The following is a 57,671-nucleotide window of genomic DNA, read 5'->3' on the forward strand; positions in this document are numbered from 1 at the left end:
TTTTCGCCATCTTTGAAGTAAGTCGTCCAATAATCCTGATTGCTGTACCAGTAACTCGCCGTAACAAAATATTTCTTGTAAAGCCCAAGTTTCAGGCTGTATCGGTCATTGGGATTTGGTTTTAAATCCATATTTCCTCTGACATAGTTTCCGTTATCCAAAGGAAGTTCAAAAGGATTCATTTCGCTATACCAAGGCCTCCAGATATTGTGCTTATACGTTGCCGTCAAAACATAATTGTCGGAAAACGGATATTTTAAAAGCAGATCGGGAAGAATCGTTCCGTAAGAAGTCGTTTTTTCGATGTTGCCGACATCCTGTCTTACTTTAAACCAAATATATTCATAGCGCAAACCGATTCTCGTCTCCAGCTTTTTGAAGAATGTTTTGCTGAAGTTCGCATAAACTGAGTTCAGGTTTTCCAGATAATGAAAATCATTGCTTTTGGATAAATCCTCTATCCAGTTACTGTTATCAAGTCTGTAGGAATCATAGGGAATTACATAGTTTTTGAAATTGGTTTTTCCACCGAATTCGATTGTACTTCCGGATTTTCCCAAAGGCTGTGAATAATCTGCCTTGAAATAATAATCCCGGTTTTGATTATCTGCCAGAATACGGATTCCGGTGGGAATAATAGCTGTACTTGAAGTAATAATATGGCTGTTTGTATCCGTTACCGAGCTGTAATTAATTCCTGCATTCAGGTCGAGAATTCTGTTCTTTTCTTTATCGTAAAATTTATAGAAGAGGTTGCTTCCCAGATTTCGGTTTAAACCCGTAAGATTTTGATTTTTCACATAGTAATTCTGCAGCATGTTTTCGTTAAAAGTTTCACCGTATGCATCAGAAAAACTGTTCCTTTTTGTCTGGGAATATTCGAAGATAAAACCGATATTGTTTTTGTCATTCAATTCCAGCTCAGAAGTAGTAGAAAATGAAGGAGATTTTCCCATTTCCGTACTTTCTGTATGGATTTTAGTGAGCTCACTGTTCTGATAAATGAAATTTTCATTATCGTTTTTCATCACGCTGGTGTTATCGCTATAACCTCCGGTCAAGGTTTCGGTAAAATTCTTTTTGTGATAATTAATATTAAAATTTGCCGATTGCGAGTTTTTGGTATTTTGAGTGTTGGTTAAAGATACGCTTCCTTTTACCCCTTCATTTTCCAGTTTTTTCAAAACAATATTGATAACAGGTCCTGAAGCTTCGTATCGCGCGGAAGGTGTTGTAATTACCTCAATTTTCATGAGATTGTCCGCAGCGATGGTCTTCAGGTAATCTTTCAGTTCCTTTCCTCTGAAAACGGTTTTTCTGTCGTTGATGTACACCGTTACCGATTCTCCTTCGGCAAGCAGATTATCATTACTGTCCATGCTCACCTGAGGTGTCATTCTAAGGATGTCCCAGGTCGTATTTCCAGCCAGTATCGAGCTGTTGGCAACATTAAAAACGGTTCTGTCCGCCTTGTTTTCTATGGTTGGTTTTTTAGCAATTACTGTTACTTCGGCAATGTTCCTGGTTTTGGTGGAGTCCGTTTTTACCTGTGCAGAAATGAGAATTACAGGCAGAAAAGCGATGGCGGTAAACGTTTTATTCATAAATTTTTTTAGTCTCATAATAAGACAACGGTTTCCGGGTCTTTGTTACATTATTTTTTATTAATTTAAAACCAAATGCGAATAATGCGCTTTTTAAAAAGGTATTTCTGATGAATTTTCAACTTTAGATTTCGGTTTTCTGAAATAAACTATCTTTGCAAAATGGAAAAAATCACTTTTGCCGATTTCGAACTGCCCGAAAAGATCCTCGACGTATTGGCCGATCAAAATTTATTTGAACCCACGCCGATTCAGGAGAAATCTCTGAAACCGATACTTTCAGGCCGTGATGTGATGGGAATTGCCCAAACCGGAACCGGAAAAACATTAGCCTACTTGCTGCCCGTTTTGAAAAGCTGGAAATACAATAAAAACGGAAATCCTACTGTTGTTATTCTTGTTCCTACCAGAGAACTGGTGGTTCAGGTGACAGAAATTGTGAAAAATCTTACCCAGAATATTACTGCGAGAGTAGTCGGAATTTACGGTGGAGTAAATATCAAGACTCAAAAACTGATGTTTAATGACGGTTGTGATATCCTGGTAGGAACGCCGGGACGGATCATGGATTTGGCGATCGATAATGCAATTTCTTTGAAAGAAGTGCAGAAACTCATCGTTGACGAATTTGATGAAATGCTGAACCTGGGTTTCAAAATGCAGTTGGCGAATATTTTTACCATGATGAAGGAGAAAAGACAGAATATTCTTTTTTCTGCAACGATGACCGAAGCGGTAGATGCGGTGCTTGAAGAGTATTTTGCGGGCCCGGTGGAGATCTCGTTGGCAAAATCAGGAACTCCTTTGGAGAAAATTGAGCAGGTTGCTTTTAAAGTGGAAAATTTCAATACCAAAATAAACCTCCTTGAACATTTACTGAAATCAGACGTTGACTTTTCCAAAGTGCTGATTTTCTGTAATAACAAAAAGAATGCGGATTATCTTTTTACAAAGATTGACGAACTTTTCCCGGATGAGTTTGATGTGATTCATTCCAATAAGTCTCAGAATTACCGTCTTAACGCGATGAGAAGCTTCGAAAGCCAAAAGCTGAGAGGTCTGATCACCACTGATATTATGGCGAGAGGTCTCGATATTTCGGACATTACTCACGTCATCAATTTTGAAATTCCGGAAGTTCCCGAACAGTATATCCACAGGATCGGAAGAACCGGCCGTGCCGATAAAAACGGAATTGCGGTTTCATTAGTGACCAAAAAAGAAGAAATACTTTTGCTCGATATTGAGCTTTTGATGAACAAGGAATTAAAACTGCAGGATTTCCCTAAAGAGGTAAAAGTGAATCCGGTAAAAATTGCTTCAGAGAAAGAAGAAATCGTGATGAAAAATGCCCACACCGTAAAACTTGAAGAAGGTGGCGGCGCATTCCATGAGAAAAAGGACAAAAACAAGAAGGAAAACTGGGGCGGTCCTACGAAAAGAAATCCGCCAAAAACGAAGCCTTCGAACCGCGGGCAGGCCAAAGCCAAATCTAAAGCGAAGAAAAAAAAATAATCCCGGATCTCCGGGAATTTTTTTGTGAAAACTTATATTTTTATTTCCAGAACAAATCCTCATATTCCGGTTCTTTCAGTTCCGGATAGTTCTGTTTTAAGAGGTTTTGCAACTGTTCTTCTGTTGCTTTCTCTTCAATTACAGGGAAAATCTGTCTTTCTTCTGTCCGGATGTGAAGTTCGAGCAAATCACGGAAAATCTTGATCTGTTCAGGAGTTTCAAAGCCATCTGTGATCATTTTTTCAAATTCGCGGTGTTGTGAAATCGCTTCTTTAATCAGAGGATGAGAATTTCCTAAAATAAGAAAAATGGTTTCCTCCTCTTCGGCAAAATGGGGCTTAAGGTTTTGGTGATAGAAGAGGTTAATGTATTTCGACATTCTTTCTACGGAAACGTCTTTTTTTAAACCTTCTTTTAATTTCCAGCAAAGCAGCAAACCGAAGTGATGATCTCTGCTGAGCTGTACTAAAGCTTCATGTCTTTTCATCGTTTTATTTTAAATAGGGTTCCATTACTTTTTTCCAGATCTGATAACCTTCGGGTTTCATATGAAGCATGTCTTCGAGAAAAAGATCTTTACGGATCTTTCCGTCCGGACCGTTCATGGCTTTGGTAATGTCGATGTATTCTGCATTTTCTTTCCTTTCCATGAATTTCCTGATAAGGGAATTCGTTTCAATAAACTTAGGCCAAAGGTTTTCGCGGCTTGGTGAAAGTTTGATTGAAACATAAGCCACCGGAACCTCAGGATAATATTTACGGATTTCGGCATAAAAATGTTTAAAACGGTTGAACACTTCTCTCGGTTTCAGTTTTTCATTTCCGGCAAAATCGTTTTCACCACAGTAAATAATAATCTGTTTCGGAGAATAGGGTTTTAAAAGTTCTTCGGAATAAAAATTTAAGTCATACAGACTCGAACCTCCAAAACCGCGGTTCACGATGACTTTTTCAGGAAAATATGCATCAACATCTTTCCACATCGTGAAGGAGGAACTTCCCACCAGAAGAACAGCATTTTTCGGAGGCGGATTTTCTTTGTTTAACTGTTTAAAATGCTGAATGTCATCCCAAAAAGCGGGCTTGTTCTGTGCACTGATTCCTACCAGCATTAAAAAAAGAATAAGAGCAGAAAATATTTTTCTCATGAATACAGATTTTGACTTAAAATTACATTAAAAAAACCGATTCATTAGAACCGGTTCTGATTTATTTTGTTGACTGGGTATTTTGAACGGTCACGGAATTGCTGTGACAGAACATTTACTCAAAGAAAATTTAATAACTCATTTCTATAATTTTATAAGCGTCCTGAGGCGTAAGTTTTTTATGTTCGCCTAACCCCAGCCATTTTCTTTCGGTAAATGCTTTCTCTACTTTTTCAGCGGTTCCGGCATATTCTTCTGTATATTCAGATAGTTTGGTTTTAATATCCAGACTGTGGAAAAATTCCTCCAGTTTTTCAATTCCTTTTGTAGCTTTCTCTTCTGTGGTGCCTTCGGTGATATTCCAAACTCTTTCAGCGTACTGCGCGAGTTTTCCTTTTTTATTTTCGAAATAGTAACGGTAGTGAGAAGGCGCAACAATTGCTAGAGTTCTCGCATGATCAATACCGAAGTTGGCGGTAAGTTCGTGTCCCATTGCATGCACTGCCCAGTCGGTAACGACTCCTTTCTGAATCAGACCGTTCAGCGCCATTGTACAGCACCACATGAAATTTCCTGCGGCCTCATAATCGAAATCATCGGCTAAAACTTTTGGAGCAACTTCCTGCAAAGTCTGCAGAATACTTTCCATGAATCTTTCCTGAAGGGTTGCCGAAGTAGGGAAGGTCATATACTGTTCCAGCACGTGGGTGTAAGCGTCAGCAATTCCGTTGGCAATCTGCTTTTTTGGAATGGAACGGATGACTTCCGGATCTAAGATGGAGAAAAGCGGAAAAAGACCGGGTCCGCCGGTAGACAGTTTTTCATTGGTAGCGCGACGCGAAACAACATAACCTGAATTCATTTCGGAGCCGGTTGCAGGCATTGTTAAAACGGTGGCGAACGGCATTCCTTCTCCTTCAAAAGTTCTTACCGGTTTGGTAAGGATTTCCCATTTATCCTCTCCTTCATAATTGGCAGCAGCGGAAAGAAATTTGGTGCCGTCGATGACAGATCCGCCGCCAACTGCCAGCAGGAAAGTAATGTTTTTTTCTCTGATGATTTTTAATGCTTCGAGAAGAACTTCATATTCAGGGTTAGCGGGGATTCCGCCGAATTCTTCTACCTCAAAATCTTTAAGCGCTGTTTTTACCTGTTCATAGATTCCGTTTTTCCTAATACTTCCTCCACCGTACAGCATTAAAATTTTCGCATCTTTCGGAACTTCCTTTTCCAGTTTTGCGATTTCACCTTTTCCGAAAATTATTTTAGTTGGATTTTTAAATTCAAAATTGAGCATTGTAAATATTTTTTACAAATTTACGGAATCATCAAAGGCTTATCTGTTAAAGACATGATAAAATTTATCAATGATCACCATAAAAAACTCCTCAGACAATAAAGGCTGAGGAGTAAAAAAAAACATCATTTGTGTTTATTATGATTTCATCATTTGTGTCGCGGTTTTTTTTAAATAAATGTAAAACGATTAGATTACTGAGTAACCTGAGCCGTAACGAAAATTCTGGCCATATCATTGTTAATATTTGTGCAGTTTGTTGTATTTCCGCCATAGGTGATTGAGTTGTAACCTGCTGTGACCTGCGGTAAATTCCTGCCATAAATGGATACAGTATGAGTACCGACCGGTAAGTCATTGAATACACCGGATAAATTAAACTTTCTCCAGTTGCAGACAAAGTTTTTGCCTATCGCGGTATATTTACTGGCGAGCTTCAACTGTCCGTTTACAAATACGCCGATTGCAAACTGAAACTCCTGATTCGTAGCCGTGTCATTATTGATCTGCACCATGCCTTCCGTAACAATGTAATTGGTATTTGAAGTTTTTGTAATGGTAATCGTAGAGGACGCGTTCAGGTTTGTCCAGCCGGTTGTAGGATCGTTTAAATTGAAAAGTGGCATTGTGGCTGGAAATGTATTTACAGAAGTACTTCCTGAAGAACTTCCTGAAAAATTCCCTGTCTGTTTGATAATGGCTGCACCGTCAGCAATCTGGAAATTTCGGTTCCATTGTCCTGCGGCCCAGAAATTTGTTTTCTGGGAGTTGGTATTGTTAACCAGTAATCCCTGTACAGGTGTCGGAACCGTCACTATGTCGGTGGGATTTAGCAAGGCAACCTGAGGCAGCAGCAGCCCTCTTTTGTCATCTGCAACCTGTAGTACAGCGCTATGGTCGGGCGCTGTGGCTAGAGCCGTATTCGTAGCTATTAACACCTGAGATTTTGATAATCCGGAAAGTAGCAGGGAAAATATAAGTAAGGTAAGCTTTGTTTTCATGATTAAAATACATAAGGTTGGTTAATGAAAATAGTACTGCTGATTGCTGATTCAAAGCCTGTTAATGAGTTACAGGATGAGCTGGTGTTCGGACCTCCGTAGGTCACGGTAAGCCCGGTAATATTGGGAGCTGCGATGTTTCTGATCGCAAATTTCACGGTATGATTTCCTACGGACAGGTTTTTTGCCATCCCGTAAATCATGAATTGGCGGTAGGAGCAAAGTGACTGGAAATCCAGATACATAGGTTTCACATCAATGAGTAAGTCGTCAATAAAAAAACCGATGGTGGAAGTAATGCCGCCCGTATTGTTAGCTGCTCCGTTGTTGGCCTGATACATTCCATTAATATTCATTAATGCTTCGTTTTGAGGCCGGTCAATAACGATGGTCTTTGTTAGCGCTGAAATCACCGTCCATTGGAAAGGATCTAATACTTCTCCGCTTGCATGTGCAGTATATCCCAGAAACTGATTAGGCGAATTTCTGGTGAAGCTGTAAGCGGTAGTGGATGTCGTTGAATAATATTTAACCTGATTGAGTAAATTGGACTGATTGATATCAGTGAAAAAGTAATCCCATTTGGTGCCGTCCCAGAAGTAATAGCCCTCTTTTCCCGAAATTGCATTGTTCGTATTATACACAATTAAAGATTCTTTGGGATTGGGAACGGTTACAACATCATTTCTGCTCAATAATGAAGTTTTCGGGAAACTTACCCCTTTGTTAGCTGAGCGGATATCGAGACTTGCTGAAGGATTAGGAGCTAAAGTATTGATTCCAACCTGTGCGAACAGGGTAATGCTGCTTGTAATAAGCAGAAGGAAATATAAATTTTTCATCATGTTTGTGTTTAGGGTTTTTCTGAGATCTGAACATTCATCATGGACTTGTCCATCAGAGAGCTGAGGTTGCTGCAGGCAGAATGTTTCGAGCCAAAGGTGATGCTTTGGGTGGTAACTTCAGTTACTCTTAAAGTTTCCCTTAATTCAAGCACATGATTTCCGGTACTTAAATTACTTACATTAAAGTACACATTGAAGTCATTGTATAAACACGCTTCGTTTCCATTAATCAGAAAATTCCGTACCCCTGTGAGTTTTGAATCCACAAATAATGCAACGGAATAAGACATAAATGTGTTTTCTGAGGCCAGAGAATTAACCTGAACAATTCCGCTTCCTGATACAGAAACAGCGTTTTGAGGTGAAAACAGAGAAATGGTTTGGGTAAGTCCTGGAATTAGCTGCCAATCATGGGCTGATGGCGCTTCCCCCAAATTATAAGAAACCCCGGTGATCGGAGAGTCGTCATTAATTCCGGAAGTTGAAATACTGCTCTGTGAACGTACAATCCCCAGATATTTGTAAATATTGGTAGTGTTTAGAAAAGGATTCCACTGATTATTCAACCAATAGTAAAAACCTTTTCCCGTCGTAGTATTGGTATTGTAAACGATCAGGGAATTTGCAGGACTGTTAACCGGCGCGGCATTGGTAAGGCTTGGAATGGAGACATTCGGAAGAAGAACTCCCTTATCCGAAGAAACGATTTTAAGCACTTCGGAATCATCAAACGTGGTAACATTATTGCCTATGCCGACCTGTGCCTGGCATAACGCAAAAGCTACCAGGAATCCTGGTAATAATTTAATTTTCATCATTGTGTGTTTTGTGTTAAACAAATATACCTTAAAACATAAACTTACCTATGGTTAAATCACCCATTAAAATACGGTGTTTTAACCCTCTTTTTTAGCGACCTATAAAAATCATATAGGAATTTTTTATAAAAAATTTATCCTGATAGGTATGTTAAAAATATAAGTTTACATTAGAGATTTCCGGTGAACGGAAAGCTGCTCTGCCCTTTAAAAGACTGCGATTTTTATAAAAACTCCTCAGCTGGTTTAGGACTGAGGAGGATTAATTCGGAGCATTATCTTCTTTCCAGCATTTGTGTTATGAGTCGGTTTTTGACTTTGGTGCTCCGTTGTTAAGGGTGGCAAAAATACATGCTGTTTATTTAAAAGCCAAAACAGAGCGGGGGACAAATGGGGGACAAATAGGGGACAGATGTTTTGGTGTTATTTATATGTCTTAAAATGAGATACTTAAAGATGATGCAGACTGCAGATTTAGTTTCAAAATTGCTAGAGATATTGTTTTGGTTTATTCAGAGATTAACAAAAAATACATTTAAAATATTGTTTTTAGTATATTACTTTTAGGATTAACATACTTTTCTCAGCGGTTTTTATTTGATGATCTCTTTATTTTTAGTATTTTTCACAAATTATCAGTTTAACACGAAAAATGATGTTTAATTAATTTTTTTTCAAATGAAGTGAATGAAAAAACTCTATTTTCTTTTCCTCTTTTCAGTTTCATTTCCACAGAATTTTTTTGCGCAGATTCATCTGAATGCATTAAAAAATGACGTGCATGGATGGGAAAATATAATCAGTCAGAAAACCGGCTTCAATCAGGATACCGCTGCACTGAAACGCCATCTGAAACCTCTGATCTTAAGCAAAGCGAAAGAGCATCACATTCTGTATCATGCGTTGCTTGCCAACGGTTATGCAGAGGCGTTTGACGGACTTAATAAAAAAAGTGAGTTTTACTTTACGCAGTCAGTCAATGATGCCGAAAAATCAAAAAAATTACCGCTGCAAATCTGGACTCAGATTAATTACGCGAGATATCTTTACAAATTTCGTGAGATGACCCGTGCATTGCCGCTTATTATGAATGCTGCCGCAGAAATTGAGCAAATGGAAGCCGGTAAAATTCTATTTCCAGGCAAGTCTTTTAAAACCATTGGTTATTATATGGGAACCATCGGAGACAATGAGGAAGCGATTAATTACTTAAAAAAAGCGAGGCAAACCTCAACACCAAATACCAGCGAGTATGCCGAAATATTAGATAATATCGGGCTGTATTACTATGATTTGCAGGATATCAATAATGCCCAAAACTATTTCGACCAGGCATCAGTAATGTCGGAAAAGATTGGAGACCAGATAAGGTATGCAAAAACACTTGGAAATTTAGCTTTAATTGAAGAAGCAAAAGGTAATTATGAGTCTGCCATACAACTGGTGAAAAAGGATATTGAAATTTCTGAGCAGTATAAAGCAGATCAGAATTCGATGTTTGCCAATACACTTTTAGCCAGATTTCAACTCAAAGACAATAATCTTAAAGAGGCAGAAGCGGCCATCGGTAAAGCAGAAAAAACCGCCGCTTCAAAACCTTATTTTAAAACTTCCGAACTGGAAATTTTGAAACTGAAATTAGAGATTTACAGCAAACAGAGCAGATCGGGTGAAGAACTGGAAGCAAGAAGAAGAATTACAGTGCTGGAAGATTCCCTGAAAAAAACTGACGGTGATCTTCCTTTAAGTAATGCGAATCTGATGGCGCAGAAAACCAAATACCTTCAGAACATCCGGAAAACCGAAGATGAACTCCGCCGGGAATCCTCGATGAAAAAACTGGCAGTAGGTCTCGCGGGATTTCTGATGCTTATTGCAGTCGTGGTTTATATTAAAGGTAAGCGAAAAGAGAAAAAACGGCAGGTGATGTATGATATAAAAATTGCCGATCACGAAAAGGAAAAAGCAGGATACGAAAGAAAGCTTTCAGAAGCTCATGAGACGCTTCAGGCTCAGGTAGAATATCTGAGAAATAAAAATAACCGGATTCAGCAGTTGAATACGGAAATTGAAGAAATAAAAAATTCCACGTCCTCATATATTGAAGACGAAAAAGGGAAGCTTCATGATCTTTTGCAGTCGCATCTAATGACCGAAGAGAATTGGCTTATGTTCCGCCGTGAATTTCAGAAAGAATATCCGGAATTTTACCAAACGCTGAAAACTGAGTTTCCTGAAATTACCACTGCGAATTTACGGATCATTCTCCTGCAGAAAATGGGTTTCAGCACTTCAGAAATTTCAGGACTTCTCGGCATTACTCAGGATGCTGTGAAAAAATCACGGCAGCGTCTGAAGCGGAAGCTTGGTGATAAATATGACCAGCTTTTTACAATTGTTTTCTCGGAATCTTAAAACTAAAAAAACGCTTCGGAATTTCTCCAAAGCGTTTCTTATATTGCTAATTACTAATTATTGATGCTTAGTATCTGTAATATTCAGGTTTGAACGGTCCTTCCACTTCCACACCGATATATTTAGCCTGTTCAGGTGAAAGCGTTTCCAGTTCTACTCCTAATTTTTTAAGGTGTAAAGCCGCTACTTTCTCATCAAGATGTTTAGGCAAAGTATATACTTCGTTTTTGTAAGCTGCAGCGTTGGTCCACAGTTCGATCTGAGCCAAAGTCTGGTTGCTGAATGAATTACTCATTACGAAACTCGGGTGTCCTGTTGCGCATCCAAGGTTCACCAAACGGCCTTCTGCAAGAATAATAATTTCTTTACCGTCGATATTGTAAACATCAACCTGTGGTTTTACTTCGTATTTAGTATCGCCGTAGTTTTCGTTTAACCATGCCATATCGATTTCGTTATCGAAGTGACCGATGTTACATACGATGGTCTTATCTTTCATTTTTTTGAAGTCACCGGCTTTTACAATATTGAAGTTACCTGTCGTGGTAATGATGATGTCAGCATTTTCAACCACTGAATCCAGTCTTTTTACTTCGTAACCTTCCATTGCTGCCTGAAGCGCACAGATTGGATCAACCTCAGTTACCGTAACAATAGAACCGGCACCTCTGAAAGAAGCTGCCGTACCTTTTCCTACATCTCCGTATCCGCAAACAACCACTCTTTTACCTGCTAACATGATATCTGTAGCTCTTCTGATGGCATCTACCGCAGATTCTCTACAACCGTATTTGTTATCGAATTTAGATTTGGTTACCGAATCGTTAACGTTAATTGCAGGCATTACCAAAGTACCGTTGGCCATTCTTTCGTATAAACGGTGAACACCGGTTGTTGTTTCTTCTGAAAGTCCTTTAATACCGGCTGTTAATTCAGGATATTTGTCGAAAACCAAATTGGTTAAATCGCCACCGTCATCCAGAATCAGATTCAGAGGTTTTCTGTTTTCACCGAAAAATACGGTTTGCTCGATACACCATTCGAATTCTTCTTCATTCATTCCTTTCCATGCATACACCGGAATTCCGGCAGCAGCAATAGCAGCAGCAGCGTGATCCTGAGTAGAGAAAATATTACATGAAGACCAGGTAACATCAGCTCCAAGTGCCACCAAAGTTTCAATAAGAACCGCCGTCTGAATTGTCATGTGAAGACAACCGGCAATTCTTGCTCCCTTCAAAGGTTGAGACGGCCCGTATTCTTCACGGATTGCCATTAAACCCGGCATTTCCGCTTCGGCCAGATTTATTTCTTTTCTGCCCCATTCGGCAAGGGAGATGTCCTTTACTTTGTAAGGAACGTATTGTGTTGTTGTGTCCATTTAATTGAAAAATTTTTGCAAAATTACGCAATTTTATTCTGAATGTCAAAAAGCTTTCCTGATGCTTTCCGGGCTGCCTGATGAAAGCGTTCCCTGATTTTTTTTCTGAGTAAAAAATGAAAATTTTCGGAGCGTATTTAGCTTTCCGCTTTACGGTTCCCCTTTTTTTCCTTTCATTTGCTCTTTGTATATTTGAGTTTCTCATTAAATATCTCAAAGTTTAAATCCTATGAACGAAATTATTTGCCCCAACTGTCAAAAAGCTTTTAAGATTGATGAAGCCGGTTTTGCCGATATCCTGAAACAGGTTCGCGATCATCAGTTTGAGGAAGAAATACAAAGCAGACTGCATCTTGCCGAAAAGGAAAAGGAAAGTGCAGTAAAGCTTGCTGAAGCGAATGTCCGATTTTCTTTACAGGAAGATCTTGCGAAAAAGGATCAGGAACTGGTAGAGCTGAAAGCAAAAAATGACTGTGATCTGGCGGAGCATCTGGCAAGGAAAGAAGCCGAGATCGCGAAAATGAAATCGAAAATTGAAAATGCCGAAATTGAGAAAAAACTCACCGTCACAGAAGCTTTACAGAAAATAGAAAAAGAACGGGACGAGCTGGCGTACGAGTTGAAAAATAAAGAAAATGAAAAGCAATTACTGGCAAATTCTCTGAAGGAAAAGTTTTCAGCCGAACTCAGGTCCAAAGATGAAATCATCAGATTTAAAGATGAAGAAATTGCCCTGCGAAAGGATATGAAGCTCAAACTGTCCACCAAGATGATTGGCGAAACACTGGAACAGCACTGCGAGACCGAATTCAACAAGATACGTGCTACCGCTTTTCAGAAGGCTTATTTCGAAAAAGACAACGATTCAAGATCAGGCAGCAAGGGAGATTATATTTATCGCGAAACAGACGACGAAGGGAACGAAATCATTTCCATCATGTTTGAAATGAAAAATGAAGGCGACGAAACGGCAACCAAAAAGAGAAATGAAGATTTTATAAAAGAACTGGACAAAGACCGTACAGAGAAAAAATGCGAATATGCAGTTCTCGTTACACTCCTGGAAGCGGAAAACGAGCTCTACAATGGAGGAATCGTTGATGTTTCTCACAAATACAATAAAATGTATATCATCCGGCCTCAGTTTTTCATCCCCATTATTACGCTTCTACGAAACGCTGCACTGAATTCAATGAAATTCAAAGCAGAACTTAATATGATAAAAAACCAAAATGTTGATATCACGAATTTCGAGGATAACATCAACAAATTCAAAGAAGGTTTTGCGAAAAATTATGAGTTAGCAAGCCGCAAGTTCAAAACTGCCATTGATGAGATCGACAAAACAATTGATCATCTTCAGAAGACCAAAGACGCGCTGCTGTCCTCGGAAAACAACCTTCGTTTGGCAAACAACAAAGCGGAAGATCTCACGATTAAAAAACTTACGCGTGGCAACCCTACAATGACTGCAAAATTTGAGGACCTGAAAAACGACTCCATATAAATCTATTTCAGGTTTGTCAGAATATTCCGGTGTTTAAATAATTAGTAATTTTGTCCGCAGACGACTAAAAATCTGCATTTTAAATATGCCACTTTACCGCGATTTTTCGGATGATAACGCTACCATTCTTCTTTGGAAGTATGATGAGAAGGAAGTGCTGGATCCGGAAGTTTTGCTTGAAGAAGAGAATTATGACAGAATTAAAGAATATCACCCCACCAAGCTGAAGGAGCTTCTTCTGGTGAGAAAAATTCTGAAATCGGTTCTGCCCGGCCACAAAATTCTGTATAACGAAAGGGAACCTTATCTTTTTCCGAATGATTTTGAGATTTCCATTACGCATTCATTTCCATACGCGGCTTTGGCGATTTCTAAAAATAAAGTAGGAATCGATATTGAACCTTTTAATCCGAAGATTCTTAGAATTAAGCATAAATTTCTGCATGAGGAGGAAGCCGGATTCATCGAAAAAAAGAAAGAAACCGCTTACCTCACGGTCATTTGGTCGCTGAAGGAAAGTTTATATAAAATTCACCACTCTAATTACTGGTCGCTGAAGAAACATTACGAAGTAAAACCTTTCAGTCTTGATTTTCCATTTAATATCATGTGCAGGGTTCATGATGACAATGTTTCAGACTTGTATAAAGCCCGTGTCGAATTTTTTGAAAACTATTGTTTAACGGTTGTCGACTGAGCTTCGGGCTCCAATTTTTCTGCGCCTTTCCGCTGTTCTTTGGCCACATCGTAAATGAGTTCCAGAATTTCTCTTAAGTTTTTCAGCTCAGTTAAGCGGGTAATTCTGTTCGGATCGCGGCGGTTGGAAATTTCATTTTCAGTAATTTCTCTTTTCCTTTTCTCTAACAGTTTCCCAATGGAATCTTCCGGTTTTAAATTGCTTTCTTCTACAATATTCCGGTTAAATTTTTTCTGTTCCAAAATTAAACTGGTTCTCAGTAACTCGGCTGATATTTTACGGTTCCAGCTGTCGAAATCAATTTCCGGATAGTCTTTTGCGGATTTGGAGTACTGAGAAAATGACGCAATATAAGCCGTAATCAGGTGACCGGTATTCACGAACTGCTGTACGAGTTCCATTTTTTTCTGTTGATTTTTCGGATCCGAAATCATCCGCTGGAAATTATCGGAAAGGTTGGCCAAATTAATGATCGCATCTTTTCTTTTAAGCTTATAATCCTGAATACCGATGCTTTGGTCTTTAAAAAAATCCATAGCAGCTTTGAAATATCTCAGGTTACTTTTTGACGATTTCTTCATGAAATCCACATTATGGGTATGTTCCCAAACGGGCAGAACAAAGTAGGAAACCGCAAATGCTACGGCGCCGCCAATGGCTGTATCTAAAATACGGTCGACAAAAATCATGTTGACGTTGCCGGGATTCAGGAAATTAAAGGTTAAGAAAATATAAATCGTCATAAAAAATACCGCCCAGAAATAGTTTGCCTTCAGAAAGGTGAAACAGAGAATCATGCTCATCAGAAGCATCGCGAAAAGAACAGTATTACTCGCTACCAGGTAAAGTATGCCGTAAGCCAGAATTGCGCCGGCAATGGTGCCGAACAGCCGCAGGAGGTTTCGGTGTTTGGTGGTAGAGTAGGCGGGTTTCAGAATAGCGAGAACCGTTATCAATATCCAGTACGAGTGTCCGATTCCCAGGAAATTGAATTTCGAGATCAGATAACCGATAAGCAAAGCCAGGGTAATCCGGATGGAATGCCGGAAATGACTTGATTTCAGAGAGATGTTGTTCAGTAATACATTGATGTTCAGTTTCTCATCGTTGGTAACGAACTTGTCAAAATCCAAACCTGTGGAAAGACTTTTTGCGAGTTTCAGATCCTGAGTGAAGACTTTGTAGATGGTCTTTACTTCATCGGTAATATCGGCAACTCTTACCAGAATCAGCCTCATAATCATGAAGTTTTCCAGCGTGTCCGGATTCAGTTTTTGGTTGCGAAGATCGAAATATTCCTCAAAAAGCATGTCGAGTTCATCATCGATATTTCTTAAAGATTTAGCTTTCGTTCCGCTTTGCAGCCCAATGCCAATATTGCTGAGTTCCTCTGCAAGTTTGGCTAAATAATCGCTCACCGACTGCAGGAAACCCGTATCCCCAAAGCTTTCCTGAATTTTCATGTAATCGCTTTCCGAAGTCATGAGTTTTTCGTGAAGATCAAGCGAGTTCAGAAACATCAGCATCAGCAGACGGCTCGTAGTTGTGGATTCATTGACGATTTTTCTCGTTTTGAAAACCGTTTCCCGGGTGTCTTCCTGTAAATTTTTTATTTTTACCTGCTGGGCAATAACTTCTGAGTATAGAGCCTGAAAATCCGGTTCATTAAGGTAGAATTTGGATTTGATTTTAAGATATTCCGCAAGCTCCAGATAGTTTTCACCGATCATCTGTCCGGCCAGTTTATAAGGCTGAATCTTTGACACAACGAGGAAAACAAGCAGGTAACACACAGAGCCACCCAAAAAAATAAGGGAATTTTTAACGAGATTTCCGCCGCTGAGGTGGCCGTCGATGAAAATGGCCATCACGACCAGGGAAAGCGAACCTACTGCCGCAAGCCTTTGTCCATAAACGCCAATCATGGAGAAAAATATCCCGAAAAAAATAATTTCAAAAAATATGACGGGCGGAAAATCTTTTAAAAACGTCGCAACAACCGAGACGGTAAAAAAGCAGATGATTGCCAAAATAAGCGAATTGCGACGGCGGGTAAAAGGGCCGGGCTGATCGGTAAGTCCCACAAAACTGGTTGCCAGAGGAAAAAGAAAATATTCTTTCAGCAGACCGAAATGTGCCAAAATAATGCTGGGAACTACAATTGCCAAGGTAATACGAACTGCCGAGAAAATGTATTGGCTGGTGGTGAATTTTTTAAATTGTGCGGCATAGTTCATGTCACAAATTTAAGGGTTTATTCTAAGATTAAAGCCCCAATTTCTTGAGGCTTTAATGAATTTTTATTAAATAATTTAATAATTCTGTCTAAGCGATTTGTGATCAGTAGTGCTTAATAGTTAAAGTTCAACAGCAGGATTATTTTTTAATGATTTTATGGGATTGCTGTGTTCCGTCTGCAAAAATAAAATTTGCAATATAATTTCCCGATTTTAATTTTGAAACATCTATTGAAACTGATGGCTTATTAACAGATTTCACCATTTTACCACTGATATCTGTAATCACTATTTTTACCACATTTTTAGAATCCGTAAGATGAATAAAATCCTGAACCGGATTAGGATAAACAGAGATCTGATTTTTAGAAGCGCTGTTTACAGCCAGTGTCGGTGCAGATTGGGAAATTGCCAGTTCATCTACCACAATGTAAAAATCTCCGCTTACATAAGTCCCGGTAATTTTTAATTTAAAATTTTTGCCTGCAGGAACGATGTCCTGTTCTATGCTTTTTGTATACGTTTGGCAAAACTGCTCATTAGTTTTAAGATCGAAAGTTTCCAGCAGCTGATAAACGCCGTTATCTACTGAATATTCTACTTTAAGAATACCGTCTACCGTTGCAGTTGTCCCAAGGCGAGGATGTTTGTATTTGAAGGTAATATTAAGTTTTCCGCCGTTAGAGCTGTTTGAGGTATAAATAATTGTGTTCTTAGTATTAGAGCTTGCACTCCAGAAGTTTTTGGACAATGCTTTCCCAGTGCAGCCAGAAGGGGTGCCGGAACTGAAAAAACCATCAACAGTGAAACCTTTAGTAATATCTGGCGTGCTTTCAAAAGATTCGGTAACAGAAATTTGTGCAGATGCAAAACTTAAGCCTGCCAATGCTAAAGAACATAGAATTTTCTTCATAATCATATAATTTAATATTAAAGGGCTGCAAGATTAAGGATTTTATCCTGTTTATAAAAATTTTTTGAATATTAAATACTGAAATACCGTTTAAAATACGGGATTCTATGGCTTTTTCTCTTTTAAGTGATTTCCATGAATATAAGTTTATTGAAGAAGCGGATTTCTTCCGTAAAGCATATTCAAATACATTCAATAAAAAAGCCTCAATTTCTTGAGGCTTTGAGTATTTATAATTAAATATTCTTAATAATCTGAGTTCGAAGATTCTTCCCCGATATTCCAGGTAAGACCGAATCTTAGTGTATTGTCCAATGCTGAATTTACTTTGGATGTGTTGATCAGGTAAGACATATCCAGACCGAAAGACTGGTATTTTAAACCAACACCAACCGTGGCATACTGTCTTGCTCCCTGTTGCTCGCTTTCATGGAAATAACCGCCTCTTAAAGCGAATGCGTTATCATATTCATATTCTACAGCGCCGCTGAACATAATGCTTTGAGGGTTGCTGAAAGATTTTCCGATGCCTGCGATAACGCCTACATTCGGTACGTTGCCGGTTTTATCGGGTCCCGGAACCAAAAGTTTTGAAGCTTCAAAATTAACTCCAACCCGGTTTAAATCATCTACGAAAAGATCGTAACCTGCACCCAATCTTGCCATGGTAGGAAGATAAGATCTTGATTCGTCATCGCCGGTATAATCTAATCTCGGTCCTAAGTTCTGAATTGCGAAACCTGCTTTTGCGCGTCCTTCGAAATCATTGATGCTTGCGTGTTTTTCAGACTGAAAATAGCCGGAAACATCTACTGCAAAAGAATTTGCTGGTTTCAAAGTATTATCGGAGTTAAAGCCTCCCGACAGATCGGAGCGGATAAATCTACCGGTAACCGCCATTGAATAAGTGTCTGTAAGTTTTAGTCCATAAGCCAAATCGATGGAAAATTCGTTAGGTTTTGCAGTACCCTCCTGAACAACCTCTGTCCCTACCAATTTTGTAAGATCTACAGCTCCCATATTGAAATAGTAAACACTGGCAGAAATAGTAGCTCTTTCTTCCTCACCTAAAAACTGATGATAAGCACCATAAAGTAAAAATACGTCATTGGTTAACTTGCTCATATAAGGAGTATAATTAACACCAATTGCAGAAGTAGTTTTGCTGAAAGGATATTTAGCCGCGTTCCAGAACTGGGAAAAAGCATCAGTTGTGGTTGCTACACCCTGATCTCCCATTCCGCCGGCTCTTGCATCAGGGGAAATTCTCAGAAACGGAGCACCGGTAAGGACGATCTGCGAATAAGCCGCCACACTCATTCCTAGTCCTAATCCTAAAAATAGTTTTTTAGTCAATTTCATAAAGTCGTTATTTATCGTTTATATTTTTATTTTAAAATGACCATTTTTTCTACTGCTGTTGCGCTTCCCTTGCATTTATCCTGATTCTGGCTTTTTGCAAAAATCTTAAAAATGTAAGTTCCCTTTCCTACCGCATCGCCGAAATCATCCTTACCGTCCCATTCAATTGCGGTTCTCGGGGTTCGGAAACCCTGGAAAAACGGTTCTGCTGTTACCGTTGTACTTATCGTTTTAACCAGTTTACCTGTAATCGTATAAATCTGAACATTCACATCCAAAGCACTGTCGCAGTTGTGTTCAAACTGAACGTACGTCTTGCTGGTAAAAGGATTGGGCCAGTTTAACAGTTTGTTAACAATTAAATTTTGGTTGGTTTCATCCTTAACTACAAAGTTTAACGTCTCTGTGGTCGAATTATTGTTGATGTCCCAAACTTTAAAGGTTAACTGATGAGGTCCCGGCGCTAAATTACGGAAAGGATAATTAACATTTCCTTTTTGGTAATCTGACAAAGAGGCGTTCAAACAGCCGTTTCCGTCACCGGAAAAGTAGAAGTCATTTAGAACAACCGTATTGATGATTTTTCCGTCCAGAATGACCGTGATATCGTGACCAATCCCTGAACCGGTGGAATTAATTCCTTTGTCATCGGTGACACAGGCAAGAAGCAGTGGGTTCTGATCTGTAATTCCGCCGTCAGCGAAATTCGTATTGTTCATGTAAAGTTTTACTTTCGGTGCCTGATTATCGTTGATTCCATCCGGGTTGATTCCCCCGATTTTCTGAACCTGATTATTAAATACATCAAAAACTTTATTGTCCGCGTAAGCTAAAATACGTCCGTTTCCAATTTCATAGTTGATGTCTTTCGGTACATAAAATTCAACAGTGAAAACGCCGTTTACCGCCTGACCTGAAGATTTTACAATAGCGCCGTTTTCTTCGGTGTAGGAAAGAACCGGTGACATTTTAGGTAAACCGTCATTGTTAAGCGTCTTTTTGTTGAGGCGTTTATCAAAAATGTTAATGGCGACTCTTCCGTTGAAGGTATTGTCTAAAGTCCCGTCGGCTTTATTGATATGTCCTTTTACTTTGACAAAATCGAGTGCGCGTAGCTGTCCAGGTACCGGCGATTCAATTTCATCGATATTTAAAAGTCTTTTTGGACGGCTTAGTTTGGTGGCAGGATCTCCAAGTAAATTTACCTTGAGGTGATCACTATGTATGCCCTTTTCAATTTTTGCTTTCAGAAAAGCATCGCCCAGATTAACGAAATCATCATTGACCAATTCAAATAAATGCCTGGTAAAAATTGTCGTGAATTCCTCACCATAACCTACACCGATCGCACGGCTGGAAGTAAGCATCATCGAAGCCCCGCCCTGTTTGGATTTAAGAACCTGTTCACCGGCAGAGAAAGTAGCGGGATCGTCCCAGAGCGTAAATTCGCAGGTAATTGTAGAAACCAGCGGGAATCGGGAATACACATTATTATAATTATTGAAATTCTGAATTTCATCGATTGTTAAAACCCGTTCCTGAGCCCAGCCGTTGATCCCTCCATGTCCGAAGTAAAATAAATAAAGGCTGTTTCCTACATCATTTGATATCGCCTGATTGACCTGAGGGTATCTTTGTCCCCCGGCGGAAGTTTGCGCAGTGAAAGCATCAAGATATAATTTACGCACATTATATTCTTTTCTTAAATTCCCCGCTTCGAAGACATTCACCAATGACGCATTCATGGTATTATGGAAAGGAAACTGATTGTCGGCATCATCATCCACTACAAAATCGAGTTTCATCCGCCATTCGCCAAATGGAGTAGACTGGCCGGGAAGTCCGTTGTTGTAAGCAAGGGTTTTGTCAATTAAAAGTTTAGCTTCGGAAACGTTTCCAGCCGGTAATCTTCCGATAGGGAAATCAGGTAGAGTTGAAGATAAAAGGACTGCTCCGAGACTTTGAGGCGAGGTCATTGCATAATAGTCATCGGTCACAAATGAATTGGCATAATCACCACTTTCCTCACTTTCGTATGAAGGAACAATATCTGCGCCCGGATGATTTTTTCCTTTATAATCGTAAGATGCATCACCAAGGATAAACGCATATTTTAGCTTTCCTGAAGGAGTGTTCAGCTTGGTCGCAAAATCTCTTATTGCCGTAATATCTTTACCGCCGCTGCTGAATTCATTATAAATCTTATTCACATCCACTACCGCAACATTATATTTGTTTTGGTAAAAATTGGCAAGTCTCTGTGCATGGCCCATCATTTCCGGAGTGGTGATCATCAGGTAATCAATATTCTGTAATCCTGATAAATCCTGATTTTCAATTTTTCCCACAAAAGAAGGTGCAAAAGCATCAGCGCTTTTAAATGCAACAAATTCGTTAATATAAGTGTTGCTGTTTGCGACATAACCAAAAGAAAAACTGGAGTTGCTGCCTGATTTATTTACTTTTTTAGATACATTGGTAATATCTGATACCTGCCATACCTGTTCAATGGCTGAAGCATCAGAAATGCTGAATGTATAAAGGTTTCCGCTTCCTTCCACGATATTGTAACTGCGGAAATTCATCTGTGAATTATTGAATTTTAAATCTTCTTTATACTGTACTTCGGCATAGTCAAAGTAAAATTTACCGTTCGGGTTTGCGGCAGTGTTTGGTGCGTAATTAAAAGTCAGCTGGCTCCCCTGTACATTAGTGACTGTTCCGCTGTAAGTGACCGGAAAATATTCTTTTTTTTCACCGGCAGATATCGTTGACGTTGAAGGAGTTAAGCCGTTGATGTTGGTGGTGATCTGATTACCTGAAGACTGATATCCGATCACCCGAGTCCTGTAGGTGATCACATCTGCTGCCTGAATCGGGGATTTTGTATTGAAAGTAACGGCTTTGTTAGCAGTAATAGCATCACCGGTCCAGATTCTTCCGATTTTCATTAAATTGAATTTCTCCTCATTGATGTATTGGTAATCATCATATCGGGAAATTACGTCAGCATTCACCGCCTGGTCAGTTTCCTGCACTCTTTTGCCCGGACCCAAATCAAAATTGATAAAATAATAGGCAAAATCTTCATAGAGGTTGATGAAATTTCCGGGCTTATCAGTTCTTGTTTCTATTCTTCTGTTGAGAGTCCCGTTAGGAGTATCGTAATTTTTATAAACATTGTATCCGTTCGGCCCCTGCGCATAGAAAAGTGCATAATCATCTTCATTCCAGATACCGTCATCTTCTCCCGCCACCTGTATCGCGTCTTCCTGCAGTGCAGAATATCTGGTGTCCTGATTGTGTTCCGGCAACATCAGGCCGCCATTTCCGTAGATTCTGAAATTTTTAGGGTTGATATTCGACGGATTGATTCCATTATCACGGAGGAATTTGGTTGTAATTTTAAAAATACCGGATTTATCAACTTTAATTTTATAAAAATTTCCTGTTTTTAGAGGATTATCCGTAGTTCCTATTTTTCCCGTAAAAGAGGTTGAAGTCTCTAAAGCCTTGCTGCCGACAACAATGCTGAAAGCAGTAAGCCTGTAGATTCCGTCTTTTTCAGATTTTAGCGCAGAAACTTTTATGTTAGAAGTAGTTTCCCTGGTATAAGGGTTGGTGTAATTGCTTATTTCAGTTCTTTCCTTGGTGGGAATGTTGTATAAACTAAGATCAAACAGTTCTTTTTGAGACATTTTTTCCCAAACCATATTGCTAACAGTTTGATTGCTTCCCGTAAATTTGAGTGACGAGCGGAAGTAAACAGAACCTTCTTCATAGGCAAAGCCCTCATTTTTAAAAAACGGAACGGTTACCTGATAAGTTCCATAGTCAATTGTTTTGCTGCCTTCCCATTGAATCTTAGTGGTTTGAGCCGTCGCTAAAGAAATAAAAAAGTTAAATAATAACAGGGTTAAAATGCTTTTCATCTGTGTGTAAATTTCAAGAATACAAATTAAACAAAAAATAATAGATATTATATGAACAATAAAATTAATTTGTTAACGTTTTCAAAAAAAAATCAATTTATAATTTGATTTATTAAAGAATTTATTTTTTCTTTGTATTCTGAAAATATCTATATCAACTATGAATAAACTTAAGTTGTTTACATTGTTAGCGTTTAGTTCTACTCTTATTCTTACGAGTTGCGGCGGCGGCGGTAACGGTAAGAAAGGTGGTGGTACTAAGCGTTTTACAAGTAAAACCGGATGGAAGCCCAATGATCAAAAAGGGTGGTTCTTCACCGGAAAACAACAGAAACAGAAAGGATGGCCAGGGATGGTATATGTTGAAGGCGGAACTTTTACCATGGGATTGGTGAAGGATGATGTAATGCATGACTGGAACAATTCCCCAAGAAGAATGCAGGTAAGTGCGTTTTTCCTAGGCGAAACCGAAATTACCAATTACGAATACAGAGAGTATGTGACCTGGCTGAAATTTGTTTTCCCGCCGTCAGATCCAAGTTTTAAAGAAATTTATAAAGGAGCGCTTCCTGATACCTTAGTTTGGAACAACGAGCTTTCAAGAAACGATTTTGCTGAAACTTATTTCCGCAGACCTGAATATGATTATTATCCTGTTGTAGGCGTTTCATGGCTTCAGGCTTCGAGATATTGTGATTGGTTAACTGACAGAGCGAATGAAAAAGCATTGATGGCACAGGGAATTATTTCAAAAGATTTCTATACCAACGATTCAAATAATCAGGGTCCCAATTCATTTAACCTGGATAAATTCAAAGCTAACGATCCTGAAATGGAAGCTTATGTTAACAAACAGAGGCTTCAGCAGAAATCAGGAATCAAAACCAGTAACCAAAGAATTCTTTCGGCAAACAGAAATGCGACAGCAGGCGTAGTTGAAAAATTCCGTCTTCCTACGGAAGTGGAATGGGAATTTGCTGCTTTAGGAATGCAGAAAGACAGAGAGTACAATCTGTATCTTAATAAAAAACCTGAAATCGAACAGCTGAAAGGTAAAAAAGGTAAAAACCGCGGTATGTATCTTGAAAACTTTAAACAAGGTCGAGGTGATTATTCCGGTGTTGCAGGATGGAAAAATGACGGTTCACCGACAACAGCTGACGTAAAACAATATCCTTCCAATAATTTAGGAATCTTCGGAATGTTCGGTAACGTTGCAGAATGGACTGCGGATGTTTACAGACCGATAATTGACGAAGAAGCCAGCGATTTCAATTACTACAGAGGAAACGTAAATCAGGAGGTAGTAAAAAATGCAGACGGAACGTTTAAAAAGATTGAAGCTGCAAAATATGATACGCTTGCTGACGGAAGATTAGTATACAAAGGTCTTCCTGGTCAATATGAAAGAGAAGTGGTTGCCGATAACAGAAACTTCAGAGACGGGGACTTCCAATCTTCACTTGATGCCGGTTATGGAAGAGCAGAGGACAGCACTACTTCTGGGTATAACATGTACAATTCGAAAGCCAAAAGATTTATTGTAGATGGCCGTGGCCGTGTAGTATTGCAGAAAGATCCTGTTGCAAGAACTACCAGAGTTTCCAATGAAGTAAGAGTAATTAAAGGAGGCTCGTGGTTAGACGGAGCTTACTGGCTGGATCCGGGTCAGAGAAGATTCCGTGATGAAGCCAAATCTTACGGTTGGGTTGGTTTCCGTGTTGCACAGGATGCGAAATCCAGCGGAAAAGGCAGAACTAAAAGATAATTAGTAATAAAATATTTTCAAAATCCTTCTGTAATTGCAGAAGGATTTTTTATTTTTGAAAAATGAATGCAGCCTCTTTTTATCCCCTTTTTTTACAGTCAGGAAAAGTAACCATCGATAGCAGGAAAGTTGAAAAAAATGATATTTTCTTCGCCTTTTCGGGGGAAACCTTCAATGCCGCAACCTTGGCCGAAACTGCTGCTGATAAAGGCGCCACAGCGGTAATCGTGGAACAGAAGGAATTCGAAAATCCGGACAGGAATATATTTTATGTTCCTTCGACTTTAGATTTCTTACAGGAACTTGCGGTTTACCACAGGAATCATTTGAAAATTCCGGTCATTGCTTTGACGGGAAGTAACGGTAAAACCACTACGAAGGAAATTATTCACGCTGTTCTCTCGCAGAAATACAAAGTTCAGTACACTTCCGGAAATCTGAACAATCATATCGGCGTGCCCCTCACTTTGCTTTCCATAAAGCCTGAACATGAGCTCGCGGTGGTGGAAATGGGTGCAAACCATCAGAAAGAAATCGAGATGCTCTGTACATTGGCTCAGCCTAATTTTGGATATATTACCAATTTCGGGAAAGCGCATCTTGAAGGTTTTGGCGGTTTCGACGGAGTGATTAAAGGAAAATCTGAACTGTATGATTATCTTAAAAATTACTCAGAAACAATATTAATCAACGAAAATGATCCGATTCAAGTTGAGAAAACTGCGGGTTATTCACCAAAAATTACCTTTGGAAAAAATACTTCCGATTATAAGTATGAAGAATTTTCAAAAGATCATTTTGTAGGCTTAAGTTATAATGGTTCTCAGGCCCAGTCGAAACTGACAGGAAATTATAACTTCACCAATCTGTGTGCTGCGGCAAGTTTAGGCTTCCATTTTGGATTAGATTTTGAACAAATAAAGCGAGCAATTGAAAACTACACGCCGACCAACATGCGTTCTCAGATTTTAGAGCAAGGCGGGAAAACTTTTGTACTAGATACTTATAATGCCAATCCGAGTTCAATGGCCGAATCGCTGAAGAACTTCAGCACATTTGAAGGCTCAAAAACCATCATTATCGGCGATATGCTCGAGCTTGGAGATGAATCTGAAAAGGAACATCAAACTACTTTAGCACTTGCAGAATCACTGAATTTTGATGAAATTATCACCGTTGGGAAACATTTTAAAAAGGTGAGTCATCTTTCGAAATCTTTCGAAAATACAGAGGAGCTTTCAGCATATTTAAAGGCATCACCCATTTCCTCTGAAAATGTATTGTTAAAAGCTTCGCGTGGAATTGCTCTGGAGAAAATAATGGAGTTTATCAGTTAATCTAAATTCCAGTAATCATTTAAAATCAGCTTAATATTCCTGAAAGTCATTGGCAGCACTTCGCTGATGATGGCTTCACGGTTCTTCCAAGAAACCTCGGAGATTCCTTCTTCGATCTGCGGTTTCGGGGTTTCACTGCCGACATACTGCATTCTGAACCAATATGTTGTTTTCAGTATTTTTTCGCCGTTTCTTTCGGTGTAGATGTGAAAAGTATTGTTGAGAAATTCCTCAAGAATCAGTTCCGAAAGGCCGGTTTCTTCTTCAATTTCCCGAAGGGCAGCCTGTTCCAGCGATTCTCCTTTTTCTATTTTTCCTTTTGGAAGATCCCATCTTCCGATTCTGTGAATGAATAAAAGTTCGCCGTTTTTGTTGCGCACCACACCGCCGGCAGCTTCTATCACTTTGAACATATGGGTAAAATCTTCCCAGATCTCTTCAATGTTTTCTCCATAAACATTGAGCTCGGGACAGGAAGTGTTCTGGAGAAGATCAACGGCAATTTCCAAAGTTGCGAAACCTTCGAATCGCAGCTTTTTTTCCATATCTTCAGGATATTTACTTATTGTTAATTTTTTTTCATTCACAAAAACTTTATACATTTGCAGCCATTTAATCATACAAAAATATAAAAATGAATTTAGAAGGACGCAAAATAGTTGTAAATAAATCGGTAAATGAATTGGTTGGGATGCTTCAAAATCCTGAAGATTATAAAAATCTAATGCCTGATTCGCTGCAGAGTTTCGAAGTAAGAGACAACGGTTTCAAATTCGGTTTAAAGGGAATGCCTGAGATTGCTTTGAAAATAGAAGAGGTGTCAGAAAACCAGGTGCTTTTGAAATCTGCAAGTTCAAGCCTTGATTTTGAACTTAAAGGCACAATGAACGCCGTAAGTGAGACTCAGACTGAAGTCCAGCTGCTTTTTGAAGGCAAATTCAATCCGTTTATAAAAATGATGGTTGAAAAACCTTTGCAGAACTTCATCAATACCCTTACGGATAATCTTGAAAAGATTTAGAACCGTCTTATAAAAATGAAAGCCTTGAAATTTTTGATTTCAATGCTTTTTTTATGAGTGGGTATAACCGGCAAATGCTTCTTCCAGACTGCCGTATTTCCCTTTAAATTCATCAATCTGCGAATCCTGTATGATGTTTCCCTGATGGATCAGTATCACCCTTGAGCAGAGTGCTTCCACTTCCTGCATGATGTGGGTGGAAAGGATTACCGTTTTCTGCTGACCAATTTCCTTTATCACGTTACGGATTTCGATAATTTGGTTGGGATCCAGTCCGTTGGTAGGTTCATCGAGAATCAGCAAATCGGGAGAATGCAGAATCGCCTGCGCAAGACCAACTCGCTGTTTATAACCTTTGGAAAGCTGCGATATTTTTTTTGATTTTTCCGGAGTTATTCCCACCAGTTCAATTACTTCATCAATTCTTTCTTTGGAGATTTTATGAATTTCAGCTACAAAATTTAAATATTCCTTTACATACATTTCAGGATAAAGCGGATTGTTTTCGGGTAAAAACCCCATATTTTTCTTTGTTTCGATATCATGTTCGGTAATATCTTTTCCGTTGAATAAAATCTGTCCTTCATCAATCTTCAGTGCACCGACAATCGATTTCATCAGGGTTGATTTTCCGGCTCCGTTGGGTCCCAGAAGCCCGATAATTTCGCTGTTTCCGATCTCAATGTTGATTTGGTTTAAAGCGGTTTGGCTGCCGAATTTCTTATTTAAATTAATGATTTGAAGTGACATGAATTTTATTTAATGGTATGCAAATTTAAGCAATGATAAGCAAATGAGGAATTTTAATTTATCTGGGTGAGTCTGATTATGACAATGAAATTTAATTGAATAAAAAAGTAAATAACTGCATCGCCTAAAAACAAAAAAGACTTTACAAATCTGTAAAGTCTTTTTTGAAGGAGTGAGCGCGACAGGATTCGAACCTGTGACCGTCTGCTTAGAAGGCAGATGCTCTATCCAGCTGAGCTACGCACCCTAAAATGCGGTGAAATTCTCCAGGGAATTTCTTTTTAATAAGTCGGGGCGGCAGGATTCGAACCTGCGACCTCCTGGTCCCAAACCAGGCGCGATGACCGGACTACGCTACGCCCCGAATAAATTGTGCTGAAGGTTGCGGAGGGTGTGGGATTCGAACCCACGCGATCCTTTCGGGTCGACAGTTTAGCAAACTGCTCCATTAACCACTCTGGCAACCCTCCTTTGCAATGTTTTTGTATGAACTTCTATTCCGTAATTGCGAGTGCAAATATAGGATTGTTTTTGATATGTACCAAACCTTTTTGCTTAAATTTTTTTGTATTTTTGAAAGATTAATCCACTAAAAAAAATAAAATATGCGTAATTCATTATATTTCATCGGTTTAAGTTTGGTTGTTTTTTCCTGCGGCCCGCAAAAAAATATTCAAAAAATTTCAACAAAGCCGAAACCGGTCACTTCAAATGTTATTTCACCGCCAAAATCACAGAATACCGCTCTTCCCAAACACGAAATAAAAAGGGAAGGAAATTATGACTTTTACAGAGATAATATCGCTGATGCTTCCAAAAATGATAATACAGCGAGTTACGGTTCCATTGTTTCCGCGAATCCTCAAGGTTATAAAATCGTAAAAACTTATTTTCCGGCGCTGGCGCAAAATTTCCGTCAGAAATATATCATCCTTCATTATACGGCACTGGACGATAACAAATCAGTAACGGTTCTTACCCAGCAGGCCGTAAGTGCACATTATCTTGTTAATAATCTCGGCGACCGGGATATTTACCAGCTGGTTGACGAAAATAAAAGATCATATCATGCAGGCATCAGTGCGTGGAGAAGTGATAAGATGCTGAATGATACGTCAATAGGAATAGAAATTGTAAATGCAGGATATACTACTGATTCCAGCGGGTTGAGAACTTTCCCTGATTTTGATGGTGATCAGGTAAAAAAAGTGGCAGCTTTGGTAAAAGATATTGCAGACCGTTATATGATTCCGCCGACCAATATTCTTGCTCATTCAGATATTGCACCGACGAGAAAGCAGGATCCGGGACCGAAATTTCCGTGGAAAAAGCTTTATGATGACTATCAGATAGGGATGTGGTATGATGATGCGGTGAAACAGGGTTTCTACGACCAGATCCTTCCTGAAGATTTTGCACTGCAAATGGCTACTCCCCAGTTTATTTTTAAATACCAGACAGCACTTAAAACTTTAGGATATGGTTTGGAGCCTTCCGGAACCTATGACGACGCAACAAAGAAAACTATTGAGGCATTTCAGTATCATTTCAGACCGCAAAACTATAACGGTCAAATGGATGCGGAATCCTGGGCTATTCTTCAGGCATTAAACCAGAAATACCCAAATAAATAAATACGGAAAAAGAACTAATTAAATAGCACGGACGATATTTAATCGTCCGTTTTTTTATAGGGAGAAATCCCAAATCTATTTTTAAAACTCAACAAATTAACTTAACTTTTCATCAAATTATTTTTATGGAAAATTTCAGAAATGAAAGCGATCTGTTAGGTACTTTACAGGTGCCGGCAAATGCCTACTATGGTGTTCAAACTCAGCGTGCTATTGAAAATTTTAAAATTTCGGGGCAGTATCTTTCCTCGTATCCCCATTTTATCAGAGCATTGGCGATGGTGAAAAAGGCAGCTGCAAAAACGAATTATGAGCTGGGGCTTCTTGAAGAAAGTTTATATCATACCATCGCAGAAACCTGCGAAGAGCTCATGGCGGGGAATTTACATGACCAGTTTCCGATTGACATGATTCAAGGCGGTGCAGGAACTTCTGTGAATATGAACGCCAATGAAGTTATCGCCAACCGTGTACTGGAAAAACTGGGGAAAGAAAAAGGCGATTATCAGTACTGTTCACCAAATGATCATATCAATTTATCTCAGTCGACCAACGATGCTTATCCAACCGCAATAAAAATGGCTTTAATTCAGATGAATGCGGAACTTGTTGAAAAGCTGAAAAATACAATTGCCGCATTCCGTGCAAAAGGCGTGGAGTTTAACAGTGTGCTCAAAATGGGCCGTACACAGCTTCAGGACGCCGTTCCGATGACTTTGGGTCAGGAGTTTGAAGCGTTTGCTGCCACTCTCGAAGAAGATATTTCCAAACTTAACGGAAACGCCAATCTTTTTGTAGAAATAAATATGGGCGCCACCGCTATTGGAACGGGGATTAACGCACCGGTAGGATATGCAAATCTCTGTGCAAAGAATCTCGCTCAGATCTCCGGTTATCATATTGTTTCCTCTCCGAATCTTGTGGAAGCAACTCCAGATACAGGATCTTACGTTATTTATTCTTCGGCGATGAAAAGACTTGCAGTGAAACTTTCGAAAATATGTAACGATTTGAGACTGCTTTCTTCAGGTCCGCGTGCCGGCTTTTTTGAAATCAATCTTCCGCCGATGCAGCCCGGATCTTCTATTATGCCGGGGAAAGTAAATCCGGTAATTCCGGAAGTAGTAAATCAGGTTTGCTATAAAGTGATCGGAAATGATCTGACGGTGACCTTTGCCGCAGAAGCAGGACAGCTGCAGCTTAACGTGATGGAGCCTGTGCTTTCGCACTCGATTATGGAAAGCATTAATTTCCTTGGGAATGCTTTGGACACTTTAAGAGAAAAATGCATCACCGGAATTACTGCCAATAAAGAAGTTTGTCTGAATATGGTGAAACACAGCATCGGAATTGTTACCGCGCTGAATCCTTATATCGGCTACAAAAACTCAACGGAAATTGCGAAAGAAGCTCTGGAAACAGGAAAGAGCGTTTACAATCTTGTTCTGGAAAAAGGCATTCTTTCTCAGGAAAAACTGGATGAAATTCTGGATCCTGCCAATATGCTGAAGCCGCATCATTTATAAAAAAAGTAATAACAAAAAACAATCAATCAGAATCAATGAAGAAAATCCTCACTTCTTTAACCATTATAGGAGCGCTAACAATGATGAATGCACAGAAATTTGAAACGAAAAAAAATACCGACAAGGCAGGCTACACGTATGAAACGGTAGTGAATGACAAAAACGGCGTTAGAATTTATACTTTAAAAAACGGCTTAAAAGTTTATCTGGCGCAGAACTTTGATGCACCAAAAATCCAGACTTATATTCCGGTGAGAACAGGAAGCAATAATGATCCTTCGGACAACACTGGTTTGGCCCATTACCTCGAACATATGATGTTCAAAGGAACTTCCAGACTGGCCTCTGCAGACTGGGCTAAGGAAAAACCTCTTTTAGATCAGATCTCCAACCTTTACGAGCAGCATAAAGCTGAACAGAATCCTGAAAAAAAGAAAGAGCTTTATAAAAAAATTGACGAAGTTTCCCAGGAAGCCAGCAAATATGCGATCGCGAATGAGTACGACAAAGCGATTTCTTCCCTTGGCGCAACCGGAACAAATGCCCACACCTGGCTTGACGAAACGGTTTACAAAAATAATATCCCGAACAATGAGCTTGAAAAATGGCTGAAAGTTGAAAAAGAAAGGTTTTCAGAATTAGTCCTGAGATTATTTCACACGGAACTGGAGGCGGTTTACGAAGAATATAACCGTGCCCAGGATAACGATTCCCGTTTGGTGAATTATGAGCTGATGGATGCGCTTTTCCCGAAACATCCGAACGGTCAGCAAACGACGATCGGAAAGCCTGATCATCTCAAAAACCCTTCTATGGTCGCTATTCATAAATATTTCGATACCTATTATGTTCCGAATAATTATGCAATGGTCTTGGTGGGAGATTTAGATTTTGATAAAACAATTAAGCTTGTTGATCAGTATTTCGGAGAATTCCAGTACAAAGAATTACCGATGAAGAAAATGGTTTCGGAAGAACCGATGACCAAAATCGTTGAAAGAACCGTAAAAAGCCCTTCCACAGAGCGTTTACAATTGGCGTGGAGAACAGATTCTTACGGAACTAAAGATGCAAGACTTGCTGAAATTGTTGCCAATCTTCTGACCAATTCCGGAGAAACCGGACTGATTGATCTTAATATCAACCAGAAACAGAAAGCTCTGAGAGCAATGGCTTACGATTCACCGTTCAAAACTTACGGTAATTTTTCAATGGTGATTGTCCCAAAAAACGGACAAAGTTTGGATGACGCTAAAAAACTGTTGCTGGATCAGATCGAACTCGTGAAAAAAGGCGAATTTCAGGACTGGCTGATTCCGGCGATCATCAATGATATGAAGATTCAGCAGATGAAAAGTCTGGAAACGGCAGACGGACTTGCGACAGCACTTTACGGAAGCTATATCAATAATCAGAACTGGGAGAATGAGCTGAACCAGGTCAATGAGTATGAAAAGATTACGAAAGAAGATGTGGTAAAATTTGCCAACGAATTTTTCAAAGACAATTATGTAGCCGTTAAAAAAGAGAAGGGCGTAAATGACAAACTCGTGCGTGTTGAAAATCCGGGAATTACTCCGATAAAACTTAACAAAGATGCGCAGTCACCGTTTCTGAAGGAGATTATAACTCAGAAATCTTCCGAAATCAAACCTGAATTTATTGATTATTCCAAAGCAATAAAAACCGATAAGATTGAAGGTAAAAAGGTGAGTTTTGTGAAAAACAAATACAATGATATTGCGCAGACTTATTTTATTTTCCCTTTCGGAAGCGATAACGACAGGGAATTGGGATTAGCTACTCAGGTTCTTCAGTATTTAGGAACCGATAAACTTTCTGCGGAAGCTTTAAAGAAAGAATTCTTCAAACTGGGGATTTCCAACGATTTCCGCACAGCGCCGGATCAGTTAATCATTTCCCTGAGCGGTCTTGAAGAAAATATGCCGAAGGGAATTGAACTGATGAAAAACTGGCTGCAGCATGCAAAACCTGATCAGAAAGTTTACGAAGAAAACGTAAAAACCATTCTGGAAAGCCGTGAAGTTGCCAAAAAAGACAAGGCGAGAATTATGGCAGCACTTTCCAACTACGCGAAATTCGGGAAGGTTTCGAGATTTTCCGATGTAGTTTCGGAGCACAGATTGAAAGCGGTTAAATCTGAGGAAATGACCAATAAAATCAAAGACCTGCTTAATATGCCTTACGAAATCTTCTTTTACGGAAATGATTTCAATAACTTTAAAAAGTACGCGAAATCTTTTGTAGAAAAGGAAACTCTGAAAGCTCCTGCGAAAAAAATCTATCCTGAGCCGGCAACGGAAGGGAAGGTTTATTTCACAAACTATGATATGGTGCAGACAGAAATGAGCAAGGTTGGAAAAGGGCAAAACGTGAACCTGAAGAATTTCGGCAAAATAAATGTATTTAATGAATATTTCGGGCGCGGACTTTCATCTATCGTTTTCCAGGAAATTCGTGAAAGCAAGAGTTTGGCGTATTCTGCGTATGTTTCTTACGCGACCAACACCGAGCTGAATCATCCGGATTATGTGACGACTTATATCGGAACGCAGGCCAACAAACTTCCCCAGGCTGTCAATGCAATGGACGAACTGATGGCTAATCTGCCACAGGTTCCGGCACAGTTTGAAAACGCGAAAAATGCCGCTTTGAAACAGATTGCTTCAGGAAGAATTAACAGAACGAATATCTTCTTTAATCAGTTAAATCTTAAAAAATTAGGAATTGATTATGATTTGAGAAAGGATATTTACGCTGAAATTGGAAAATTAACTTTGGCAGACGTAACCAATTTTTATAATGTTGAAGTGAAACCAATGAAGTACAACACCGCTATTATCGGGAAAAAAGAAAATCTTGATATGGCAGCGATCAATAAAATGGGAACTTTCCAGGAAGTGAGTCTTGAAGAGATCTTTGGATATTAATCCGTTTTAAATTATTAAATAAAAGGTGAAATTTCGGTTTCACCTTTTTTTGTGTCAATGTGAAATTTAGCTGATATCTGTTAATAGAGAAAAGGTGAATTAACGCTTACAATGCGTGCTGTAATTTCGGAAATTTGTACTGCAAAAACTAAAACAACCAATTTTCCCCAAAGAAAATATCATTAACCATGAAAACGCAAACTCCGGAAACAGTTCCGGAGTTTTTTACTTATAAATTTCACCATAAAAATATCACAACTGTATTTAATTTTATTTCTTAAAATTTCCCCTAACTGGCCATTTGATTATATTTACAGAAACAAGTAACCATAAATTATATGCGGATGAATACGGAGTTATTGCGGATGAAGAAATTCCTTTCTGAAGAAGTCAACGTGGAAATTTCAAAGGTAACTGAAGATTCTGAAGCCCGCGATTATTACGGCTGTGATTTTGAAGCGGAAAGATTAAATTTCAAGTTCAGAAAGGCTAAAATAACCCCTAAAAAGAATGGAATGTTTGTTACCTATTGGAAACGGAATTCCCAGAACATCACTGAGCCTTTTCATGAAAAAGATGAATTTGATTTTTTTCTGATTGCTGCTGAAGAAAATGAAAAATACGGTTTCTTTTTATTCCCGAAAGAAGTTCTTGTCTCTCAGAATATTCTGACAACCGAAGTAAAAGAAGGCAAGAGAGGCTTCAGGGTTTATCCGGGTTGGACAAAAACAGGAAATAAACAGGCAGAAAAAACTCAGATTTGGCAGCAGAAATTCTTCTGCGACTTTACAGCTCTTAATTTGAAAAGTATGGAAAAACTTAAATCCATACGCAATTTAAAGTTTGATTATTAATTTATTGAGCTTTGTGATGCAATTGTCTTATAATAATTTTCACTAAATCTCTAAAAAAAGAACGCGCCAAAGGCGCGTTCTTACTTGTTTTTTATTCAATATTACTTTACAATTTTCATTTCATTGATCAGCCATTTTGCGTTTGCATATTTGTCGATCACGAAAAGGATGTATTTGGTATCCACCATAATATTCCGGCTGAAACGCGGGTCATAATTAATGTCACTCATCGTTCCTTCCCACTGTCTGTCGAAATTAAGACCAATCAAGTTTCCGTTCGCATCCAAAGCCGGACTTCCGGAGTTTCCACCGGTAGTGTGGTTGGTTGCGGTGAAGTTTACAGGAACGTCCCCCGTTTTGTCTTTATAAATCCCGTAATCTTTGGTATTGTAAAGCTGGATGAGTTTTTTCGGTACGTCAAATTCATAGTCACCAGGAACATATTTCTCCATGATTCCGGCAACGTGAGTCTGATAACCGTAAGAAACCGCATCTCTAGGACTGGAACCTTTCACCTGCCCGTAAGTTACGCGAAGCGTAGAGTTGGCATCCGGGAAGAATTTACGGTCTTTATCCGTTTCCATCTGCTGCGCCATAAATTTCTTCTGCAATACGTCAATCTGATCCTGCAGCGAAGTTACTTTGCCGTCAGTTGTGCTCATGTAAGTTTCTCTCAAAGAACTGAAAAGTTTCATCAACGGATCGCTTTTAAGATTCTGAATTAATGCTTTGCGGTCTGCAAACACTTTGTTGATATCCGAATATGTTGTGGCACCGTTGAAAGAACCGCGTCCTGTGATCACAGAATTTTTTGAAAGGTCTTCTATGGTTTTCAGGTTTTGGCTTTCGTTTTTGTACTGCTCAAAACCGGCGGGCAAAAATTCTTTCGGTGTTTTGTTTACATACAGAGCCAATAATTTTGCAGTTACTTTCGCATCCAGTTCAGCATCGTAATCTCCGTAAATGCCGGAAAGCCTTGCTTTAAAGTTTTCAGCTGTTCTGTCGTCCATTTTCCCTGATTCTGCCGCCTGAACAAAATTATAGAAATTGTTAGCCAAGGTGAAAGTCTCCGCATTTCTTACGGTTTCAGAGTAATACGCTCTGTTTAAAGCATATGGCGACTGCTCAGTGTAAAGCCGGTTCAGTTCATCAATTGTAGGCTTAATCTGAGCGTTTTTTGAAATCAGGGTTTGCTCATATTTTTTCTTTTTCCCTACCGCGTCCGATTTTTTCAAACCTTCCACTTCACCGATCCATTTTTTCCAGTAATTGGCTACAGAAGCGTATTTGGAGGCATATTTAATTCTCGTTGCTGCATCAGCACGCATTTTTTCATCTAAAGTTTTCAGCGCCACTTCGCGAACCGAAATCATTGCCGGATCGGTTTCGTTCATTACTTTTTCTACAGCTACTGCCGGTAAATATTCAGTAGTTCTTCCCGGAAAACCGAATACGAAAGTAAAATCGTTTTCCTGTTTGTCTTTAATGGAAATTGGCAGGAAATGTTTTGGCTTGTAAGGGATATTGTCTTTGGAATATTCCGCAGGCTTATTGTCTTTACCCGCATAAATTCGGAACATCGAAAAGTCTCCTGTATGACGCGGCCAAACCCAGTTGTCGGTATCAGATCCGAATTTTCCGATACTTTGAGGCGGTGCACCTACCAGACGGATATCTTTGTAGGTTTCGATGATATACGCGTAATATTTGTTGCCGTAGTACATCGGTTTAATAACCACTTTCTGCCATGATTCCAGTTTGAAGCCGGCTTTTACAGTTTCTAAATTTTTATTGATTAAATCCTGCGCTGCTTTGGCGTCCAGATTCTGCGTACCCGCTAAAACTTCTCCTGTAACTTCTTTAATGTCGGCGATAAAATCAACAGTAACTCCAGGATTTGGAAGTTCACCGTTCATATCTTTTGCCCAAAAACCGTCACTCAGATAATCATGCTCTACGGAAGAATGTTTCTGAATCTGTCCGTAGCCACAGTGGTGATTGGTTAAAAGCAAGCCTTGAGGCGAAATGATTTCTGCGGTACAGCCGCCGTTAAACTGTACGACAGCATCTTTAATACTTGGTTTTGAGGGATCGAAAATCTGTTTTGCAGAAATCTTCATTCCCAAATCTTTCATTTCCTTTTCATTGAGTTCTGTGGGAATCCACATTCCGCCGTATTGCTGCGCGAAAGCCATCACAGCCGGAAAAAGTATTGCCGAAAGCAATATGTTTTTTCTTTTCATTTTTAAAATTTGCCCTAAAATTAAGGAAAATTTACGAATCTGAAGCCTGATGCACGCCGAGAAAGCCGGCCCACGCTTTTTTATTTGCGGAATGTGCAAAATCAGCACGCCTGTATTATTAAACCATCTTAAGTGTAGCTTTATAAATCAATTTAGAAATCTGTAAAAGGAAACCGATTTTCAGGATTTCGAGAAATTCATATTCTGAATCCTCACCGCATTCAGAATGGCGAGAAGAGCAACACCGACGTCAGCGAAAACGGCTTCCCACATCGTGGCCAAACCTCCGGCTCCCAGAATCAGCACCACAGCTTTCACACCGATGGCAAGCATGATATTCTGCCACACAATCTTTTTTGTTTCTTTTCCAATCCGGATTGCCATTGGGATTTTTGAAGGTCTGTCGTCCTGAATCACTACATCGGCAGTTTCAATTGTCGCGTCGCTTCCAAGACCTCCCATTGCAATGCCTACATCGCTCAAGGCGACTACGGGAGCGTCGTTTACCCCATCTCCGACGAAGGCAACACTTTCATTTCTGGATTTAATTTCTTTAATTTTATTCACTTTGTCTTCAGGAAGAAGATCTCCGAAAGCATCTGTAATTCCTAAATTCGCAGCGACTTCCGCAACTACCGAAGATTTGTCGCCGCTTAACATCGTGGTTTTAATTCCTAATTTTTTCAACGCCGCAACCGTTTCCGCAGCGTCTTCTTTGATCTGATCCGAAATGGTTAAATAGCCCGCAAATTTACCGTCATATGCCATTGCAATTAACGTGTCGGAAACATCCATATGATTGATCTGATGGGGGATATTATACTTTTCTAGAAATTTAATGTTTCCGGCAAGAAAATCTTTTCCGTTGACCGTTGCTTTCAAGCCGTGACCTGCAATTTCCTCAGTGTTTTCAAGTTTGATATCATGATTAATATCGCCTGCAAATTGATGAACAGCAGTTGCGATCGGATGAGTAGATTTGCTTTCGAGAATATTCAGGTACTGAAGTATTTCGTCCTGACTGAAGTCTTTTTCAATGACAACTTTCTGCACTTTAAAGACTCCCTCGGTCATGGTTCCTGTTTTATCCATCACCAGATTCTGAATATTCGCCAAAATATCCAGGAAGTTGCTTCCTTTAAATAAAATTCCGTTTTTACTTCCTGCGCCGATTCCGCCAAAATATCCAAGCGGAATAGAAATCACCAAAGCACAAGGACATGAAATTACCAGAAATACCAAAGCGCGGTAAAGCCAGTCTCTGAACTCATAATTCTGAACAAAAAAGTAGGGCAGTACGCAAATGCCGATAGCAAGAAAGACGACTATAGGCGTATATATTTTTGCAAATTTCCTGATGAAAAGTTCGGTCTGGGCTTTTTGGGAAGCAGCATTCTGAACCATTTCAAGGATTTTCGAAAGTTTCGAATCCTGGTAAAGTGTATTGATTTTTACAAGGGAAACTGTGTTCAGATTGATCATTCCAGCCAATACGTTATCACCCTGTTTTTTTGTGTCGGGTTTGCTTTCACCGGTCAGAGCCGCTGTATTGAACGAAGCGGCTTCAGACAACAGTTCGCCATCCAGCGCCAGTTTCTCGCCGGGTTTCAGCTGAATAACCTGTCCTATCTGTGCATCTTCGGCTTTCATGGTCTTCGGTACATTGTTCTCCAGTATTGTAATCTCGTCAGGACGCTGATCGAGAAGTGTTTTAATATTCATTTGAGCTTTCTGAACAGCCATCGTCTGAAAAACTTCACCAATTGAATAAAACAGCATTACTGCAACACCTTCGGGATATTCGCCGATAGAAAACGCTCCTACAGTGGCGATGGTCATTAATAGAAACTCAGAGAAAAAATCGCCGTTTTTTATGCTTAAGAAAGCTTCTTTCATCACCGGGAAACCTACCGGAATGTATGCAACAAGATACAGCGCGAAACGGGCTCCGTCTGTGAACCAGTGAGGTTTCAGCAAGTTGTCTAAAGCAATTCCTGCCAGAAGAACCGCAAAAGAGATCAGTGCGGGGAGGAAAAGCTGAAATGCAGGCCGGTCATCATGTTCATGTGAGTGTCCATGGTCGTGACCGTCATTTTCATGATGTTGATGAGATATTTTATCAGGGGAAGTTTTAGCTGGTTTTGGGTCATTGCTGCAGCATTCTTTCGACATGTTTTTTAGAATTTTTCTTCTCAAATATACAAATTCGGAACCACAAATTCCTGTGGCATCACTTTTGAAGTTCAGAAGAAAAATTATCATGGAAAACCTTTATGAACAGATACTCTGGCTTTTTATTCTCGCGGTGCCGGTTGCGTGTATTGCGTGGACTGTTACCCATGAAGAAATTTTCAGAGAACCGAGGGAATACTGTGTTAAAAAATCCCAGGAATGCAGGGAACTTTATAAAAGGAAGTTTTTTTATCTCTTTACCTGTGAGTACTGTTTCAGCCATTATATAACAGCCATTATTCTAATTATTACTAAATACAGGCTGCTTTTTGATGACTGGCGGGGTTACCTGATTTCTTTTTTCGCGCTGGTATTTGTCGCGAATGTATATATGAGTTTGTTTGCCTTTCTACGGCAAAGTATCAAGGTCGAAAAGATTGAAGCCAAGCTGAAGGACAATGAACTGCAGGAAGTGAAGAAAGAAGGCGGAGCATAAATGACAATATTAACTTACATTATTAAAAAACAAAATATTATGGAAGACAGCAGATTACAGAAATACCGCTACGAAGACTATACAGTCGTTACCAATTTTGAGACCTATCAGGATATCACTGATTATGCGGCCGCCCACAACGGAGAATTAATAGAAGTAGGTTTCACGGACGGATCTGATAACCCGATGCCCAATACCACCGGAAATCTTATCGCAGAAAAGAAGCCATTCAGAGTAGGCCTTGATCCCGAGTATAAAGTGTATTATTCTTCTGATGAAGGCTTTCAGGAAATGGCAGAAAATATTCTAGAAGAGATGAAAGAAAAGGAGAATGATATCGCTCCCGAGGACTGGATTTCTGACCAGAATATTGCGACCGGAGACCGTATTATCATCGTAAAAGACGGTGAGGTGAATACCGTGACCACGAGAGAAAGGATTAAGTTTCTGATGCGTGGAAACCTATATGAGCTGGCCGTGAAGGTTCCTGAGGTTTTGGAGGATTAATTTTGATCTTGTTCTGAAAACGATTTTCGCTGGTCCGCGATTTTTGAGTTGTGATCTGTCGTTTTTTTTCCGGCAGGTTTAAAATCGTTGCCGATATCCGTAATTCAGATTGAATATTTTTATTCAAAAAGGGACTGTTTGCTGTAATTCAGCAACATTTATTTTAGTTTTAACAGATTTGTCTGACTTATTTAGCATAAAATTAAATATATTTGATGATTAATGCAGAAGCGTGAAAACCTGTAGAAGCTAAACCCTGAAAATGCTGTTATTATGGAAAAAGTTCTCCCTTATTCGTTATTTACTGACCATGATATCTACCTCTTCCGTGAAGGAAAACACTTTAAACTTTACGACAAATTCGGTTCTCATACCGTACATGTGGAGGGTCAGAAAGGAGTTTATTTTTCTGTTTGGGCGCCACACGCAAAAGAAGTCTCGGTAATCGGTAATTTTAATAACTGGAATTCCGAAAAGCATCAGCTATTGCCGCGATGGGATGGTTCCGGTATTTGGGAAGGTTTTATCGCCGGATTAAACTGGGGAAATATTTATAAATATGCCATCCGCACCAATACAGGAGTTTTACTTGAAAAAGGCGATCCTTTTGCTCTGAGCTGGGAACAGAATATTCAGGCAAGTTCCCTTATCTCTACCACGTGGTACGAATGGAAAGACAGAGACTGGATGGCCAAACGCCGGACAAAAAACAGTCTGGAAGCGCCTCTTTCGGTTTACGAAATCCATTTAGGTTCCTGGATGCGCGGTGTTGATGAACCTGATAAATTTTTCAGTTACCGTGAAATCGCAGAACGCCTGGTCCCATATTTAAAGGAAATGAATTTTACTCATGTTGAATTCATGCCCGTGATGGAATATCCTTACGATCCCAGCTGGGGATATCAGGTGACCGGATTTTTCGCTGCCACTTCGCGCTTCGGTTCTCCGCAGGACCTGATGCATCTGATTGATGAACTTCACCGGCATGATATCGGAGTCATTATCGACTGGGTTCCGTCACACTTTCCCGGTGATGCGAACGGCCTTCATTTTTTCGACGGAACTTATTTATACGAGCACGAAGATCCCAAAAAAGGATTTCATCCAGAGTGGAAATCCCATATTTTCAATTACGGCAGACCAGAGGTAAGATCATTTTTAATTTCCAATGCGATGTTCTGGCTGGACCGTTATCATGCCGACGGACTCCGTGTCGATGCGGTAACTTCAATGCTTCATCTGGATTATTCGAGAAACGAAGGTGAATGGGAACCCAACATTGAAGGCGGAAATATTAATCTGGAAGCCAAACAGTTTCTCCAGGAATTCAATACAGCGGTATATCAAGAATTTCCCGATATCATGACCATTGCAGAAGAAAGTTCGGATTTCCCCATGCTCACGAAACCTGTGCACAGCGGCGGAATCGGTTTCGGAATGAAATGGATGATGGGCTGGATGCATGATACCCTGAAATATTTCAAAGAAGATCCGATCAGCAGAAAATATCAGCACAACAAACTCACCTTTGCATCGATGTACATGTATAATGAAAATTATATGATGCCGCTTTCCCATGACGAAGTGGTGCACGGCAAGTCGAGTTTAATCTATAAAATGCCTGGTGACGAATGGCAGAAATTTGCCAATCTCCGCGCGTTATATACCTATATGTTCACCTTTCCGGGCGCCAAACTTTTATTTATGGGGAACGAATTCGGACAGACCCGCGAGTGGAATTTTACCCAAAGCCTCGATTGGCATTTGCTGCAATATCCAGTTCACAAAGGTCTGCACGACTTTGTGAAAGATCTGAATCTGATGTACACCACCGAAACTTCAATGTACGAAAACCAGTGTAACCGGGAAGGATTCGAGTGGGTAGAAGCGAATGATGATGATAACTCCATCTATATTTATTTAAGAAAAGGAAAAGACGAAAATGATGTCACCATGACGGTGCTCAATCTTACTCCAAGAGTTTTCGATTATAAAATCGGGGTGAACGAAGGAACAAACTGGGAAGTTATTCTTAATTCCGATGATGAAAAATACGGCGGAAGCGGCGTGAAAGCAGAGATTGTAGACGAAGAGGATGACGAGTGGATGTACAGGCCCAACGCTATTGTGCTGAAATTGCCGCCGCTCGCAGGGGTAGTGCTGAAACAGAAAAAAGCGGTGAAAACAAAATCTACACCTGTCTTAAAAAAGTAAACTGCCAAATTTAGAATAACCGTCAACCTGATATGAAAATTTTTAACCTTTCCATGGAATGTTATCCTGTTGCAAAAGTTGGCGGACTGGCCGATGTAGTAGGAGCTTTACCAAAATACCTCAATAAAATTGAAGGCGTTGAAGCCAGTGTCATTATGCCCTGGTATAACAAACCTTTCGTCCACGAACACAGTTTTGAAACCGTTTTTGACGGATGGATCCATCAGAGCCGTCACATGTATCAGGTTCAGGTGATGAAAGAAAGATCGAAAACTTTAGGCTTCGATCTGTATCTGGTAAAAATTCCGGGACTTTTAGACCGTAATGATCCGTACGGATACTGGGACGGAGACCAACAGTTTCTGGCGTTTCAGCACGGTGTTCTGCACTGGCTTTCCGCAATGGAAATCCGCCCGGATATTATCCACTGCCACGATTCTCATACGGGTCTGGTTCCTTTTATGATTGAAAACTGCCCGGATTTCAGCTTTCTGAAGGATGTGAAAACTATAGGAACCATCCATAACGGTGAGTATCAGGGACAGATGAAATGGGAGATGACAGGTTACATGCCCTGGTTTCACGGTGAAAACTGGGGGCTGCTCGATTGGGACGGTTTCATTAATCCTTTGGCAGCGATGATCAAATGCTGTCACGCTTTCAATGCAGTTTCGGAAGGCTATCTGAATGAGCTTTTTCATCATTTCCGCGGACTGGAAAGCCTGGTCAGCCAGGAAAGCGGAAAAGCATACGGTATTCTCAACGGTATTGATACAGAGGTTTGGGACCCGGCAACCGATTCATTTCTGGATTTTAATTTCGGTAAAAATGATGCAGCCGAAGGAAAGCTTAAGAATAAAACGGTGCTTTGTGAAGAATACGGTTTCAATCCCGATTTGCCTTTATTCAGCTTTATCGGAAGATTTGCCGGTGAAAAAGGAGCGGATCTGCTTCCGGAAATTGTCTGGAAAAGCATTCAGCAAACGTATGGCGCACTGAATATTATGGTTTTAGGTTCCGGTGACAAAAATATTGAATATCAGCTAAGCGAGCTTACCCGTTCCTATTCCAATTTTGCTTTAGATTTGGGTTACAAAGAATATCTCTCCCATAAAATTTACGCTTCTTCTGATTTTTTACTGATGCCTTCACGGGTAGAGCCCTGCGGACTGAACCAAATGTACGCCATGCGTTACGGCACCGTTCCTATCGTGCGCTACACCGGCGGTCTGCGTGACACCGTCACTGATGTTTCGTCGGGCGGAAGCGGTATTAATTTCGGTACAGCAAGTGCTGATGATACCGTTCATGCGATGCACCGTGCACTTCATATGTATCATGAGGAGGGACTGATGAAGAATTTAATTCAGTCGAATATGAATTACGATTTTTCGTGGGAACAGTCGGCGGAAAAATATATGGAGATGTACCGGAATTAAACAACGGCCTCACGATTCTTTTCAAATTTGATCATTTTTAAAAGATTACGAAAAACCTTTTCCTTTAGCACCATTCAAAAGATGAGGTTTCCCTGCGATGAGATTTCTGTTATAGAATTTTAAATTGATATTCATTTTCAATTATTTATGATGCATTTGAAGAAATGCCTCTGTTTGTGGTATTATTCTTGCAAACTTCAAGTGAAATAAACAAACATGTCCGAATTGAAAATGAAGAATTTTAAATTATTGAATGCAGCAGCAGCCGTTTTTGTTTTTGCTGTTCTTATACAGTGTAAAAAAGACAGTGAAATTTCCGGACAGATTACCAATTCCGTTCAGCCGACGGTTGATTCGCTCGCTGTAAAGGATTCAGCAGTAAAGGTAGAAAATCCACAACCGCAGATTAGCTATAAAGCTTTTATTTTCCCGGCCAAGAAGAAAGATTCCGCAATGAAAGCTTTCAACCAAGCATATTCCGCTGATGAGCGTTACGTTATTCTGGCTCTCAACCGTCTTGATTCCAAGAACAAATGGAGAGCTGATACTTTGGCTGTCCCCGATAAAATCGACAAAACGCTGATGTCCTATTCGCCGTTTCCCGCCAATGTTGAAATGTTGAAAGACGTTAAAAAAATGGTATTTTTTTCCTACCCAATTCAGGCCTATTCTTTATACGAAAACGGAAAACTCATTAAGTGGGGACCCACCAGTATGGGGAAAAAAACCGCCCAGACCAAACGGGGACTTATGTTCGCGAACTGGAAAAAGGAACTTGCTATTTCTACCGTAGACAGCGAATGGAAATTACCATATAATGTAAATGTCCACAATACATTAGGAATTGGCTGGCATCAGTACGATTTACCAGGATTTCCTGCCTCACATTCCTGTTTGAGACTGCTTATGGATGACGCAAAGTATCTCTACAACTGGGTTGATATCTGGATTCTGAATAAAAACGGAGCCACGCTGAAAGCGAACGGTACACCGGTGATCGTCTTTGGTGATTACAAATGGGGAGGTAAAAAACCATGGAAAAATCTGATCGCTGATTCCAAGGCCAATGATATTTCCGTAGAAGAACTTGATGCTATTATTGAACCTCATCTTTCTAAAATTCTTGAAGAGCAGAAGAAGAGGGAAGAGGTGCAGTCCCAGCTCACCGCAGTAGACACTTTACAGATGCCCGCGGCTTAAAGAGGATTTTGTTAAAAAAGTTCGAATAGTTTTTCTGTGTTAAATTCCCCAGAATTCCCTCTGCTATAATTTAATTAACTTTCAAATGTCAGAATGGATTCTTCCGCAAATTCGCGAAGTTTCTGCATTTCTAATTTGGCTTTATACTGCCCGTACCTGGTTGCTGCATACGTTGCTGCCAAACACAAAAGCGTGACTAATGACGCCGAGAACGCCCATGGAAAGTCATGGCTGTTAATCTGTTTTTCCACGAACCACACCGTGATAAAAACCATCCACAGAATGCTGAAAATAAAATAGAGGAACATGAAAAAAGTCCACACCGCACTGGTAGGCCCGAAAACACCGCGGATCACGGTTTTATTTTCTTCTTCATCATGTTCCGTTCTCAGGGAGAGACAGGGTTTCCAATAAGTGTCGGATTCGCTTTTAACACTGATTATTGCTGTTTCAGAATTGATGCTGCCGGAGTAATGAGCTGATTTCTCCCGCAAAAAGTTTTTCAGCAGGACGGCATAATCTTCACGGCTGATGTCGGTGATGATCTTAAATCTGGGTCTCGCCCGAATATTGTCTAAAGCAGTTTGTTCAATTTGCATCCTGATAGGGTATTGGATCTTTTAATACCAGCTGAAAATTCAGTTTCTCCCCTTTTCTTTCTACCTCAAAATTAACCTTGGTTCCGTCCTCACTTTTCATTAAATCATTAATTTTCTGCAAAGTAAAATCGCCGGCTTTCCGTTTATTAATACTGAGTATTTTGTCATCTTTTCTTATTCCTGCCACATAGCATGGTGAATCCTTTCTGCATCCCGCCACCGAATATTTTGGTTTAAGCACGAAGCTGTACTGAAAACCTTCGCGGGAGTCATATACTTTGATCCCTTCACTGTCGGTGGTGTTTTTTTTCGTTTCCACTTTTACGAGATCGCTTTCCCAGGTCATTCCGTCATGCTGAATATCAAGGCCGCTTTTATTGAATAAAAAAGGATCTTCGAAATCTTTATTTTTTTTGAGGTAGATCCTGTTTTCAGGATAATTAAAAATAAGAGTGAAGCGGCGCATCACATCGCTGCCAATGGAGCCTTTTCTGTCGGGTACCAGTTTTAAGCTCTGGATGGAATATTCGTCCGGCATTGCAGTCAGAGGTTTTTCGAAGACGTAATCACCAATGTACAGGCGGTGGATCCGGCTTCTTTTTCCGAAGATATCGCCGTTGAAACCCTGTCCCAGATAATCGTCAATATTCGGGCGGTTGTATACAAAATCTTTGATGAGTTTTGGGAACAGCCATACGGCATCACTGTTTCCCAGATCCACCAGCATTTTTGAGTCCACTTCGGCGGAGGTCATTTCGACGCCTGCTATAAGGTAAGGTTTGTTGCCTTCAATGGTGATTGGGAATTCCTTATATCTTCTGCTGCGTTTTGTGAACGCTTTTTCATCATTATAAACCGTTATTTTTTTGGTGATGTAATCAATTTCTACCGGATGGTTTCTAAAAAACTGGTAACCGATGATTCCGTTCACGGGAATGCCAACATGCGAGGAAAAATTAATGCTTTCGTCTAAAATTATAAAAACGGTATGGTTGAAATCTTTAAAATTTTTTCCGATGTTAACGATGTTATTATCGGAGCGTAAACCTTCAATTTCCCGGCTTTCGCCCAAACCTGAAAATTTTATTTTTTCAATATCATTAAAATTGACTTCCTTATTATCGAGGCTGAAAAGAATGGTTTCGCTGACACCGGAATCCAGAAGAAAGGTCAGATCAACGCCATTGATATTCAGAGGGACAAAAATCAAATTATTGATGAGCTGAAAAGGAATGACGGTTTTTTTCTGGTCTGAAATTTCAAACCCTTTCTGCGCAGCGGAAAACGCAAAAACAAAAAGGAAGGCAATTTTGATGAATTTCATATAATGAAGATACAATTTTCTTATGAAACTGTTATTTAATTTCGAAAAATTTCAATGGAACAGAAATTAAAAAATCCTAAATTTGTTCTATGCAAAACGAAGAAAGAACAGAAAAATTCAGACAGATCGTCGAGAATAAATTCCAGATCTACAACTCACTTTTCATGAGTCTGCCCTACGATAAAATGACCAATATCGGGATGCTGCTTCCATTTTTATATGAAGAAAGCAAAGCCGGTTACGAACATGGAAAAAGCCCGGAAGAAATCGTGGAAGAATTTTTCAGCAAACATACTGAACTGCAAACTGAGGATCAGAAAACCGAACTGCTGTTCAAGATCATACAGTATATCGAAAGGCAGGTGGTGCTGTTCGACAGCATTGAAGATGCTGCTTTCACCGAACTGCATTCTGAAAGTGAAGCCGGCACTCTTCTTCATCTTCACGAAAGAGCACAGCAGGAACATCAGCTTGAGGCGACGCGCAACAAGATGAAAGATTTTGCGGTAAAAGTGGTTTTTACGGCGCACCCTACGCAGTTTTATCCCAATTCGGTGCAGCGGATTCTGCACGATCTGCGTTCGGCTATTATGAAAGATTCAGTGACCGATATCGATATGCTTCTGCAGCAGCTGGGTAAAACTCCGTTTTTAAACCGGGAGAAACCAACGCCGCTCGATGAAGCAATGAGCATTATTTTTTACCTTAGATATGTATATTACGATTCTATCGGAGAGCTCTACAGAAAGATTAAAAATGCTTTTGGAAACCCGCATTTTGTTCCCCATCAGGATATTTTTCAGCTTGGATTCTGGCCAGGAGGCGACCGCGACGGAAATCCTTTCGTTACTGCTGAAATCACTCAGAAAGTTGCACAGGAACTCTATTCTTCGATATTGAAATCGTATTACGAACATCTCAAAAATCTGAGAAGAAGACTCAGTTTCAGGGGCGTTTCTGAAGTTTTGGAAACATTAAGTCATGAACTTTACGATGCCATTTTTAAAGATAAAGATATTACCGCCGAGCAGATTTTAAACAGAATTAGTGAAGCTGAAAAAATACTTACCGGTCAGCACAACGGGCTTTTCAAAAATCTTCTGGAGGATTTTAAAGACCGGGTAAAAATTTTCGGGACTCATTTTGCAACGCTCGATATCCGCCAGGACAGCAGGATTCATCAAAATGTGATCGATGAAATTATCGCGGCAAAATCGGGGTTGAATTCAGAAAATATTTCTACCAAGGATAAACTGGATTGGCTTTTGGAAACCGATGTCGTTTTAAATCCGAATGATTTCGAAGGCATTACCAAAGATACGCTTGAAAACATTTATAACATCCGTAATATCCAGAAAAAGAACGGAGAAAGAGGTATGAGCCGCTATATTATTTCCAATTCTGACGGTATTAAAGATGTGCTGAATGTATACGGGCTTTTCAGGCTCTGCGGTTATAGTGAAGAAGAAATCAATTTGGATATTGTTCCGCTTTTCGAAACGATGGATGGTCTGGATGCCGGTGAAAATGTCATGAAAGAACTGTATGAACTTCCGGCGTACAGAAAGCATCTGGAAAGGAGAGGAAATGCACAGACGATTATGCTTGGCTTTTCTGACGGCACCAAAGACGGAGGTTACCTGAAAGCGAACTGGGAAATTTACGAAACCAAGGAGCAGCTGACGAAAATTTCGGATGAAAACAATATTAAAGTCATTTTCTTTGACGGACGCGGCGGTCCGCCTGCAAGAGGTGGCGGAAAGACTCACGATTTCTATGCCTCACAGGGAAAAACGATTGCGAACAATAAGATAGAACTTACGATTCAGGGACAGACGATTACCAGTGTTTTCGGGAATAAAGATCAGGCAAAATATAATTTTGAACAGCTTTTAACGGCTGGTATTGAGAACGACGTCTTTAAAAATTCAAAAAAGGATCTGACGGAGAAGGAAAGACATCTCATTCAGGAACTGGCGGAAATCAGCTTTCAGAAATATTCCGCTTTGAAAGCACATCCGATGTTTGTGCCATATCTGCAGGAAATGAGTACGCTGGAATATTACGGAAGAACCAATATCGGCAGCCGACCGAGCAAAAGAGGCGGGACCAATGAACTGAAGTTTGAGGATCTCCGTGCAATTCCTTTTGTAGGTTCATGGAGCCAGCTCAAACAGAATGTCCCCGGGTTTTTCGGGTTTGGATTTGCTTTGAATGAACTTAAAAATAAAGGCAGGTTTGATGAGGTACACGCACTATACAAAGGTTCCGACTTTTTCAAAACTTTGGTTTTGAATTCCATGATGAGTATGAATAAATCGTACTTCCCGCTCACGTATTACATGAAAAACAATCCGAAATTTGGCGGCTTCTGGAATATCCTGTTTGAAGAATATGAACTTTCCAAATCGCTGATGCTGGAACTTACCGGTTTTAAGTTGCTGATGGAAGAGGAACCGCTTTCAAGAAAATCGGTAAAAATCAGGGAGAAAATTGTGCTTCCGCTATTGAGCATCCAGCAATACGCGCTGATGAAAATTCAAAAAGAGGAAGGCAACCGGGATGCGTACGAAAAACTCGTCATGCGTTCGCTGTTCGGGAATATTAATGCGAGCAGGAATTCGGCTTAAAATATCATAATATGAAAGCCTCCAACACCCGTGTTTTTAAAATGTCTTTTGCCAGTGTTTATCCCCACTATATCGCAAAAGCGGAAAAGAAAGGCCGCACAAAAGCTGAGGTCAACGAAGTTATTTTGTGGCTTACCGGTTACAGTGAATCAATGCTTCAGGAGATTCTGGATCATAAAACCAGTTTTGAAGATTTCTTTAGTCAGGCGCCACAGCTTAATCCCAATGCGGCAAAAATTACAGGGGTGATCTGCGGCTACCGTGTGGAAGAAATTGAAGATCTGCTGATGCAGAAAATCCGTTATCTGGATAAACTGGTGGACGAACTTGCAAAAGGAAAAGCCATGGAGAAGATATTGCGGGTATAGAAAAAGGGCTTGGTATGCAGATTTCTCTACGATTAGCTATATAATAAATTTTTTATCACAAGACCTTCTTCGGAAGGTCTTTTCATTGGTGGTTATGGTTGCTTTCGATTTTCCAGATTTTTCTTTTGGACAATAATCCCTCAAAGGTTTGACGCCGGTAAAATCATGGTTTTAAACGATATGAAATAGGGTTAAAAACGAGGCTGTTTTTGTGTCAGATTGCGTAGCTTTATGTTTTGTATGCTGCTTCATAACAGTGTGTTCATAAAGCAAAACGGGGAAGCTGAAAACCGAACAGAGTAGGCTGAAATTAAAATTCTAAATCATGCCTAAGTATGTAATCGAAAGAGAATTTCCGGGTGCAGGAAAACTGAGTCCGGAAGAACTGAAAGCAATCTCACAGAAATCCCGTGAAGTATTAGACAAAATGGGGCCACAAATTCAGTGGGTTCAAAGCTATGTCACCAATGATAAGATTTACTGTGTTTACAATGCCCCGAACGAAGAGATGATACGTGAGCACGCAGCTCAAGGCGGCTTTCCTGCAAATTCAGTGAGCAAAGTCTCCACCATTATAGATCCTGTAACGGCTGAATAATTCGGTGATGCTAGGATTTGACTCCATTTAAATCCAATTGAAAAACATTTTAAACAAAAACCGATAAAAAAAAGACCTTCATGTGAAGGTCTTTCGTTTGCTACTGTTTGATGAGTTTTTCGATATACTCATTTTTATCGGTCTTTATCTTTACAAAGTAAACGCCTTTACTGAAACGTTCGATGTTATTGGTTTTTTCATTCGCGAGGGCATGAACTTTTCTCCCTAAAGCATCGTAGATTTCCACCGATATGACCTTTTCTGAAGTGTTGATGGTGAAGCTGGTAGAGACAGGGTTTGGATAAACCGAAATCTTTGAAATCTTACCGTTTTCAGCACTGGCTAACTGCGCTTCTGTTAAGGATTTTCCGAAATTTAAAATTCCATAACCCATCTGGGGTGTTGTTGAAGGGTATAGCGAGGCGTTTTTACGGAGAATATTCCGCACGTCTGCCAAAGGTTTTGTTGGGACAGCCTGAAGAAGACAGGCTACACCTCCTGCCGCCAAAGGCGTAGCGAAAGAGGTTCCGCTGCTTGTCGTGGCACTGTTGTTATAAGCCATTGCGGTACTGGTGCCGCGGGCACTTGCATCTGGCTTTATGAGACCGACTGCATTAGGACCATAAGAAGAAAAAGAAGAACTGGCGCCAGTAGAAGTTACCCCACCCACGGTGAAAACCTTTTCATTATCAGCAGGAGTAATGATGTAATGCCATGCATTCTGCGCTTCATTTCCGGCAGCTGCGAGAACAAAAATTCCTTTTTCTGTGGCGATCTGCGCTGCTCTTGCAATGAAAGAAGTGGTTCCGTTCATATCTGAATAAAGCAAGTTGTAACGCGGATCATCAAAGTCATAATATCCAAGAGAGGTTGAAATTACATCTACGCCTTTTCTGTCGGCTTCTTCTGCTGCTTCGGTCCAGTAGATAAGCTCTTCCGGTTTTTCGTTGACACCGTCTTCAGAAGCATAAAGATAAAAATCAGCATCAGGAGCGGACCCTACATAAGAATTTGCGATATATCCGGCGATCACTCCCAAACAGTAAGAACCATGATTGTTGAGCGAAGTATTGTAAATATCGGTGCTTTTATTCACAAAATTATAGCCGCCTTTGATCTGTCCGTTGTTGCGGATACGCGCATAAGCAGATCCAGTATTCACCGTTGGGAAACCGGTATCAATTACTGCAATGGTTACGCCGGCTCCTGTATATCCTGCGATATGAAGCGGACGGACGTTGATCTGGTTGATTTGTGCCAATCCGGTACCATAGTTAAAATCGGTTTTTCCTGTGGTACTGTTGAACAGCTCGAATTTATCTGTTTTTTTTACCGATTCTTTGCCGCCCCCTGAAGGATGTTTGATAAATCTTTCTACAGACTGTACGTAAGTCTGCGCCTGAAGCGTGGCAATCTGTGCTGCAGTGGCATTTACGGCCACACCGTTCATCCATTTTGAATAATCTGTTACGGTAAATCCAAGATTTCTGATGTTCTGGATATATGCGGATTCGATAGGTGCATCCTGATCATTGAGTGCAATTCCGAGCCGTGTTCTGCGGTCAAGTGATTTCTGGTCAAGTTCTGAAAGCGGGTTGGCATAAAACGCTGCTTTGTTGGGTTTGTCTTTAAAGAAGACAAAAACCAGTTCGGTCTGTGCACCGGCATATGCGAAAACAAAAAGGATAAAAACCGATAGTATTTTTTTCATGTTGTAATTTTATTGAACTGGGACAAAATTAAAAAAAATGTTGAAAATTATGCAAATGAATTCAATTTATATTTAGGTTATGGTAATTAAACTTTGATTGTGTTCCGTTTTCAGTAAATTGATTGTAGTTGTTCGTTAGTTATTGGTAAAAATTAAAATTTCAAATTCCTGAAAGACAGAAATTTAATGATTATGTGAAAGGATTGCGAAAACTATCAGGGTTTTAGTTTTCTTAAAAATTTAATTTTCTTAAATTTGAGCAAATATTTTTATGAAACCGCTGAGCATAAAAATGACGGAGTGATCCGCTCTGCACTCTTGCGGTTGCATATCGAAAGAAAAAAGAAAAAATACGTATGAAAAAAATTCAGATGGTTGACCTTCAAAGTCAATATTATAAGATAAAAGCAGATGTAGACAATGCAGTTTTAAATGTTTTGGATTCTGCCGCATTTATCAACGGCCCAGAAGTAAAATCTTTTCAAACTGAACTTGAGACCTATCTGGATGTAAAACACGTGATTCCGTGTGCAAACGGAACCGACGCACTCCAAATCGCACTGATGGCGCTTGATCTTAAAGAAGGTGACGAAGTAATTACCGCTGACTTTACTTTTGCAGCTACCGTAGAGGTAATTCATCTGTTGAAACTGAAATCGGTTTTGGTGGATGTGGATTATGATACGTTTACCCTCGATATCAATCAACTGAAAGCTGCTATTACCCCGAAAACAAAAGCTATTATTCCGGTTCATATTTTTGGTCAGTGTGCCAATATGGAAGAAATCCTGAAAGTAGCGAAAGAGCATCACTTGGCGGTTATTGAAGACAATGCTCAGGCTATCGGCGCCGACTTCACTTTCTCTGACGGAACCGTTAAGAAATCCGGAACGATGGGAATTATGGGGACCACTTCTTTCTTTCCATCTAAAAACCTTGGCTGTTACGGCGACGGCGGTGCTATTTTTACCAATGATGACGAACTTGCCCATAAACTCCGCGGCATCGTAAACCACGGCATGTACGAAAGATATTATCATGATGAGGTTGGGGTAAACTCCAGGCTGGACAGTATTCAGGCGACGGTTTTGAGAAAAAAACTACCGCTTCTGGATACGTATAACGAAGCAAGAAGAAAGGCTGCGGATTATTATGACGAGGCTTTTGCCCATCACCCGAATATTTTAACACCGGAAAGAGCGGAATATTCCACCCACGTTTTCCACCAGTATACACTAAGAATCCAGAACGGGAAGAGAAATGAACTTCAGCAGTTTCTGGCTGAAAAGGAAATTCCTGCGATGATTTATTATCCGGTGGCTTTAAGAAAACAGAAAGCCTATTTTCAGGAAAGTGATGACCACGATTTCGTGAATACTGACAGACTTTTAGGTGAAGTGATCTCGCTTCCAATGCATACAGAACTTGATGAAGAACAGCTGAAATATATTACCGATGCGGTTCTGGAGTTTATGAAATAAACTCAAATTCCTCAATAAGTTTAAACCCATCACCACACATCCAGCATGACCATACTCGTAACAGGCGGCCTCGGCTATATCGGTTCGCACACCGTTGTAGAACTTTTAAAGAATAATTTTCAGGTCATCATTGTAGATGATATGTCCAATTCTGAAAAGTTCATCTTAGATAATATTGAAAAAGTAGCGGGCAAGAGACCGGTGTTTTTTCCTTTCGATCTGAAGAGGAAGGAACTTCTGGGTCAGGTTTTCGATGCTTATGAAATCGACGGGTGTATTAATTTTGCAGCGTACAAAGCTGTAGGTGAAAGCCAGGAAAAACCGATAGATTATTATGAAAACAATCTGTTTTCACTGATCAATATCCTTCAGGAATTCAAAACAAGAAATATATCCAATTTCATTTTCAGTTCGTCGTGCACCGTTTACGGACAGGCAGACGAACAGCCGATTGACGAAAACACCCCGCTGAAAACTCCGGAATCATCGTACGGGAAAACCAAGCAGATGGGCGAGGAAATTCTGAAAGATTTCGCGACGGCTCATCAGCGAAAGATTTCGCTTTTAAGATATTTTAATCCCATTGGTGCGCATCCAACGGCTTTGCTGGGTGAACTGCCGATCGGTGTTCCAAACAATCTGGTTCCTTATGTTACTCAAACCGCATCAGGAATCCGGGAGAAACTCAATATCTGGGGTAATGATTATGACACTGAAGACGGAACTGCAATCCGTGATTATATTTATGTGGTAGATCTCGCAAAAGCACATGTCAAAGCTTTACAGAAGCTGATTGCTTCCAATGAAGAAACGGTGATTGATATTTACAATCTTGGAACCGGAAAAGGGTCTTCAGTTCTGGAAGTGGTGGAGGCTTACGAAAGAGCCAATAACGTTGAGGTTCCGTATCAGATTTGCGAAAGAAGGGCAGGAGATATCACTATCGCTTATGCCAACGCCGATAAAGCAGAAAAGGAGCTGGGCTGGAAAGCGGATACTTCTTTGGAAGAAGCACTGCGAACCACCTGGGAGTGGCAGAAGTATCTGGAAACCAGAAATAATTAACCCCTAACACCTCCTAAATTAGAATAAAAATGATCCCGTTCAAAATCTGAACGGGATCATTTTTTTAAATCATGAAGCGGAATTCTTTCTACATTGGTCCTTGCTGGTCATCATCACCTGATGAATTGCTGTTGATGTCTTTTTTCCTTTTAGGTTGTTCTACTTTTTCTCCCTGTTTAAATCTGTAAGTTAACGAAAGGCTGAACTGTCTTGGCTGCCACTGCATTTCCATATCACGTGTAAACTGTGCATTGTCTGAGTAGTTGCTCATTTTTCTGGTGTTGAAAATATCCCTTACGTTGAAACCAATGGTCCCGCTTCCTTTCCAGATGGTTTGTGAAGCTCCGAAATCGAAACCATACATTGCTTTTCTGTTATTCATTGCAGTTTTTTCTCCTGCTCTGTAGAAACTCTGAACTTGCAGACTTAAATTCTTATTAGGCTTGAACGTGTTGTTGAAACGGATTCTGTAAGAAAAACCGTCACCCGAAAAATCGTTAAGTGTTCTGGGATTGTCCGGGAAAAGATTAAAAGTTCCTTCATTTTTATAGCCGTACAAATCAGTTGAAAGCATAATTTTCCACCATTTGAAAGGGTCATAAGTTGCATTCATATCCAAACCGTAATTGGTTTCGGTACCGATGTTATAGGGGATGGTATTGATTGCACCTGTGTCATCCACAAACTGATATCTGTTTTGCTCATCCTGTGATTTCTTAAAATAGATAGTCGGATTAAAACTGATTTTACTTTTCGATAAGCTATAACCCAGTTCGAATGAATTTTCGTATGTAGGGTTCAGATCCGGGTTTCCACGGAAATAATTTCTGTCGTCATCAAATGACATGAACGGAATGAGTGAAAAGGCTCTCGGTCGGTTAATTCTTCTGGAATAATTCAATAACAACTGATTGTTTTTATTGAGTTCGTAGCTTAAAAATACTGATGGGAAGAATTCCGTATAATTTTTCTTTACTTCCGGCTGCTGGATGGCCGCTCCTGTAAGCTGATCATATTTCAAAAAATTAATGTCGATTGCAGAAGTCTCACTTCTTAAGCCTAACTGATAGCCTAATTTTTCACCAAGTTTACTTTTGAACTGAGCGTAAAGTCCTAAAATATTTTCGGAATAGACAGTGTTGCTGGTAAAATCATATCTTGTATAAAATGCTCCGCCATCGTTGCTTTGATTGACGAAATAGTCATAAGTATTTTTATTGTAATCATACCGCGCACCGGCTTCTAATTTAGATTTTTCACCTATCGGAAGTTCATAATCGGCTTTTCCGATAAAAGTATTACTTTTTGAAGATGTGGTAACGTTATTAACTGAGTTTCCTGTTGGCTGAAGAATACTTTGTACAAAAGTGTTTTGAACAATCTGGCTATTGCCGTCAGTTTTATTGTTCTGATAACTTCCGGAAATATTCAAAAGCTGTCCGTTGTCACCAATTTTCTGGTCTAAACCAAAATCAAATTGGTTGGCGAAATTCTTACTGTCTCCATAACTGTTTCTTTCCCTGTCGATGTTATTGAAAAAAGAAGAGCTGCTGTAAACTTTTTCTGCGTAATTGTTAAGGGTATTCGAATTATTATTAAAACTTCTGATCATTCCTGATAAATTAATAGAAGTTTTATCACTGATATCATGTACCAGACCTGCCGTTAAATTATAATTCTCTCCTGTCCGCTCGCTTTTACCTGTTTGGTTTGAGTATTGAGTGAAAGGAAAAGCTTCTGCGCTGAGATTATTAATATCATCTTTCCTCGTGGTGATGTTTTTGCTGCTGCTTTCATTTTCATTGTAGCCTCCGCCGCCGTTTACATACCAGGTCCAGTTGCCTTTTCTCCAATTCAGGTTAGCGTTCAGGTTAGTTCTTGGCAAGTATCCTAAAGTACCGGTTACCGTACCGTTGAACCCCATTTTTTTATCTTTTTTCAGGATAATATTAAGGATTCCGGCAGTTCCGGATGCTTCAAATTTAGAAGAAGGATTGGTGATAACTTCAATTCTTTCAATTTGATCTGCCGGGATAGACTGCATTGCGTTCGCACCGTCATCAATCCCGAGCAGGGAAGAAGGCTTTCCGTTAATTAAAAATTTTACATTGGTATTGCCTCTCATCGAAACTGTACCGTCTGTATCAACAGAAACCGAAGGCACGTTGGCTAAAACATCCTGCAGGTTACCGCCTTTTGCGACAATGTCTAAAGAGGGATCATAAACCTTTTTGTCGATTTCTACCCGGTACGCTTTCACTGCCTGGGCAGTAATGGTAACGCCCTGGATATCCTGGGTTTTCGTATTGGTAGCTGATCCTTCAGCTTCCACGGTGAAATTACCGAGGTTGCCTGCAGTGGTGATCTGCTTATTTAAAGTTACTTTTTTAAAATCAATGGCTTCCACTGTAATCGCGTAAGCTCCCGGAACCAGTGCGAGCCGGTATTCCCCTTTTTCATCTGTTAAAACTGCATCACTGAAAAGTTTGTTGGCTTTGCTGCTGAAGCTTACGGATGCATAGGGAACTGCCACATTGTGCTTGTCAACAATTTTTCCTGTTACATTTGCTTTTTCCTGTGCAAAAGCAAAACTTGCGGCTCCGAGAACAAATACCAAACCTAAAGTCCTCTTTCTGATCATTGATGAAATCTCAATCTTGTCTGTCATATTTATAGTTTATACCTATACTGATTACTTTTTGCGCCATTAGTTAAATAAATGTTTGTTTAAAGGCATTTAAAATAACCAGTAAAAGTGTTTAAATTTTACTTGTTATTGAATTTGAATGGATTATAAAAAATCTTAATTGATATGTTTTGAATTCAGCCATGCCTGATAATCGCGGGCATTTTTGGCGTGTTCGGTATCACTCGCGGTGAAGCGGTGAAAACCAAACCGGTCCGGGTCTGCCGCCATATAAATAAAATTATTCTTTTCAGCATTCAGTACCGCATCCACAGAGTTCTTATCCGTTACGCAAATCGGTCCCGGGGGAATTCCGGCATTTGCGTAGGTGTTGTAAGGAGAGGGATGTTTAAGATGCTTATAAAGCACTCTTTTGATCGGGGTCGTAAAATTGGAATCTTTGTTAATAGCGTAGATTACTGTAG

The 57,671-nt window shown here is 39.8% G+C and carries 42 protein-coding genes and 3 tRNA genes (2 of these 45 only partly in view); 21 read left to right on the forward strand and 24 right to left on the reverse strand.

The genetic code is table 11. The features are described from left to right. A protein-coding gene (locus KSK37_RS07830; protein ID WP_217200617.1) for an outer membrane beta-barrel family protein crosses the window boundary here: on the reverse strand, nucleotides 1-1,604 show its 5' portion. The gene continues 553 nt to the left of window position 1, outside the view; 1,604 of the gene's 2,157 nt are visible here — the first part of the coding sequence; the start codon lies at nucleotides 1,602-1,604; its stop codon lies beyond the left edge, outside the window. 162 nt (nucleotides 1,605-1,766) lie between these two features. Here KSK37_RS07830 and KSK37_RS07835 point away from each other — a divergent pair, with 162 nt between their 5' ends. Further along, nucleotides 1,767-3,119 (forward strand): DEAD/DEAH box helicase, encoded by a 1,353-nt coding sequence (locus tag KSK37_RS07835; protein WP_217200620.1) that lies wholly within the window; start codon nucleotides 1,767-1,769, stop codon nucleotides 3,117-3,119. Nucleotides 3,120-3,159: 40 nt separating this feature from the next. Here KSK37_RS07835 and KSK37_RS07840 read toward each other — a convergent pair whose 3' ends face one another. The 6 genes from KSK37_RS07840 to KSK37_RS07865 all read right to left on the reverse strand — a co-directional run bounded on the left by KSK37_RS07840 (nucleotide 3,160) and on the right by KSK37_RS07865 (nucleotide 8,228). Continuing rightward, nucleotides 3,160-3,606: a hemerythrin domain-containing protein gene (locus KSK37_RS07840; RefSeq protein WP_217200622.1), complete on the reverse strand. Its 447-nt coding sequence runs from the start codon at nucleotides 3,604-3,606 to the stop codon at nucleotides 3,160-3,162. Nucleotides 3,607-3,610: 4 nt separating this feature from the next. Continuing rightward, the gene (locus KSK37_RS07845; RefSeq protein WP_217200624.1) at nucleotides 3,611-4,267 is read right to left on the reverse strand and encodes a GDSL-type esterase/lipase family protein; all 657 of its coding nucleotides are present in this window, start codon (nucleotides 4,265-4,267) and stop codon (nucleotides 3,611-3,613) included. Nucleotides 4,268-4,397: 130 nt separating this feature from the next. Then, nucleotides 4,398-5,564: an iron-containing alcohol dehydrogenase gene (locus KSK37_RS07850; protein WP_217200626.1), complete on the reverse strand. Its 1,167-nt coding sequence runs from the start codon at nucleotides 5,562-5,564 to the stop codon at nucleotides 4,398-4,400. Nucleotides 5,565-5,758: 194 nt separating this feature from the next. Next, nucleotides 5,759-6,565, reverse strand: coding sequence for a hypothetical protein (locus KSK37_RS07855; protein ID WP_217200629.1), 807 nt, complete (start codon nucleotides 6,563-6,565; stop codon nucleotides 5,759-5,761). Between the two features lie 2 nt (nucleotides 6,566-6,567). After that, nucleotides 6,568-7,410, reverse strand: coding sequence for a hypothetical protein (locus KSK37_RS07860; RefSeq protein ID WP_217200631.1), 843 nt, complete (start codon nucleotides 7,408-7,410; stop codon nucleotides 6,568-6,570). Between the two features lie 8 nt (nucleotides 7,411-7,418). Further along, nucleotides 7,419-8,228: a hypothetical protein gene (locus KSK37_RS07865; RefSeq protein WP_217200633.1), complete on the reverse strand. Its 810-nt coding sequence runs from the start codon at nucleotides 8,226-8,228 to the stop codon at nucleotides 7,419-7,421. A 687-nt stretch (nucleotides 8,229-8,915) separates the two neighbouring features. Between KSK37_RS07865 and KSK37_RS07870 the strand changes: the two genes are divergently transcribed. Continuing rightward, on the forward strand, nucleotides 8,916-10,643 hold the full coding sequence (locus KSK37_RS07870) for a tetratricopeptide repeat protein (protein WP_217200635.1): 1,728 nt from the start codon (nucleotides 8,916-8,918) through the stop codon (nucleotides 10,641-10,643). A gap of 67 nt (nucleotides 10,644-10,710) precedes the next feature. Here the strand turns inward: KSK37_RS07870 and ahcY are convergent, their stop codons facing one another. After that, nucleotides 10,711-12,024, reverse strand: coding sequence for an adenosylhomocysteinase (ahcY, locus tag KSK37_RS07875; RefSeq protein WP_217200637.1), 1,314 nt, complete (start codon nucleotides 12,022-12,024; stop codon nucleotides 10,711-10,713). A 229-nt stretch (nucleotides 12,025-12,253) separates the two neighbouring features. On the opposite strand from ahcY, the gene KSK37_RS07880 reads away from it, so the two are divergent. Both KSK37_RS07880 and KSK37_RS07885 read left to right on the forward strand, forming a co-directional pair. Then, nucleotides 12,254-13,531: a DUF2130 domain-containing protein gene (locus KSK37_RS07880; protein ID WP_217200639.1), complete on the forward strand. Its 1,278-nt coding sequence runs from the start codon at nucleotides 12,254-12,256 to the stop codon at nucleotides 13,529-13,531. A gap of 85 nt (nucleotides 13,532-13,616) precedes the next feature. Continuing rightward, complete coding sequence (locus KSK37_RS07885) at nucleotides 13,617-14,228, forward strand: 4'-phosphopantetheinyl transferase family protein (protein ID WP_217200640.1); 612 nt, start codon at nucleotides 13,617-13,619, stop codon at nucleotides 14,226-14,228. Here the strand turns inward: KSK37_RS07885 and KSK37_RS07890 are convergent. The 4 genes from KSK37_RS07890 to porU all read right to left on the reverse strand — a co-directional run bounded on the left by KSK37_RS07890 (nucleotide 14,204) and on the right by porU (nucleotide 22,672). Then, a complete protein-coding gene (locus KSK37_RS07890; RefSeq protein ID WP_217200642.1) occupies nucleotides 14,204-16,465 on the reverse strand; it encodes an FUSC family protein in 2,262 nt (753 codons plus the stop codon). The two genes, KSK37_RS07885 and KSK37_RS07890, sit on opposite strands and share 25 nt — an antisense overlap. 139 nt (nucleotides 16,466-16,604) lie before the next feature. Further along, the gene (locus tag KSK37_RS07895; protein ID WP_217200644.1) at nucleotides 16,605-17,378 is read right to left on the reverse strand and encodes a T9SS type A sorting domain-containing protein; all 774 of its coding nucleotides are present in this window, start codon (nucleotides 17,376-17,378) and stop codon (nucleotides 16,605-16,607) included. A gap of 246 nt (nucleotides 17,379-17,624) precedes the next feature. Beyond that, the gene (gene porV, locus KSK37_RS07900; RefSeq protein WP_088359865.1) at nucleotides 17,625-18,740 is read right to left on the reverse strand and encodes a type IX secretion system outer membrane channel protein PorV; all 1,116 of its coding nucleotides are present in this window, start codon (nucleotides 18,738-18,740) and stop codon (nucleotides 17,625-17,627) included. Nucleotides 18,741-18,766: 26 nt separating this feature from the next. Beyond that, nucleotides 18,767-22,672 (reverse strand): type IX secretion system sortase PorU, encoded by a 3,906-nt coding sequence (gene porU / locus KSK37_RS07905; RefSeq protein ID WP_217200646.1) that lies wholly within the window; start codon nucleotides 22,670-22,672, stop codon nucleotides 18,767-18,769. Between the two features lie 160 nt (nucleotides 22,673-22,832). Here porU and gldJ point away from each other — a divergent pair, with 160 nt between their 5' ends. Further along, nucleotides 22,833-24,440, forward strand: coding sequence for a gliding motility lipoprotein GldJ (gene gldJ / locus KSK37_RS07910; protein WP_088359867.1), 1,608 nt, complete (start codon nucleotides 22,833-22,835; stop codon nucleotides 24,438-24,440). Between the two features lie 62 nt (nucleotides 24,441-24,502). After that, a complete protein-coding gene (locus KSK37_RS07915; protein WP_217200648.1) occupies nucleotides 24,503-25,777 on the forward strand; it encodes a UDP-N-acetylmuramoyl-tripeptide--D-alanyl-D-alanine ligase in 1,275 nt (424 codons plus the stop codon). Here the strand turns inward: KSK37_RS07915 and KSK37_RS07920 are convergent. After that, nucleotides 25,774-26,379 carry an NUDIX hydrolase gene (locus KSK37_RS07920; protein WP_088359925.1) on the reverse strand — a complete coding sequence of 202 codons (606 nt, stop codon included), beginning with the start codon at nucleotides 26,377-26,379 and terminating at the stop codon, nucleotides 25,774-25,776. The two genes, KSK37_RS07915 and KSK37_RS07920, sit on opposite strands and share 4 nt — an antisense overlap. A gap of 32 nt (nucleotides 26,380-26,411) precedes the next feature. Between KSK37_RS07920 and KSK37_RS07925 the strand changes: the two genes are divergently transcribed. Continuing rightward, the gene (locus KSK37_RS07925) at nucleotides 26,412-26,798 is read left to right on the forward strand and encodes an orotate phosphoribosyltransferase (RefSeq protein WP_088359869.1); all 387 of its coding nucleotides are present in this window, start codon (nucleotides 26,412-26,414) and stop codon (nucleotides 26,796-26,798) included. Nucleotides 26,799-26,849: 51 nt separating this feature from the next. On the opposite strand, the gene KSK37_RS07930 is transcribed toward KSK37_RS07925, so the two are convergent. From KSK37_RS07930 to KSK37_RS07945, 4 genes are all read right to left on the reverse strand, one after another. After that, nucleotides 26,850-27,548 (reverse strand): ABC transporter ATP-binding protein, encoded by a 699-nt coding sequence (locus KSK37_RS07930; protein WP_217200650.1) that lies wholly within the window; start codon nucleotides 27,546-27,548, stop codon nucleotides 26,850-26,852. Nucleotides 27,549-27,721: 173 nt separating this feature from the next. Next, nucleotides 27,722-27,795: transfer RNA gene (locus KSK37_RS07935), tRNA-Arg, on the reverse strand. A gap of 42 nt (nucleotides 27,796-27,837) precedes the next feature. Further along, nucleotides 27,838-27,912, reverse strand: a tRNA-Pro gene (locus KSK37_RS07940). A gap of 21 nt (nucleotides 27,913-27,933) precedes the next feature. Continuing rightward, nucleotides 27,934-28,018 (reverse strand) — tRNA-Ser (locus tag KSK37_RS07945). A 135-nt stretch (nucleotides 28,019-28,153) separates the two neighbouring features. Between KSK37_RS07945 and KSK37_RS07950 the strand changes: the two genes are divergently transcribed. From KSK37_RS07950 to KSK37_RS07965, 4 genes are all read left to right on the forward strand, one after another. Further along, nucleotides 28,154-29,182, forward strand: a complete 1,029-nt coding sequence (locus KSK37_RS07950) for an N-acetylmuramoyl-L-alanine amidase (protein WP_217200652.1) — start codon at nucleotides 28,154-28,156, stop codon at nucleotides 29,180-29,182. A gap of 125 nt (nucleotides 29,183-29,307) precedes the next feature. Then, nucleotides 29,308-30,708, forward strand: coding sequence for an aspartate ammonia-lyase (gene aspA, locus KSK37_RS07955; RefSeq protein WP_217200654.1), 1,401 nt, complete (start codon nucleotides 29,308-29,310; stop codon nucleotides 30,706-30,708). A gap of 35 nt (nucleotides 30,709-30,743) precedes the next feature. Continuing rightward, nucleotides 30,744-33,659: a M16 family metallopeptidase gene (locus KSK37_RS07960; protein ID WP_217200656.1), complete on the forward strand. Its 2,916-nt coding sequence runs from the start codon at nucleotides 30,744-30,746 to the stop codon at nucleotides 33,657-33,659. A gap of 344 nt (nucleotides 33,660-34,003) precedes the next feature. Continuing rightward, complete coding sequence (locus tag KSK37_RS07965; RefSeq protein WP_217200658.1) at nucleotides 34,004-34,513, forward strand: MepB family protein; 510 nt, start codon at nucleotides 34,004-34,006, stop codon at nucleotides 34,511-34,513. Nucleotides 34,514-34,614: 101 nt separating this feature from the next. Here KSK37_RS07965 and KSK37_RS07970 read toward each other — a convergent pair whose 3' ends face one another. Then, complete coding sequence (locus KSK37_RS07970) at nucleotides 34,615-36,756, reverse strand: S46 family peptidase (protein ID WP_217200660.1); 2,142 nt, start codon at nucleotides 36,754-36,756, stop codon at nucleotides 34,615-34,617. A 180-nt stretch (nucleotides 36,757-36,936) separates the two neighbouring features. Further along, nucleotides 36,937-38,928 carry a heavy metal translocating P-type ATPase gene (locus KSK37_RS07975; RefSeq protein ID WP_217200713.1) on the reverse strand — a complete coding sequence of 664 codons (1,992 nt, stop codon included), beginning with the start codon at nucleotides 38,926-38,928 and terminating at the stop codon, nucleotides 36,937-36,939. An 88-nt stretch (nucleotides 38,929-39,016) separates the two neighbouring features. On the opposite strand from KSK37_RS07975, the gene KSK37_RS07980 reads away from it, so the two are divergent. The 5 genes from KSK37_RS07980 to KSK37_RS08000 all read left to right on the forward strand — a co-directional run bounded on the left by KSK37_RS07980 (nucleotide 39,017) and on the right by KSK37_RS08000 (nucleotide 44,784). Next, the gene (locus tag KSK37_RS07980) at nucleotides 39,017-39,424 is read left to right on the forward strand and encodes a hypothetical protein (protein WP_088359927.1); all 408 of its coding nucleotides are present in this window, start codon (nucleotides 39,017-39,019) and stop codon (nucleotides 39,422-39,424) included. A 39-nt stretch (nucleotides 39,425-39,463) separates the two neighbouring features. Continuing rightward, nucleotides 39,464-39,931 carry a hypothetical protein gene (locus tag KSK37_RS07985; protein WP_217200662.1) on the forward strand — a complete coding sequence of 156 codons (468 nt, stop codon included), beginning with the start codon at nucleotides 39,464-39,466 and terminating at the stop codon, nucleotides 39,929-39,931. Nucleotides 39,932-40,204: 273 nt separating this feature from the next. Then, complete coding sequence (gene glgB, locus KSK37_RS07990) at nucleotides 40,205-42,145, forward strand: 1,4-alpha-glucan branching protein GlgB (protein ID WP_217200664.1); 1,941 nt, start codon at nucleotides 40,205-40,207, stop codon at nucleotides 42,143-42,145. Nucleotides 42,146-42,177: 32 nt separating this feature from the next. After that, complete coding sequence (locus KSK37_RS07995; protein WP_217200665.1) at nucleotides 42,178-43,584, forward strand: glycogen synthase; 1,407 nt, start codon at nucleotides 42,178-42,180, stop codon at nucleotides 43,582-43,584. A 231-nt stretch (nucleotides 43,585-43,815) separates the two neighbouring features. Then, nucleotides 43,816-44,784 (forward strand): L,D-transpeptidase, encoded by a 969-nt coding sequence (locus tag KSK37_RS08000; protein WP_217200667.1) that lies wholly within the window; start codon nucleotides 43,816-43,818, stop codon nucleotides 44,782-44,784. A 74-nt stretch (nucleotides 44,785-44,858) separates the two neighbouring features. On the opposite strand, the gene KSK37_RS08005 is transcribed toward KSK37_RS08000, so the two are convergent. Both KSK37_RS08005 and KSK37_RS08010 read right to left on the reverse strand, forming a co-directional pair. Further along, nucleotides 44,859-45,383 carry a hypothetical protein gene (locus KSK37_RS08005; protein ID WP_217200669.1) on the reverse strand — a complete coding sequence of 175 codons (525 nt, stop codon included), beginning with the start codon at nucleotides 45,381-45,383 and terminating at the stop codon, nucleotides 44,859-44,861. Then, on the reverse strand, nucleotides 45,373-46,707 hold the full coding sequence (locus KSK37_RS08010) for an aspartyl protease family protein (protein WP_217200671.1): 1,335 nt from the start codon (nucleotides 46,705-46,707) through the stop codon (nucleotides 45,373-45,375). Before KSK37_RS08010 ends, KSK37_RS08005 begins: the two co-directional genes overlap by 11 nt. Before the next feature lie 89 nt (nucleotides 46,708-46,796). Here KSK37_RS08010 and KSK37_RS08015 point away from each other — a divergent pair, with 89 nt between their 5' ends. The 3 genes from KSK37_RS08015 (at nucleotide 46,797) to KSK37_RS08025 (ending at nucleotide 50,303) form a co-directional block, all read left to right on the forward strand. Continuing rightward, entirely contained in the window at nucleotides 46,797-49,337 is a 2,541-nt protein-coding gene (locus KSK37_RS08015) for a phosphoenolpyruvate carboxylase (protein ID WP_217200673.1), read from the forward strand. Between the two features lie 11 nt (nucleotides 49,338-49,348). Continuing rightward, a complete protein-coding gene (locus tag KSK37_RS08020; RefSeq protein ID WP_217200675.1) occupies nucleotides 49,349-49,705 on the forward strand; it encodes a DUF2200 domain-containing protein in 357 nt (118 codons plus the stop codon). 325 nt (nucleotides 49,706-50,030) lie between these two features. After that, nucleotides 50,031-50,303 carry a DUF4242 domain-containing protein gene (locus tag KSK37_RS08025; RefSeq protein ID WP_088359882.1) on the forward strand — a complete coding sequence of 91 codons (273 nt, stop codon included), beginning with the start codon at nucleotides 50,031-50,033 and terminating at the stop codon, nucleotides 50,301-50,303. A gap of 100 nt (nucleotides 50,304-50,403) precedes the next feature. On the opposite strand, the gene KSK37_RS08030 is transcribed toward KSK37_RS08025, so the two are convergent. After that, nucleotides 50,404-52,014, reverse strand: a complete 1,611-nt coding sequence (locus tag KSK37_RS08030) for a S8 family peptidase (RefSeq protein ID WP_217200677.1) — start codon at nucleotides 52,012-52,014, stop codon at nucleotides 50,404-50,406. Nucleotides 52,015-52,370: 356 nt separating this feature from the next. Here KSK37_RS08030 and KSK37_RS08035 point away from each other — a divergent pair, with 356 nt between their 5' ends. Together KSK37_RS08035 and galE are read left to right on the forward strand one after the other, a co-directional pair. After that, the gene (locus tag KSK37_RS08035; protein ID WP_217200679.1) at nucleotides 52,371-53,495 is read left to right on the forward strand and encodes a DegT/DnrJ/EryC1/StrS family aminotransferase; all 1,125 of its coding nucleotides are present in this window, start codon (nucleotides 52,371-52,373) and stop codon (nucleotides 53,493-53,495) included. 45 nt (nucleotides 53,496-53,540) lie between these two features. Beyond that, nucleotides 53,541-54,560: a UDP-glucose 4-epimerase GalE gene (galE, locus tag KSK37_RS08040; RefSeq protein WP_217200681.1), complete on the forward strand. Its 1,020-nt coding sequence runs from the start codon at nucleotides 53,541-53,543 to the stop codon at nucleotides 54,558-54,560. Between the two features lie 88 nt (nucleotides 54,561-54,648). Here the strand turns inward: galE and KSK37_RS08045 are convergent, their stop codons facing one another. Together KSK37_RS08045 and mltG are read right to left on the reverse strand one after the other, a co-directional pair. Further along, entirely contained in the window at nucleotides 54,649-57,228 is a 2,580-nt protein-coding gene (locus tag KSK37_RS08045; protein ID WP_217200683.1) for a TonB-dependent receptor domain-containing protein, read from the reverse strand. Between the two features lie 135 nt (nucleotides 57,229-57,363). After that, nucleotides 57,364-57,671 carry the end of an endolytic transglycosylase MltG gene (gene mltG, locus KSK37_RS08050; RefSeq protein ID WP_217200685.1) on the reverse strand. Its footprint extends 727 nt past the window's final position, so the window shows 308 of its 1,035 coding nt (coding positions 728-1,035); its start codon lies off the right edge, out of view; it ends in the stop codon at nucleotides 57,364-57,366.

The sequence above is a fragment of the Kaistella soli genome, assembly GCF_019038595.1.
Lineage (GTDB): Bacteria > Bacteroidota > Bacteroidia > Flavobacteriales > Weeksellaceae > Kaistella > Kaistella soli.

Bases quoted from the DNA above. Each gene is read 5' to 3' on its own strand.
- KSK37_RS07835 (WP_217200620.1), top strand. From the start codon at position 1,767: ATGGAAAAAATCACTTTTGCCGATTTCGAACTGCCCGAAAAGATCCTC.
- KSK37_RS07840 (WP_217200622.1), bottom strand. From the start codon at position 3,606: ATGAAAAGACATGAAGCTTTAGTACAGCTCAGCAGAGATCATCACTTC.
- KSK37_RS07845 (WP_217200624.1), bottom strand. From the start codon at position 4,267: ATGAGAAAAATATTTTCTGCTCTTATTCTTTTTTTAATGCTGGTAGGA.
- KSK37_RS07850 (WP_217200626.1), bottom strand. From the start codon at position 5,564: ATGCTCAATTTTGAATTTAAAAATCCAACTAAAATAATTTTCGGAAAA.
- KSK37_RS07855 (WP_217200629.1), bottom strand. From the start codon at position 6,565: ATGAAAACAAAGCTTACCTTACTTATATTTTCCCTGCTACTTTCCGGA.
- KSK37_RS07860 (WP_217200631.1), bottom strand. From the start codon at position 7,410: ATGATGAAAAATTTATATTTCCTTCTGCTTATTACAAGCAGCATTACC.
- KSK37_RS07865 (WP_217200633.1), bottom strand. From the start codon at position 8,228: ATGATGAAAATTAAATTATTACCAGGATTCCTGGTAGCTTTTGCGTTA.
- KSK37_RS07870 (WP_217200635.1), top strand. From the start codon at position 8,916: ATGAAAAAACTCTATTTTCTTTTCCTCTTTTCAGTTTCATTTCCACAG.
- ahcY (WP_217200637.1), bottom strand. From the start codon at position 12,024: ATGGACACAACAACACAATACGTTCCTTACAAAGTAAAGGACATCTCC.
- KSK37_RS07880 (WP_217200639.1), top strand. From the start codon at position 12,254: ATGAACGAAATTATTTGCCCCAACTGTCAAAAAGCTTTTAAGATTGAT.
- KSK37_RS07885 (WP_217200640.1), top strand. From the start codon at position 13,617: ATGCCACTTTACCGCGATTTTTCGGATGATAACGCTACCATTCTTCTT.
- KSK37_RS07890 (WP_217200642.1), bottom strand. From the start codon at position 16,465: ATGAACTATGCCGCACAATTTAAAAAATTCACCACCAGCCAATACATT.
- KSK37_RS07895 (WP_217200644.1), bottom strand. From the start codon at position 17,378: ATGAAGAAAATTCTATGTTCTTTAGCATTGGCAGGCTTAAGTTTTGCA.
- porV (WP_088359865.1), bottom strand. From the start codon at position 18,740: ATGAAATTGACTAAAAAACTATTTTTAGGATTAGGACTAGGAATGAGT.
- porU (WP_217200646.1), bottom strand. From the start codon at position 22,672: ATGAAAAGCATTTTAACCCTGTTATTATTTAACTTTTTTATTTCTTTA.
- gldJ (WP_088359867.1), top strand. From the start codon at position 22,833: ATGAATAAACTTAAGTTGTTTACATTGTTAGCGTTTAGTTCTACTCTT.
- KSK37_RS07915 (WP_217200648.1), top strand. From the start codon at position 24,503: ATGAATGCAGCCTCTTTTTATCCCCTTTTTTTACAGTCAGGAAAAGTA.
- KSK37_RS07920 (WP_088359925.1), bottom strand. From the start codon at position 26,379: ATGTATAAAGTTTTTGTGAATGAAAAAAAATTAACAATAAGTAAATAT.
- KSK37_RS07925 (WP_088359869.1), top strand. From the start codon at position 26,412: ATGAATTTAGAAGGACGCAAAATAGTTGTAAATAAATCGGTAAATGAA.
- KSK37_RS07930 (WP_217200650.1), bottom strand. From the start codon at position 27,548: ATGTCACTTCAAATCATTAATTTAAATAAGAAATTCGGCAGCCAAACC.
- KSK37_RS07950 (WP_217200652.1), top strand. From the start codon at position 28,154: ATGCGTAATTCATTATATTTCATCGGTTTAAGTTTGGTTGTTTTTTCC.
- aspA (WP_217200654.1), top strand. From the start codon at position 29,308: ATGGAAAATTTCAGAAATGAAAGCGATCTGTTAGGTACTTTACAGGTG.
- KSK37_RS07960 (WP_217200656.1), top strand. From the start codon at position 30,744: ATGAAGAAAATCCTCACTTCTTTAACCATTATAGGAGCGCTAACAATG.
- KSK37_RS07965 (WP_217200658.1), top strand. From the start codon at position 34,004: ATGAATACGGAGTTATTGCGGATGAAGAAATTCCTTTCTGAAGAAGTC.
- KSK37_RS07970 (WP_217200660.1), bottom strand. From the start codon at position 36,756: ATGAAAAGAAAAAACATATTGCTTTCGGCAATACTTTTTCCGGCTGTG.
- KSK37_RS07975 (WP_217200713.1), bottom strand. From the start codon at position 38,928: ATGTCGAAAGAATGCTGCAGCAATGACCCAAAACCAGCTAAAACTTCC.
- KSK37_RS07980 (WP_088359927.1), top strand. From the start codon at position 39,017: ATGGAAAACCTTTATGAACAGATACTCTGGCTTTTTATTCTCGCGGTG.
- KSK37_RS07985 (WP_217200662.1), top strand. From the start codon at position 39,464: ATGGAAGACAGCAGATTACAGAAATACCGCTACGAAGACTATACAGTC.
- glgB (WP_217200664.1), top strand. From the start codon at position 40,205: ATGGAAAAAGTTCTCCCTTATTCGTTATTTACTGACCATGATATCTAC.
- KSK37_RS07995 (WP_217200665.1), top strand. From the start codon at position 42,178: ATGAAAATTTTTAACCTTTCCATGGAATGTTATCCTGTTGCAAAAGTT.
- KSK37_RS08000 (WP_217200667.1), top strand. From the start codon at position 43,816: ATGAAGAATTTTAAATTATTGAATGCAGCAGCAGCCGTTTTTGTTTTT.
- KSK37_RS08005 (WP_217200669.1), bottom strand. From the start codon at position 45,383: ATGCAAATTGAACAAACTGCTTTAGACAATATTCGGGCGAGACCCAGA.
- KSK37_RS08010 (WP_217200671.1), bottom strand. From the start codon at position 46,707: ATGAAATTCATCAAAATTGCCTTCCTTTTTGTTTTTGCGTTTTCCGCT.
- KSK37_RS08015 (WP_217200673.1), top strand. From the start codon at position 46,797: ATGCAAAACGAAGAAAGAACAGAAAAATTCAGACAGATCGTCGAGAAT.
- KSK37_RS08020 (WP_217200675.1), top strand. From the start codon at position 49,349: ATGAAAGCCTCCAACACCCGTGTTTTTAAAATGTCTTTTGCCAGTGTT.
- KSK37_RS08025 (WP_088359882.1), top strand. From the start codon at position 50,031: ATGCCTAAGTATGTAATCGAAAGAGAATTTCCGGGTGCAGGAAAACTG.
- KSK37_RS08030 (WP_217200677.1), bottom strand. From the start codon at position 52,014: ATGAAAAAAATACTATCGGTTTTTATCCTTTTTGTTTTCGCATATGCC.
- KSK37_RS08035 (WP_217200679.1), top strand. From the start codon at position 52,371: ATGAAAAAAATTCAGATGGTTGACCTTCAAAGTCAATATTATAAGATA.
- galE (WP_217200681.1), top strand. From the start codon at position 53,541: ATGACCATACTCGTAACAGGCGGCCTCGGCTATATCGGTTCGCACACC.
- KSK37_RS08045 (WP_217200683.1), bottom strand. From the start codon at position 57,228: ATGACAGACAAGATTGAGATTTCATCAATGATCAGAAAGAGGACTTTA.